The sequence below is a fragment of the Pelorhabdus rhamnosifermentans genome (assembly GCF_018835585.1).
In the GTDB taxonomy this organism is placed as follows: Bacteria; Bacillota; Negativicutes; order UMGS1260; family UMGS1260; genus Pelorhabdus; species Pelorhabdus rhamnosifermentans.
In genome coordinates, this window is sequence record NZ_JAHGVE010000029.1 from 1 (window position 1) to 49135 (window position 49135).

Annotated in this window: 46 protein-coding genes and 1 other annotated feature; of the genes, 13 read left to right on the forward strand and 33 right to left on the reverse strand. The window is 41.3% G+C overall.

Annotation, left to right across the window (positions count from 1 at the left end; genetic code table 11):
- Nucleotides 1-564: 564 nt before the first annotated feature.
- Entirely contained in the window at nucleotides 565-1149 is a 585-nt protein-coding gene (locus Ga0466249_RS22105; RefSeq protein ID WP_215831667.1) for a YdcF family protein, read from the forward strand.
- An 8-nt stretch (nucleotides 1150-1157) separates the two neighbouring features.
- Here the strand turns inward: Ga0466249_RS22105 and Ga0466249_RS22110 are convergent, their stop codons facing one another.
- The 11 genes from Ga0466249_RS22110 to Ga0466249_RS22160 form a co-directional block, all read right to left on the reverse strand.
- Nucleotides 1158-4586, reverse strand: coding sequence for a DNA polymerase III subunit alpha (locus Ga0466249_RS22110; RefSeq protein ID WP_215831668.1), 3429 nt, complete (start codon nucleotides 4584-4586; stop codon nucleotides 1158-1160).
- 147 nt (nucleotides 4587-4733) lie between these two features.
- Nucleotides 4734-5009 (reverse strand): hypothetical protein, encoded by a 276-nt coding sequence (locus Ga0466249_RS22115; RefSeq protein ID WP_215831669.1) that lies wholly within the window; start codon nucleotides 5007-5009, stop codon nucleotides 4734-4736.
- A 161-nt stretch (nucleotides 5010-5170) separates the two neighbouring features.
- On the reverse strand, nucleotides 5171-5569 hold the full coding sequence (locus Ga0466249_RS22120; RefSeq protein ID WP_215831670.1) for a cell division protein SepF: 399 nt from the start codon (nucleotides 5567-5569) through the stop codon (nucleotides 5171-5173).
- A gap of 91 nt (nucleotides 5570-5660) precedes the next feature.
- Complete coding sequence (gene typA, locus Ga0466249_RS22125; RefSeq protein WP_215831671.1) at nucleotides 5661-7469, reverse strand: translational GTPase TypA; 1809 nt, start codon at nucleotides 7467-7469, stop codon at nucleotides 5661-5663.
- A 174-nt stretch (nucleotides 7470-7643) separates the two neighbouring features.
- The gene (locus Ga0466249_RS22130) at nucleotides 7644-9242 is read right to left on the reverse strand and encodes an MBL fold metallo-hydrolase (protein ID WP_215831672.1); all 1599 of its coding nucleotides are present in this window, start codon (nucleotides 9240-9242) and stop codon (nucleotides 7644-7646) included.
- A 107-nt stretch (nucleotides 9243-9349) separates the two neighbouring features.
- Nucleotides 9350-10282 (reverse strand): UDP-N-acetylmuramate dehydrogenase, encoded by a 933-nt coding sequence (murB, locus tag Ga0466249_RS22135; RefSeq protein WP_281422695.1) that lies wholly within the window; start codon nucleotides 10280-10282, stop codon nucleotides 9350-9352.
- Nucleotides 10272-10616 (reverse strand): YlbF/YmcA family competence regulator, encoded by a 345-nt coding sequence (locus tag Ga0466249_RS22140; protein ID WP_215831673.1) that lies wholly within the window; start codon nucleotides 10614-10616, stop codon nucleotides 10272-10274. Before Ga0466249_RS22140 ends, murB begins: the two co-directional genes overlap by 11 nt.
- 96 nt (nucleotides 10617-10712) lie before the next feature.
- Nucleotides 10713-11588 carry a TIM barrel protein gene (locus tag Ga0466249_RS22145; protein WP_312889820.1) on the reverse strand — a complete coding sequence of 292 codons (876 nt, stop codon included), beginning with the start codon at nucleotides 11586-11588 and terminating at the stop codon, nucleotides 10713-10715.
- A gap of 9 nt (nucleotides 11589-11597) precedes the next feature.
- On the reverse strand, nucleotides 11598-12065 hold the full coding sequence (gene trmL, locus Ga0466249_RS22150) for a tRNA (uridine(34)/cytosine(34)/5-carboxymethylaminomethyluridine(34)-2'-O)-methyltransferase TrmL (RefSeq protein ID WP_215831710.1): 468 nt from the start codon (nucleotides 12063-12065) through the stop codon (nucleotides 11598-11600).
- Between the two features lie 63 nt (nucleotides 12066-12128).
- A complete protein-coding gene (locus tag Ga0466249_RS22155) occupies nucleotides 12129-13493 on the reverse strand; it encodes a sodium:solute symporter family protein (protein WP_215831674.1) in 1365 nt (454 codons plus the stop codon).
- Nucleotides 13494-13515: 22 nt separating this feature from the next.
- Complete coding sequence (locus tag Ga0466249_RS22160; RefSeq protein ID WP_215831675.1) at nucleotides 13516-14658, reverse strand: PP2C family protein-serine/threonine phosphatase; 1143 nt, start codon at nucleotides 14656-14658, stop codon at nucleotides 13516-13518.
- 319 nt (nucleotides 14659-14977) lie between these two features.
- Here Ga0466249_RS22160 and Ga0466249_RS22165 point away from each other — a divergent pair, with 319 nt between their 5' ends.
- Complete coding sequence (locus tag Ga0466249_RS22165) at nucleotides 14978-16585, forward strand: GDSL-type esterase/lipase family protein (protein WP_215831676.1); 1608 nt, start codon at nucleotides 14978-14980, stop codon at nucleotides 16583-16585.
- A gap of 5 nt (nucleotides 16586-16590) precedes the next feature.
- Here the strand turns inward: Ga0466249_RS22165 and Ga0466249_RS22170 are convergent, their stop codons facing one another.
- From Ga0466249_RS22170 to Ga0466249_RS22180, 3 genes are all read right to left on the reverse strand, one after another.
- Nucleotides 16591-17472, reverse strand: a complete 882-nt coding sequence (locus Ga0466249_RS22170; protein WP_215831677.1) for a prephenate dehydrogenase — start codon at nucleotides 17470-17472, stop codon at nucleotides 16591-16593.
- Between the two features lie 37 nt (nucleotides 17473-17509).
- Nucleotides 17510-17747, reverse strand: a binding site (T-box leader).
- Nucleotides 17748-17836: 89 nt separating this feature from the next.
- Complete coding sequence (locus Ga0466249_RS22175; protein ID WP_215831678.1) at nucleotides 17837-18328, reverse strand: MogA/MoaB family molybdenum cofactor biosynthesis protein; 492 nt, start codon at nucleotides 18326-18328, stop codon at nucleotides 17837-17839.
- A 45-nt stretch (nucleotides 18329-18373) separates the two neighbouring features.
- Nucleotides 18374-18592, reverse strand: coding sequence for a MoaD/ThiS family protein (locus Ga0466249_RS22180; RefSeq protein ID WP_215831679.1), 219 nt, complete (start codon nucleotides 18590-18592; stop codon nucleotides 18374-18376).
- A 246-nt stretch (nucleotides 18593-18838) separates the two neighbouring features.
- On the opposite strand from Ga0466249_RS22180, the gene Ga0466249_RS22185 reads away from it, so the two are divergent.
- Both Ga0466249_RS22185 and Ga0466249_RS22190 read left to right on the forward strand, forming a co-directional pair.
- On the forward strand, nucleotides 18839-19513 hold the full coding sequence (locus tag Ga0466249_RS22185; protein WP_215831680.1) for a metal-dependent hydrolase: 675 nt from the start codon (nucleotides 18839-18841) through the stop codon (nucleotides 19511-19513).
- Nucleotides 19514-19576: 63 nt separating this feature from the next.
- A complete protein-coding gene (locus tag Ga0466249_RS22190) occupies nucleotides 19577-20152 on the forward strand; it encodes a P-loop nucleotide/nucleoside kinase family protein (protein WP_215831681.1) in 576 nt (191 codons plus the stop codon).
- 74 nt (nucleotides 20153-20226) lie between these two features.
- Here the strand turns inward: Ga0466249_RS22190 and Ga0466249_RS22195 are convergent, their stop codons facing one another.
- The 5 genes from Ga0466249_RS22195 to Ga0466249_RS22215 form a co-directional block, all read right to left on the reverse strand.
- Entirely contained in the window at nucleotides 20227-23712 is a 3486-nt protein-coding gene (locus Ga0466249_RS22195; RefSeq protein WP_215831682.1) for a UvrD-helicase domain-containing protein, read from the reverse strand.
- Nucleotides 23709-26846 (reverse strand): PD-(D/E)XK nuclease family protein, encoded by a 3138-nt coding sequence (locus Ga0466249_RS22200; protein ID WP_215831683.1) that lies wholly within the window; start codon nucleotides 26844-26846, stop codon nucleotides 23709-23711. Before Ga0466249_RS22200 ends, Ga0466249_RS22195 begins: the two co-directional genes overlap by 4 nt.
- A 133-nt stretch (nucleotides 26847-26979) precedes the next feature.
- Nucleotides 26980-27609, reverse strand: coding sequence for an endonuclease III (gene nth / locus Ga0466249_RS22205; protein WP_215831684.1), 630 nt, complete (start codon nucleotides 27607-27609; stop codon nucleotides 26980-26982).
- A 3-nt stretch (nucleotides 27610-27612) separates the two neighbouring features.
- Nucleotides 27613-28971 (reverse strand): PFL family protein, encoded by a 1359-nt coding sequence (locus tag Ga0466249_RS22210; protein ID WP_215831685.1) that lies wholly within the window; start codon nucleotides 28969-28971, stop codon nucleotides 27613-27615.
- A 26-nt stretch (nucleotides 28972-28997) separates the two neighbouring features.
- Entirely contained in the window at nucleotides 28998-29267 is a 270-nt protein-coding gene (locus Ga0466249_RS22215; RefSeq protein WP_215831686.1) for an ACT domain-containing protein, read from the reverse strand.
- 140 nt (nucleotides 29268-29407) lie between these two features.
- Here Ga0466249_RS22215 and Ga0466249_RS22220 point away from each other — a divergent pair, with 140 nt between their 5' ends.
- Nucleotides 29408-29617 (forward strand): DUF896 domain-containing protein, encoded by a 210-nt coding sequence (locus Ga0466249_RS22220; protein WP_215831687.1) that lies wholly within the window; start codon nucleotides 29408-29410, stop codon nucleotides 29615-29617.
- Nucleotides 29618-29822: 205 nt separating this feature from the next.
- Here Ga0466249_RS22220 and Ga0466249_RS22225 read toward each other — a convergent pair whose 3' ends face one another.
- Together Ga0466249_RS22225 and Ga0466249_RS22230 are read right to left on the reverse strand one after the other, a co-directional pair.
- Nucleotides 29823-30209 carry a DUF1540 domain-containing protein gene (locus Ga0466249_RS22225; protein ID WP_215831688.1) on the reverse strand — a complete coding sequence of 129 codons (387 nt, stop codon included), beginning with the start codon at nucleotides 30207-30209 and terminating at the stop codon, nucleotides 29823-29825.
- A 47-nt stretch (nucleotides 30210-30256) separates the two neighbouring features.
- On the reverse strand, nucleotides 30257-30502 hold the full coding sequence (locus tag Ga0466249_RS22230; RefSeq protein WP_215831689.1) for a hypothetical protein: 246 nt from the start codon (nucleotides 30500-30502) through the stop codon (nucleotides 30257-30259).
- Nucleotides 30503-30678: 176 nt separating this feature from the next.
- On the opposite strand from Ga0466249_RS22230, the gene Ga0466249_RS22235 reads away from it, so the two are divergent.
- Nucleotides 30679-32079 (forward strand): [Fe-Fe] hydrogenase large subunit C-terminal domain-containing protein, encoded by a 1401-nt coding sequence (locus Ga0466249_RS22235; protein WP_215831690.1) that lies wholly within the window; start codon nucleotides 30679-30681, stop codon nucleotides 32077-32079.
- 103 nt (nucleotides 32080-32182) lie between these two features.
- Here the strand turns inward: Ga0466249_RS22235 and Ga0466249_RS22240 are convergent, their stop codons facing one another.
- From Ga0466249_RS22240 to Ga0466249_RS22255, 4 genes are all read right to left on the reverse strand, one after another.
- Entirely contained in the window at nucleotides 32183-33853 is a 1671-nt protein-coding gene (locus tag Ga0466249_RS22240; protein WP_215831691.1) for a nucleoside kinase, read from the reverse strand.
- 189 nt (nucleotides 33854-34042) lie between these two features.
- Nucleotides 34043-34219 (reverse strand): hypothetical protein, encoded by a 177-nt coding sequence (locus Ga0466249_RS22245; RefSeq protein WP_215831692.1) that lies wholly within the window; start codon nucleotides 34217-34219, stop codon nucleotides 34043-34045.
- A gap of 79 nt (nucleotides 34220-34298) precedes the next feature.
- On the reverse strand, nucleotides 34299-35543 hold the full coding sequence (locus Ga0466249_RS22250) for a pyridoxal phosphate-dependent aminotransferase (RefSeq protein WP_215831693.1): 1245 nt from the start codon (nucleotides 35541-35543) through the stop codon (nucleotides 34299-34301).
- 38 nt (nucleotides 35544-35581) lie between these two features.
- Complete coding sequence (locus tag Ga0466249_RS22255; RefSeq protein ID WP_215831694.1) at nucleotides 35582-36808, reverse strand: aspartate kinase; 1227 nt, start codon at nucleotides 36806-36808, stop codon at nucleotides 35582-35584.
- Nucleotides 36809-37067: 259 nt separating this feature from the next.
- On the opposite strand from Ga0466249_RS22255, the gene uraA reads away from it, so the two are divergent.
- On the forward strand, nucleotides 37068-38315 hold the full coding sequence (gene uraA / locus Ga0466249_RS22260) for a uracil permease (protein ID WP_215831695.1): 1248 nt from the start codon (nucleotides 37068-37070) through the stop codon (nucleotides 38313-38315).
- Between the two features lie 94 nt (nucleotides 38316-38409).
- Here the strand turns inward: uraA and Ga0466249_RS22265 are convergent, their stop codons facing one another.
- The 3 genes from Ga0466249_RS22265 to Ga0466249_RS22275 form a co-directional block, all read right to left on the reverse strand.
- Entirely contained in the window at nucleotides 38410-38904 is a 495-nt protein-coding gene (locus Ga0466249_RS22265; protein ID WP_215831696.1) for a YajQ family cyclic di-GMP-binding protein, read from the reverse strand.
- 5 nt (nucleotides 38905-38909) lie between these two features.
- A complete protein-coding gene (locus Ga0466249_RS22270; RefSeq protein ID WP_215831697.1) occupies nucleotides 38910-39182 on the reverse strand; it encodes a hypothetical protein in 273 nt (90 codons plus the stop codon).
- 82 nt (nucleotides 39183-39264) lie between these two features.
- Nucleotides 39265-39672, reverse strand: a complete 408-nt coding sequence (locus Ga0466249_RS22275; RefSeq protein ID WP_215831698.1) for a hypothetical protein — start codon at nucleotides 39670-39672, stop codon at nucleotides 39265-39267.
- A 151-nt stretch (nucleotides 39673-39823) separates the two neighbouring features.
- Between Ga0466249_RS22275 and Ga0466249_RS22280 the strand changes: the two genes are divergently transcribed.
- Nucleotides 39824-40189: a hypothetical protein gene (locus Ga0466249_RS22280; RefSeq protein ID WP_215831699.1), complete on the forward strand. Its 366-nt coding sequence runs from the start codon at nucleotides 39824-39826 to the stop codon at nucleotides 40187-40189.
- A gap of 35 nt (nucleotides 40190-40224) precedes the next feature.
- Nucleotides 40225-40431 carry a hypothetical protein gene (locus Ga0466249_RS22285; RefSeq protein WP_246588967.1) on the forward strand — a complete coding sequence of 69 codons (207 nt, stop codon included), beginning with the start codon at nucleotides 40225-40227 and terminating at the stop codon, nucleotides 40429-40431.
- A gap of 70 nt (nucleotides 40432-40501) precedes the next feature.
- On the opposite strand, the gene Ga0466249_RS22290 is transcribed toward Ga0466249_RS22285, so the two are convergent.
- The 5 genes from Ga0466249_RS22290 to Ga0466249_RS22310 form a co-directional block, all read right to left on the reverse strand.
- Nucleotides 40502-42190, reverse strand: a complete 1689-nt coding sequence (locus Ga0466249_RS22290; protein ID WP_215831701.1) for a [FeFe] hydrogenase, group A — start codon at nucleotides 42188-42190, stop codon at nucleotides 40502-40504.
- 4 nt (nucleotides 42191-42194) lie between these two features.
- The gene (locus tag Ga0466249_RS27870; RefSeq protein ID WP_215831711.1) at nucleotides 42195-42251 is read right to left on the reverse strand and encodes a 4Fe-4S binding protein; all 57 of its coding nucleotides are present in this window, start codon (nucleotides 42249-42251) and stop codon (nucleotides 42195-42197) included.
- Nucleotides 42252-44069, reverse strand: coding sequence for an NADH-quinone oxidoreductase subunit NuoF (nuoF, locus tag Ga0466249_RS22300; RefSeq protein ID WP_215831702.1), 1818 nt, complete (start codon nucleotides 44067-44069; stop codon nucleotides 42252-42254).
- 1 nt (nucleotide 44070) lies between these two features.
- Nucleotides 44071-44547, reverse strand: coding sequence for an NADH-quinone oxidoreductase subunit NuoE family protein (locus tag Ga0466249_RS22305; RefSeq protein ID WP_215831703.1), 477 nt, complete (start codon nucleotides 44545-44547; stop codon nucleotides 44071-44073).
- 413 nt (nucleotides 44548-44960) lie between these two features.
- A complete protein-coding gene (locus Ga0466249_RS22310) occupies nucleotides 44961-45155 on the reverse strand; it encodes a hypothetical protein (RefSeq protein ID WP_215831704.1) in 195 nt (64 codons plus the stop codon).
- Nucleotides 45156-45264: 109 nt separating this feature from the next.
- Here Ga0466249_RS22310 and Ga0466249_RS22315 point away from each other — a divergent pair, with 109 nt between their 5' ends.
- The 4 genes from Ga0466249_RS22315 to fba all read left to right on the forward strand — a co-directional run bounded on the left by Ga0466249_RS22315 (nucleotide 45265) and on the right by fba (nucleotide 48940).
- The gene (locus Ga0466249_RS22315; protein ID WP_246588968.1) at nucleotides 45265-46740 is read left to right on the forward strand and encodes a recombinase family protein; all 1476 of its coding nucleotides are present in this window, start codon (nucleotides 45265-45267) and stop codon (nucleotides 46738-46740) included.
- 7 nt (nucleotides 46741-46747) lie between these two features.
- On the forward strand, nucleotides 46748-46999 hold the full coding sequence (locus Ga0466249_RS22320) for a hypothetical protein (RefSeq protein ID WP_215831705.1): 252 nt from the start codon (nucleotides 46748-46750) through the stop codon (nucleotides 46997-46999).
- A 75-nt stretch (nucleotides 47000-47074) separates the two neighbouring features.
- Complete coding sequence (locus tag Ga0466249_RS22325) at nucleotides 47075-47962, forward strand: RluA family pseudouridine synthase (protein ID WP_215831706.1); 888 nt, start codon at nucleotides 47075-47077, stop codon at nucleotides 47960-47962.
- 48 nt (nucleotides 47963-48010) lie between these two features.
- Nucleotides 48011-48940 carry a class II fructose-1,6-bisphosphate aldolase gene (fba, locus tag Ga0466249_RS22330; RefSeq protein ID WP_215831707.1) on the forward strand — a complete coding sequence of 310 codons (930 nt, stop codon included), beginning with the start codon at nucleotides 48011-48013 and terminating at the stop codon, nucleotides 48938-48940.
- Nucleotides 48941-49135 lie beyond the last annotated feature (195 nt).

The following is a 49135-nucleotide window of genomic DNA, read 5'->3' on the forward strand; positions in this document are numbered from 1 at the left end:
CACTAAAAGACGCTAGTCCTCCGTTAAAACTTCCTACAGCAGTACGTACGGCACTAACAATTACGACTTCTTTCATTTTAAGCACCATCCTTTTTATGTTAATTTAGGGAAACGCAGTATCAGTTAACACGATGAAAATAGAATCATTAATTCCTGGTTCTTACAATATAGTTAGTGTATTTCTTCACAAACTATTCGATTTCATGAGCAAACTACCTTGATTAAAATTGTTTTTTATTACATTTCAGTTTTTTATTTGAAAATCGCATGCCCATTTTTCGAAAATAAAGCTTGTTTACTAGACTTTTTCAGGCTACACCCCCATTTGTCTCTATATTTTAATGAATTTTTGATTAAATTGGTACGTATTTTGCATATTTATGTACGTGCAAAATGTCACGTACTATCCATATTTAGTATAGCGAAAAAAGAGAAAATTTACAACTCTTTTCGCCAGAATTATTCAAATATATAATAAAAAAAATTAAAACACCTCAACTTAGCTCTTCATTTCTATACAGTGTTATAATAAAGGCGATAATTTTTAAACAGGGGGGAAATTCCATGAAACACAGAAAATTTATTCGAAAACAGCTTATTCTTGCATTATTGCTATTATTGATCATTTTCATCGAATTTCCAATTATTTCAGACGGACTGACAAGCATACCCCAGACAAGTGATACCATCATTGTTTTGGGCGCTAAGTTAATTGGTCAAAAACCAAGTGCTGTACTTGCATTACGTTTAAATGAAACCCTTAGATTATACCAAAACGGTTATGCAACCACAATTATTGTTAGCGGGGCAAAGGGAACAGATGAGGAAATAAGCGAAGCCTATGCGATGAGCCAATTTCTAATAGAACACGGCGTCTCCCCTGAACGCATTTATTTAGAGGAAAACTCCTTTAATACCTATCAAAACCTCGCCAATTCAAAACAAGTAATGTTAGAAAAACATCTCCACTCCGCCATTATCGTTTCGAACACGTCGCACATGCACCGCGCTCTGCTCATCGCCCGTAAGCTCGGTATGAATGTCACCGGATCGCCAGCAGCACTACCTGATAATGTTTACTTAACAGCGAAACAATATGCAAGGGAAGGTGCAGCCATTGTTGCACTGACAGTTTTTCCACAAAAATAAATTTTTTTCTAAGCAGTCCATACACTTTGAGATCCTAAAAGCTCTCTTATCTGACTGACAACATTACCTGACAGATCAGCCCAATAGGGTTGATCTGTTTTAATAATTTTACGGTTTTTTGTAAAATGCAAATAAACTATAGTAGTTCCAGAACTCTGCATTAAAATATCCTTCAATTTTGCCATAACCTCGGCATTTTCTTGAGTCGCAGCAATTTTGATGTGCATCTCCGGACGACACTCTTTAAGGAGCTTAATTTCTCCGGCAAGAATCTTGACTTTTTCATCACTTCTACTAATTTTTCCTGAAACCATAATAGCTGAGTCAAGCAACAATAAAGAACGGACTTTTTCAAAAACTCGCGGAAAAACAACAATTTCCGAGTGGGCTGTCAAGTCTTCCAAATCGATAAAACACATGGTATCGCCATTTTTCGTATTAATTCTTTTAACTCCCACAACAAGGCCGCCAACCTTAATGATTTTTCCATCGGAAAGATCACCTTCATTCATTTCTTGAAGAGATGTCAACGTGCCTAATATTTCCCGATAAGGATCAAGGGGATGACCGGTCACATAAAACCCGATCATTTCTTTTTCACCTGCTAAACGCTCCAAAAGAGACATTTCGGGTTTATTCGGCATAACAAGTTCTGTACTGCTATCCATCATTTCTTCGCCAAATAGCCCGATTTGTCCGCTCAACTTGTCTTTTTGCGTCTGCTGCGCCATCTCAACAGCTTGATCAATCACAGCAAGAAGCTGTGCCCGTTTGTACCCAAACGAATCAAAGGCACCACACAAAACAAGACTTTCCATGACCCTTTTATTGACTAAACGCATATCCACTTTATTACAAAAATCAACGAGAGAAGTAAAAGGTCCCTGTTTCTCACGAGCTTCAATAATATTCATCATCGCGCCATCACCGACATTTTTTACGCCTGCCAACCCGAAGCGAATGGCACCATCTGAGACAGAAAACTTTGCCTGTCCCGCATTAATATCAGGCGCTAATATTTTTATATTTAGCCTATGGCACTCTTCAATATATTGGCCGACCTTCTCATTCGTGCCCATAACACTCGTTAATAGAGCTGCCATAAATTCTTCGGGATAATTGGCTTTTAAATAAGCTGTCTCATAAGCAACAAGGGCATACGCGGCACTATGAGATTTATTAAACCCGTAATCAGCAAAATGTGCCATAAGCTCAAAAATTTCTATGGCAAATTTTTCATCAAAGCCATTCTTTTTACATCCCGCAATAAAATTATCCTTCTGCGCCAGTATGACAGCATGCTTCTTTTTTCCCATCGCGCGACGCAATAAATCGGCTTGTCCCAAAGAAAATCCCGCCAAAGTTGCAGCAATTTGCATAACCTGCTCCTGATAAAGAATAACACCAAACGTATCCTTTAAAATCGGCTCAAGCAATGGATGCAGGTAATGAACGTCTTTACGCCCATGACGACCCTCAATAAAATCCGTCACCATACCGCTGCCAAGCGGTCCCGGACGATATAAGGCTACAAGAGGAATGAGATCTTCGAATTGAGCAGGGTGAAGTTCTTTCACTAAATGAGTCATCCCCGCTGATTCCATTTGAAAGACACCGGCTGTTTCACCGCTGGCAAATAGCTCCGCTGTCGCAGCATCAGCAAGATTAACCGTTTCAATATCAAATTCAGGGTCATGATGGTCATGAATAAGGTCGACAGCCTCTCCAATGACTGTTAACGTTCGGAGCCCCAGAAGATCCATCTTTAACAGACCCAGCTCTTCTATCAGATCTTTATCATATTGTGTCGTTAGAAAACCCTCAGCAGAATTTTGCAGCGGCACATAATGAGTGAGCGGCTCGCGAGCAATAACCAATCCTGCCGCATGAGTAGACGCATGACGTGGCAGACCTTCAACAGCCATGGCTAAATCAAGCAATTTTTTGATATGCCCGCCCTGCTGATAGAGGGCACTGAGTTCCGGACTTTGCGATAGCGCCTTTTTCAGCGTTATGCCAAGCTCATTTGGAATTAGCTTGGCTACCCTATCGACCTCGCCATAAGCAATGTTGAGTACGCGCCCCACATCACGCACAGCGGCCTTAGCTGCCATGGTGCCAAATGTAATAATTTGTGCCACCTTGTCCGTTCCATAACGACTCGCCACGTATTCAACAATTTTACTGCGCCGTTCATAACAAAAATCAATATCTATATCAGGCATCGTTACACGCTCGGGATTTAAAAAGCGCTCGAATAGCAATCCATATTTCAGTGGATCAATAGTCGTAATGTGAAGCAAATAGGACACAACACTGCCAGCCGCCGATCCGCGACCTGGTCCCACCGGAATTTGACTGTCACGAGCATAGTTGACAAAATCCCACACAACCAAAAAATAGCTGTCAAATCCCATATTATGAATAACAGAAAGCTCATAATTGAGCCGTTTACGTACAGTGTCATCTGCTTTGGGATAACAACGTTCCAGATTTTTTTCACAGAGCATGGCAAGATAGGATTTTGCTGTATAGCCCTCAGGCACAGAAAATTCCGGCAGATGATAGGTATTGAAGTCAAAATTGACCTGACAGCGCTCCGCAATTTTTACTGTATTTGCTAAAGCTTCGGGATATTCAGCAAACAAAGCAGTCATTTCCTGGCTGCTTTTTAAATAAAATTCGTCATTCGGAAACTTCATTCGATTGGGATCCTCTACTATTTTCCCTGTCTGAATACATAATAATACATCATGACATTGCGCATCTTGGCGCTGAACATAATGGATGTCATTTGTAGCAACAAGTGATACATGATATTTCTGTGCTAAGCGAATCAGCTCACGATTAGCAATCTGCTGCTCCTTTAGATGATGATCTTGAAGTTCAATAAAAAAATGGCGTGGTCCGAAAATATCCAAGTAATCTTGCAAAATTTCTTCGGCTGTCCTAACATTATCCTTAAGAATCTGAGCCGGAATTTCACCAGCAATACAGGCACTTAAACAAATCAGCCCTTGACTATGCTCACGCAAAAGTTCTCTATCAATACGCGGCTTATAGTAGAATCCCTCCGTGTTGGCCCGCGACACAAGTTCCATGAGATTACGATAGCCTTCATTGCTTTCAGCAAGTAAAATTAAATGATAATAGTCCTCTCCCTCTCGCGTTGACTTTTCAAATCGCGACTTGGGTGCAATATATACTTCGCAACCAATAATCGGTTTAATCTGAGCTTTTATGGCTTGTTTATAAAAATGCATACAACCATACATATTGCCATGATCCGTGATGGCTAATGCAGACATATGCAGCTCTTTGGCACGCGCAATAAGATCACCAATCCGGCTTGCACCGTCAAGCAAGCTATACTCTGTATGAACATGAAGATGAACAAAATTTCCGACTTCCTTGCTAGGCATTGGCTGTTCTTCCATAATAAGCATCCTTTCACACAAATAGCTAAGATAAAACTGGTAAACTTTCTAAGCAACTGTTTTTTATTGATTCCATTTTTAATGATAACACGCCTTAAAGTTACAGTAAATCAGCAATTAAAAAGCCATGGTTCTCTTTACCATGGCCTAATCGCGTAATAGACTTTTTGGGGTAGAATGGGTGCGCTTCGTATGAACAGCTGACAACCTTGCACGAACTCGCCGCCGTCGCATCGAAATTCTTCTGCCATGAGCGAGAAATACACAAATAGCAACAAATGCCCACAGCACAACAAACATTCTACCTGTCGTAGACAAAAGAAATTCTGGTAGTGCCAGAAAAAATAAGACAATCAATAGGCTAACAGCCATAAAACTGAACAATGAACCTAATTTGCTTGTTTTTTCTTTGAGCAAGGGCATCGTGGACACTCCTTCTCTCGTAACGTTGCCAAGTAACTTTCCTTAGCAATAAATTATATGCAGACAAGAAGTCCTTTATACATAAAACTCACACAATAAAAAAGAAGCGTCTCTCTACAGACGCTTCTTTTTCTATATAATGCATTGTGTGTGCGAACAATTTAAGAAAAGCGTTGCGCAGGCACTATCCTTTCAAAAGGATAACTCGAACGAATCGGCTGCGTAGATGCCGAAATATGACGATGAGCTTCCACATTTTCTGGCATATACATCATGACATCTGTACCAAGTGCTTGTGTACTCCCCTGAAGAATGTAACAGACACCATTCAAAAAATCATTTAGCGTTTGCTGACTCTGCTTATCAACCGCACTATATTCAACAATCAACGTCACTCCGGATCTTAACAAATCAGCATATCGGCAAGCTTGATCCAATGAATTTAGTGAAATAACAAGAAGTTTCATGGTAGCATTATGATGAACGCAAAGCTGATTTTCATTCTCATCAGCTGGCGATATTATATAATTCATTACCTGCTCAAAAAAAGAACTGACCATGATTACTCGCCTCCCACTGACTACCAATGGAGAGTTATTTCGACACAACAAATAATATTCCTGCAAACATATTCAAAAAAATGGTATTTTCTTAAGATCTTTTTCTGTCACGACCACGAGATTGACGACTGAGCACAAATTTACGCAAACGAATGCTCTTTGGTGTCACTTCAACAAGTTCATCGTCATTAATATATTCCAAAGCCTGCTCTAAACTCAAGAGGCGTGGAGCAGTCAGACGAATAGCTTCATCAGAAGAACTTGAACGTGTGTTTGAAACATGTTTTTTCTTGCAAGGATTGACATCCATGTCTGATTCACGCGTATTTTCACCGATGATCATCCCTTCATAGACTTCCTGCCCAGGAACGATAAACATGACGCCGCGATCTTGCAAATTATAAATACCATAGCCTGTTGTTTCACCCAGTTCAAAAGCAATTAAAGCACCGCGACTCCTTCCGGGAATCTCGCCTTTGAAAGGCGCATAACCATGAAATAAATGATGCATAATGCCATTGCCCTTGGTCTTTGTCAAAAATTCCGACCGAAAACCAATTAACCCGCGAGCCGGAATAATAAATTCCATTCTGAGATAACCGGCAAGCTCAACCATATTTGTCAGCTCTGCTTTACGCATTCCCAAAGCTTCCATGACAGCTCCCATAAAATCTTGCGGAACTTCAATGGTGAGGTCTTCCATAGGCTCGCATAATTGACCTTTAATGGTCTTATTAATTACTCTTGGCTTGCCTACTTGAAATTCATAACCCTCACGCCGCATGGTTTCGATCAAAATAGCCAGATGAAGTTCACCGCGTCCTTTCACTTCAAAAGCATCAGCGCTATCTGTTTCCTCAACCTTGAGGCTTACATTTGTTTCTACTTCTTTAAACAACCGATCACGCAAATGACGGGATGTAACAAATTGACCTTCCCGTCCCGCAAAAGGACTGTTATTTACAGAAAACAGCATCGCCAAAGTAGGTTCATCAATATTAATAGTCGGCAAAGCTTCAGGATTTTCGGCATCAGCAATGGTCACACCAATATTGATATCATCCAGTCCTGTTACAGCAACAATATCACCTAATGCCGCTTCTTTTACTTCCGTTCGTTTAAGTCCCTGATAGGTGTAAAGCTTACCAATTCTTGAGCGAGTTTCGGCCTCGCCATTTAACACAGCCACATTTTGGCCTTCCGCAATGCGACCGCGAATGACACGACCAATGGCGACTTTGCCAACATATTCATCATTATCAAGTGTCGTAACAAGCATTTGTAGGGGACCATCCACTTCGCCTTCAGGTGCAGGAATAGTTTCGACAAGCAATTTAAATAGCGGTGCTAAATTGTCGCTTTCTTCTTCCATACTGAGTTTAGCAATACCATCACGAGCCGTTGCATAAACAACAGGGAATTCCAGTTGTTCATCATTGGCATCCAACTCAATAAATAATTCTAAAACTTCATCAACAACTTCTTCCACACGTTGATCCGGACGGTCGATTTTATTAATAACAACAATCGGTTTTAATTTCTGTTCCAAAGCCTTGCGCAAAACATATTTTGTCTGAGGCATAGGACCTTCAAAAGCATCCACAAGTAACAATACACCATCAACCATGTTCAGTACCCGTTCTACTTCACCGCCAAAATCGGCATGACCTGGGGTATCTACAATATTAATTTTAATATCATTGTACATGACAGCTGTATTTTTCGATAGAATCGTAATGCCACGTTCCCGTTCCAAGTCATTCGAATCCATAACCCGCTCTGCTACTTGTTCATTGCTGCGAAAAACATTACTCTGCCGTAACATAGCATCAACAAGTGTTGTCTTACCATGATCGACATGGGCAATAATAGCAATATTTCTTAAATCATTCCGTTTCATGTATAAGTACCTCCTAAGTACAAAAGAGAAAAGGATGCTGTGCTGCTAAGCATCCTTTCTAGTGTCATTGATTTATTAATATATTATACTGATCAACACACTCTGTCAATGAACAAACGCTAATTGTTTACAAAAAAGGTCAATAAGTTGCCTATTTTAAGAAAAAATTTACTTTTAGTCTTCTTTTTTAAATAATTTCACCATTTTAGTTAACCTATGTAAAAATTCCCCAGCGTGCGAAGGTTCTTTAGCCAGTTGTCGCTCCACACGTTGACGGTAACCCCGATATTCCGTTTCCATCTCATTGAACAGTTCCTGTACTTGACGCACAGCTGGTTCAACAAAAACAATTTCAGAAGGTTTAACTGTATAAGTTTGAGCACGCAGGGTAATTTCGTCACCATAACGGGGAACATATGTCGAACAATGCAACTTTTCTTCAACTAGTTTAGCAAACGGTTCTGACGAAGCGAGTTCACCATGCACAATAAATATACCTGATAACTTCGAATGAAACTGCTCTAGCCAATGTAACAACTGACCTTGATCGGCATGAGCCGAAAAGCCATCTAAATTATAGATTTGAGCTTTGACACTGACTTCTTCTCCCATAATTTTAACGCGTTTCGCCCCTTCTATAATTCGACGACCCAAACTTCCCTGCGCCTGATAGCCAACAAAGAGAATACTTGACTCACTACGCCATAAATTATGTTTTAAATGATGAAGAATCCTGCCTGCATCAGCCATGCCACTTGCCGAAATGATAATAGCTGAGCCTGGCATAAAATTAATGGCCTTCGACTCATCAGCGGTCTTAGTAAACATCAAATGAGGCAATTCTAGCGGATGCTCCTTGTCATGAACAAGCATATCATAAGCTTCTTTGTCATAATCATTTTGATGATGCATAAAAATATCTGTTGCTGATATGGCCAGAGGACTATCAATAATCACTGGAATATCAGGAATTCGCTTCGACTTATAGAGTCTATGCAAATAATAAAGCAAAGTCTGCGTACGCCCCACAGCAAAAGAAGGAATAACAATATTGCCGCCGCGATTCACTGTCTCACGAATGATCTCAGCGAGTCGCTCCTCACGATCATACACTTCATGCTGACGATTGCCGTAAGTTGACTCTGTAATAATATAATCGGCTTGTTCAATATAAGTGGGATCATTCAAAAGTGGCTGATTGGGTTGACCAATATCACCAGAAAAGACTAACTTCGTTGTCTCCCCCTGCTCGGTAACAAAAACTTCAATTAAGGACGATCCCAAAATATGTCCGGCATCCTGAAATTGAATCGTAAGCCCTGGCAAAATTTCGACTGCCTTCCTGTAGGCTACAGACTCAAAATGCTCTAGACATTGATATGCATCTTTAACGGTGTAAAGAGGAACAACAACTGCCTTTCCCAAACGTTTACCTTTACGATTGGCAATTTCAGCATCATATTCTTGAATATGAGCACTGTCAGGCAGCATAATGCCACATAACTCCCGCGTTACTTTCGTCGTATAAATTTTCCCCTGATAGCCTTCCTTACACAAACGTGGTAACAAACCACTATGATCAATATGAGCATGCGTCAGTAGTACGGCATCAATCTCATTTGGCTCATAAGAAAAGTCCCGGTGATTCAAAGACTCAACTGCTTTTGAACCCTGAAACATGCCGCAATCAACAAGTATCTTCTTACCTTCTGTTTCAAGCAAATAAGAGGATCCTGTTACCATCATTGCTGCACCAAGAAAAGTCAATTTCATGTTCATCACTCCAATCAAAATAGCCTATTCTGCTGCTTTTCTTGGATTAGTTATTCGACGAATTATTCCAATTTTCCTTCAATTAAAAGAGGGAGGATACCCCCCTACTATGAAAGTTCTCGTCCAATCACACGCACTTCAGGATGAAGCATCACATCATGCGTTGAATGAACACGCTGTTGAATCTCAGCAATTAAATTAAGTACGTCCTGAGCCGTAGCTCCACCAGCGTTAATAACAAACCCAGCATGTTTTTCACTGACTTGCGCCCCACCCACGCGAAGACCCTTAAGACCAGTTTGCTCAATAAGCGTTCCGGCAAAATATCCTTCAGGGCGTTTAAATGTACTCCCAGCACTTGGCATTTCAATGGGCTGCTTTGCCTCCCTGCGCAATGTAAGATCTTCCATTTGCTCAAAAATTTTTGCTCGATTGCCAAGAGACAGAACTAGCTCAACATCACAAATAATACAGTGATTTTTCTGAAAAGCACTTTGCCGGTAACCAAACTGCAATGCTTCTTTTGTAAATCGAAAAATAGAACCATCTGGGCAAACAGCTGAAACAGCTGAAACAACATTCTGCATTTCGCCATTATAAGCCCCCGCATTCATAAAAACGGCACCACCAATACTACCCGGAATACCGACAGCAAACTCCAGACCTGTAAGTTGCTGAACAGCAGCAAACTGAGATACATCCGTAAGGAGGGCACCAGCACCGGCAATAACGGTCCCCTGTTCAGCGCGAATACTCGCCATATTTGAGCCAAACTGCAAAACAAGACCATCAATGCCCCCATCTAAAACAAGTACATTGCTGCCATTACCAAAAATGGTTAGTTCAATGCCATACTTTTGGGTTAAACGTACGACATGAGCTACTTCACTCACTGTTTGAGGCATCACAAAATAATCTGCCGGCCCACCGATTTGAAAGGTCGTATGTTTTGTCATGGGCTCATCAAGCAACAATATTCCCTCAACAAGAATGTTGTTCAGTTCATCAATAAAATTAGGATTTTTCGGCCTATTTTTCAAATATATCCATTCCCTCGGCAATTGAATCGCCTATAATTTTATAAATATCTGCCATTATCCGTTGAAAGCGAATATGAGCTTGTAAAAATTGGGCGGCTACGGGGTTCACAGCTAATACGCCGGCGAGTTTCTGAAGCTGCTGCTCTTGATCATTAGAAGCCTTTCCAGCCATCTTTTCATATTCATAAGCCATTTGCTTGGCAAGAAAATCCTTGACCATCTTTTTGGCTGTGTCATCCGTTTCCAGTCTGTTTTTTGCTGTTAGAAATTCTTGATACTCGCCACAATGATTTAACATGCGTGCGAGTTCATGGGCTTGATCGTGAATACTCATGTACTTTCCTCCAACTTCTATTTCCTAATATATGCTGCTATCAGCGCAGCTATTCGCTAGCCCTTCGGATCAGAACAAGATAAGTCCAGGCAATCGTTAAGCCTGCTTATTCATCTGATATTGAGTATAATACGCTTGCATAGCTTTAGCATCTTTGTCTTGCGTTCCAGCTGATTCACAAATTACGCGGGGCGCAAGATCGCCATCAGCAATTACCTCCATGAGAGGCTCAAATGGAGGTCCAAATGGATCATCAAAGGTCCAGTGCCGCTTTTCCCCGCCCATAGTAAACTCAATTTTACTAAAGTGAATATGAATGGCAGCTGCAATTTCTGATCCTAATGTCTCACCAATCCGATCAAAAACAGCTTGGAACTCCGGTTTTGTCAGATAATCACCGCATGTTACAGCATGAAGGTGACCGAAATCGACAGCAGGAATACACTGGCGTCCAAGCTTGCAAACAGCCAGTACTTCCTCCAGAGTACCTAGCTGATTTTTCTTGCCCATTGTCTCCGGAGCAAGATGAATATGCGAAAGTCCTAACCGTTCCACTTCTTCTAATACAACCGAAAAGCGCTTAAGCACACGCTCCATAGCCTGTTCACGCGACTGTTTACCGGGACTTCCCATGTGAAAGACCACGCGATCACCGCCCATAAATTCCGCAGCTTCAAGAGTCTTTACAATATGGCGCAAAGTATTTTGAGCGATTTGCTCATCTTCTGTTGCTAAATTTATGTAATAAGGTGCATGTAAACTAAGCGAAATTCCTGCTTCTTTCGCTGCCAAACCAATTTTTCTTGCTGTTGCCTCACGAATATTTACGCCACGGCTGACCGAATATTCATAAGCAGTGAGCCCTTGATTTTTTAGCCAGAATGGCATCTCTGCTGAAGCCTTATGACCACTGTCATAAAAAGCCTCTGGATTACCAGCCGGACCAAACCGGGGAATTGCCAATCTCGTCACCCTTTCTTTTTAAACACGCGGTCTTAAACCGGGATAGGCCACCTGACGCAATGCCTCATAAGCCACAATCGCTACGGCATTGGATAAATTCAGTGACCGTGCCTCGTCAATCATAGGAATACGTATTAAATGATCCTGATATTTTTGCATAATTTCTGGTGGCAATCCAGCCGTTTCCCTGCCAAAAACAAGCAAGTCATCATTACAATACGCCACAGCTGAATGAGGCTTATTCCCTTTGGTCGTATTAAGAAAAAAACGGTGGCCCGCATATTTTTCTTCCAATTCTACAAAAGAATCATAATAGAAAATATTTACAAGATGCCAGTAATCTAACCCTGCCCGTTTTAAATGTTTATCATCAGTAGAAAAACCGAGTGGCCTAATTAAATGAAGATCACAGCCTGTTGCAGCACATAACCTAGCAATATTACCAGTATTCCCTGGTATTTCCGGTTGATACAATACGATATGCAACAAAAATCACCTCATGTAAATAAGTATAAACGAAGAATATATATAAAATCAAATCGACTGCGCCTACTTTTCAAAAAGTCCACAGCAAACACAGATAAAGCTGGCTATCAGGCCGCCATACAAAGGATCCAATCCCGTCGGCCAAATCAACTTCCAGCCCAGAGTAACAAATGAACCCGCCATAATAGAATAAAATGCCCACTTTTTAGATAATCGTCCTGGATAAAATATGGCTAGGGTAAAAGGTAAAAATACACCTGCACCACGTAGCCCCATAGACAAGAAATTCCACTCTAAGACTAACGATTTCAGATTACCAAAAGTAACAATTGTGGCAAGAAGCGTCACAAACAGCACACACCCGCGCGTCAACCACAAGACGGCCCTAAAACTACGCTTTTTGAGTAAAAACAATGTTTCTTGGGATAGCATGGTACCCACACCAAGCACAAGACCTGCAGCTGACCCAATAGAGGCTAACAATAATGTGCCAATGGCAATGCCGCCAAACCAAGGCGGTAAATAAGTTAAAATAAAGCGTGGCAAAGCTTCAATGGGGGCAATATTAGGAAAATTCGCCCGCATAACAAGTCCGGCCATCACGGCAGGTAGCCCCACTGGTAAAGTAATACAAGCGGCCATTAAAGTGCCTTTTCTGGCTGCTTTGCTATTTTTCGCACCATACACAGCTTGCACATAAGTTTGTGTAGTCAAGGTACCCACAATTAATGAGATAGCGCTGCCTATATCCACCCAGAATCCTCGACCAAACAAATCAAACCAAGGCTCAGGCGGAAAAACTGCCCGCAATCCACCCCAGCCATTCATTTGTTGCCAACTAATAAGAGTAATATAAAACAACGTAATAAAAATAAGTCCGCTTTTTAAAACCCCCACTAATCCCGTACCCCACACACCGCCGAATAACACGTAAAATAGGATAATCATAAATACCAGCCATGTTGTCGGCACTTGGTCCAAACCAAAGATAGCAGAAACAAGGGGCAGCGCTGATAAAATATTAGCGACGATAGCAAAAAATATGCCAAGCGATGAAGCCAGGCTAGTGATTCTACCTGATCGCTTGCCATAATGAATAGCCATATATTCCGGCACAGTAGTTAGCTCAGCAGCACGCAGCGATTTGACATAAAAAAGGCCTAGCAAAATCAAGGCAATGCCCGCCCCTAACGTAAACCACCATGCCGAAAGGCCCACAGTAAAAGCCAATTGAGCGGTACCAATTGTCGAAGATCCGCCAATAATAGTGCCCACAATTGTGCCACTAACAAGCGATGCACCGCTCTTACGACCCCCGACAGTAAAATCTTCCGCAGAACGGACCTTGCTTGTAGCCCAAATGCCAATGACCACTACCATGACAAGAATGAAAATTAAACCAATTAAATGGACAGACGTAAAATCCATCTTGTTCCCCTTTCCTAACGCATCACGCTTTTCCTTGAACTACCATCATGGCAATATCGTCACAAGCAATCCGATTCGGCGTGTTGCCAAAAAGATTCAGCATCGTTTTGAAAAATTCTTGATGATCCTCCGTAATTAACTGCCGATAATCCATAAAATAGCGTTCTAGATCACGATAAGCACTGTGACGTTCTCCGCCAAATACCCGGTCAGACAGTAACCCACTTGTGTAAGCCATGACGACATCGCCTTCATCAAAAGACATATGATCATCCACATAAGTTGCTTCAGGACACTGTCCCACCGTAAGGCTCTCCTGAACAAGGAACTGTACAGAATTATTATTTCTTGAAAAATATAAGGGATCGATGTGCCCGCCATTAGACCAAGTAAGCGTATGATGATCAATTAATCCGACAAAAGCAGTAAAATAATAATTTCCTGCCGCAATATTATAAAAAACCTGATTGAGTTTACCTAAAACATCTTTTGGTGAAGTATGCTCTTCAATGCAGTGAGTAAACTCATTTTTTATCATCGTAGACATCATGGCTGCTACAACCCCGTCGCCTGACGCTTCAGCAATAATAAACCAAACTTTTCCGTCATATTCTACGCAGTCAAATAAGTCTCCACCAATTTCATTGCAAGGCAAATACTGACCATACATGGTAACGGAAAAAAATTCTTTCAATCCGGCCATAAGAGATGTTTGAAAGATACTAGCCATCATCAAGTCTGTCTGCATCTTTTCATGGACACGAACCAATTCTGTTCGTTGTGAATACGACTCTAAAGCATTACGTACCTTCATCGGCAAAGTTACTTTAAGCTGCTCTGGAGTAAGCGGTTTAGTAAAATAATCATAAGCACCTAAATCAAGGGCCCGAGCAATATAATCAATTTTATCCATGGCGGAACATACAATGACAGGAATAGAACGAAATTGTTCTTGTGACTTTAGCTCAGTTAGCACTTGATACCCATCCATACCTGGCATCATCAGATCAAGAATAATCAAATCTACCGATTGCTCATGAATAATCTGCAGCGCCTCAACCCCATCGGCAGCCTCAAGAAAAGTAATCGATTCCAATTCGCTTAAGCCTGCCCGAAAAAGTTGACGGTTCAGTTTTACATCGTCCACGATTAATATTTGATACATATTGGCACCTCACCTTAAATTAGTGATATGATACTTACTCATAGTAGATTTCTTCGCTAAAGTTTTCTAAATTCCCCCTTAGTAAAATTTTTTCGTCCATTGTTATTCGGTTTATTTTTGGCTGCACTTTCTTGCAACAGGGCAGCGTAGGCTGAGTCCTGTAGGACTCAGCCTTATTTTAAACCTTATACTATTCTCATAAAAGCCAAAACTATGGTAAGATAGGAAATGAGAAAAAAATAATTCTATTGTTACTAAAACCGATTCTTTCGCCCATACTAAGAAAAGTTCATATTTCACAAAGTAGGTGCATTCTCGATTGAAACGTCTCATCAGTATCATACTGTCATTTTTTATATTATGCTATATTATCGAAATAACCAATTTTTTTGGCTTTAATCAATTTAAACCCTCCCTCGCTGTAGCAGCCGAAAACAATCAAATCATCTTATCCTGGATAAGGCTTCCTTATCCGGCGTATTATGAAATAGAAGCGCTCAACAATAATCCGGACAGTGATATCCCCGTCGAACAGATACATACCCTGATGAAATACCGGACCTGGAAGACAAAATTTATACCTGACGCCAATTTTTCATCTGATACTTACTGGCGCGTCACAGCACAAGGCCTCTTTCGTCGTCCTTTAGGACAGCCTTCCAACGCCGTTTCGCCCAGTCAAGTCGTTGATGAAAAAGCAGAAAGCAGTCCTAATAAACTGGCTATCGTATCACCTTCCCCATCGCAAGTCATGTCGGATACTCCCATGATTATCTGGGAACCCAACCTAATGGCCGTTTCCTATGAACTGGAAATTCTCACAAGCCCACCGGAAAATCCCAATGGCACTACTTTATCTGAGCATCATCTATTCAGCACACAAGAAGTCTACACTCATGGCTATCAACTTGATTTATCTGATCGAAGTGAAACGATATTTTACTGGCGAGTGCGCGCACTGGATTACTATGGAAATCCACTTGGCATTTTTTCTGATGCCAATAAGCTTGTTGTAAATCATGCATTGCATAAACCTGTACGTCCGATTATTAATGCTTTTTTTAATCAAGATGGCATGTCTACTCCTTTATATCCTGTCTATAGCTGGATCCCCATTCAACATGTCAGCGGTTATGAGGTGGAAATTCTAAATGCCGCCGATGATTCTCACGGCACAGAACCTTCCCCTTACAGGATCGATTCTAAAATTGTCACAACAGGCAATGACTGTTATGACGAAACCCCTCGCATCACCCCTGGTACCTATTACTGGCGAGTGCGAGGCTTTGATGAATTTAATCAACCAGTGGGAGAATATTCGGACTGTGCCCCCTTTATTGTTGATTTAAACCAAGGCGCTTATAGTGCGACATTTGGCGATAGTATCACTCATGGCGGCGGTGCCATCTCCTATTCGCCTGCCGACTGGGAATACAGCTATCAGACTTATTTCCAGTTTCCCTCCATCAATCTGGGAAAAAGCGGTGACACATCCGCAACAATGCTACAACGCTTTAACAGTGATGTTTTACCTTTTCATCCTCAGTTTCTTCTGATTATGGGCGGAAGTAATAGCTTGCGTGGTGGTGTACCAGCCTCTGATGTCATTGGAGATCTGAGTGAAATTCGTGATAAATGCCTAGCAAATGGCATTCGTCCGATCTTTCTCTCCTTGCCCCCCATTAATCCAGCGAATATTTTACGCGCCTTTGATGAAGAAACAGTCAGTAACTGGAAAGAACAATTTGACCAAGTCAACCGTTTTATTCGCAGCCAGCGTTATTTTATTGACATTTCACCTTACATGACAGATGAAGATGGGCAACTGCCAGAATATTATGGTTTAGACGGATTGCATCCCGATCGGGCCGGCAAAAAATTAATGGGACAAATTATCAACGCCAATTGGAATCGTGTCAGCCGTTAGCCTAGTTACTTATCACAATATTTTATCAGCTCATCACGCCGTCCTTTGGCCTGAGCAAAAAAATCGGCAATTTGGGAACGATCTTCTTTCTTAACAGCTATAACAAATTCATCTAATAGCAACTGAAACTTTGCTATACTTGTCAAAATTTCCGACTTATTTGTCAAACAAATATCTGTCCACATCACCGTGTTTGACGATGCAATGCGGGTCGTATCACAAAAACCGCCCCCAGCAAGCTCCAGTATTTCAGCTGATTCATCATAAAGACCCAATGTATTGACAAGAGCAGCCGCAGCTACATGAGGAAGATGACTGATAGCAGCGGCATAAACATCATGGCGCTCAGGCTGCATATTTGTAATTTTAGCACCTGTCAAATAAAGAACTTGCTTTAATAAGACCAAAACCGAAGCAGGTACATCTAAATGCGGGGCTACAATATACCATTTCTCCTTAAAAAGATCCTTAGTTGCCGCCTCAATACCGCTCTTTTCTCGCCCAGTCATGGGATGACCACCAATATAATAAATTCCCGCAGGAATAATCTTCGCCATTTCTGCGGCAAGACAGCCTTTGACACTTCCCACATCAGTAATGATGGCCCCAGCCTTGGCATAGGGAAGAATTTTTTTAGCAATTGGGATCACCTGCAGCATGGGTGTACAAATAAAGATGAGATCTGCACTTTCAAGGTCCTGCCAATCTGTAATAGCTTGATGAATCGCTTGCCGGGCAACAGCCCTGTTAACTGTTTGCTCATCCTTATCCCAGCCAATCAATTTCATTTTCTGGGGTCCATAGGACCTGAGAGCTAGGCCGAGAGAGCCGCCAATAAGTCCGAGTCCTAAAATGGCAATTACTTTTGCTGTTGGTACAACATTCACTTCTTATCCCCCCAAAAAAAATAACCCCCATCCCAAAATCAGGGACGGAGATACTTCCGCGGTACCACCCTGCTTGCTCTGCAAGCCACTTATTCAGGTACGAGCTTACCCAACTGATACCCTAGCCTTTGATAACGGTGGCACTCCGGCACAGCCTACTTTATTTTCAGCCTACAGCTTCCAGGTGTATTTCAGATTGCTCAAGTACCAGGTTGCACCCTCCCCTGACTCTCTGCACCTCAATCAATCTTACTCTTCCTGTTCATTGCATTTACTTGTAAATTTGACTTCATCATAGCAAAGCTTCTGTACAATGTCAACAGATTTTCGTCATTTCCGCTGTAATGTTGTACTTTTTTGTTAACTATTCAGTACGCGCACATTCACTTGTTTCACCCTTCATAATAGCCAACCCGTGTTCTAACGCTGGCAAAACCACTTGTAAACATTCTTGTACTCCCTTGGGACTGCCAGGTAAATTAATAATGAGCGTCTTTTTGCGCAGGCCGGCCTTGGCACGACTGAGCATAGCCCGCGGCGTAATAGCCAGTGATGTAGCCCGCATGGCTTCGGCAATTCCCGGCACCTCACGATCAATCACAGCAAGGGTCGCCTCTGGCGTCACATCACGTGGCCCAAGACCCGTTCCACCTGTTGTTAAAATCAAATCAAGCTGTAATTCATCAGCCATATGAATGAGCGACTCTTGAAGCTTATCCTGATTGTCAGGTACAATGACATAAGAAGCAACATGCCCTAATTCTTTAAGCATCGCCGCAATAACCTTGCCACTCACATCTTCACGTTGGCCCGCGGCCCCTTTATCACTGGCCGTAATAATACCGATATTAAACATTTTTCTCACCACTCCATCGGTCTTTCTCGTTACATAGATCTTACATCAATAAAGATCTATGCAGTCACCATCAGCAAGCTTATGATGTCCATAGCTATGTTTATTATTAACTTTCACCTCAGAAACTTGTTTTATTTCTATTTCTAATTCTTGAAATAGCTGCCGCACCGTCATCTCATCAGGTACGTCAACAGTGAGTATGCCACTGCTGCTAGTTGGTGCATATTTCCTTAATTTCTCATGTAATCTTACTTCGATCACCATGGGGTCCACTCCTTTATACCTGCTCGTACTCACTAATATAATTCATCATTCGACGAGCTGTAAAATAATTCCTTCTCAAAAAAAATGGCCTTATTTTTCAAATTTTGACAGAGCATAACCCCACTCTCTAATTTCCATAACATTTTTCAGTATAAATTTATTTTCGCCATTTCCGAACTAAAACCTGCAAGGACTTTTGTTTACAAGGGCGAAATCATAACTACATACAATAAGGAGGGATCATGTATGATTAATTTTTACTTTTATGGACATGCCTGTTTTTCGCTTGTCGAAGATCAGACAACCTTACTGTTTGACCCCTATTTAACAGATAATCCTTTTCAAATTGCCCAGCCTACCACAATCGATTGCAATTATATCTTGGTCTCCCATGGACATTATGATCATTTAGGTGACACCATCAGTATTGCCAAAAGAACAGGCGCAACAGTCATCTCGACTGCTGAAATCGCCAATTTATGTGCAAGTAGCGATTGTAAAACACATGCGATGCATATTGGTGGTAAGCACACCTTTGATTTTGGATCAATACGTATTACGCCGGCTTTTCATGGCAGCGGCATTGCCGGAGGACATGCCGCCGGATTTATTATCAAACTAGCCGATAAAACGATCTATTATGCCGGTGACACAAGCCTTTTCGGTGACATGGAATTACTAGGACGCCTAGAAAATATTGATCTGGCTATTTTACCTATTGGTGATAATTTTACTATGGGCATTGATGACGCTGTCGAAGCCGTCCGTTTACTTAAGCCAAAACAGGTCATTCCTGTTCACTATAATACATGGCCGCTCATCAAACAGTCCCCTGAAGAATTTCAAGACAAAGTGAAACAAGCGCTAGCCATCCCCGTGCATATTGTGGCCCCAGGTGAGTTTTTTACAATAACACAATAGAAAATACGGTGCATAAGGCCTAATCGAATGTGTATCTGTGGAACAAATTAGGAGGAAAGTATTTTGGGACCCACTTTAATATTTCTTATTGGTGCAGCCGCATCAGGAAAATCAACAATTGGAAAAATTGTCGCAGCGGAATATAATTTTTGTTACCTAGATAAAGATATCATTTGTAATCATTTCACTGGCCTGCTATTAGAATCCAAGGGCTACTCACCGAATGAGCGTGATGGCTGTCCTTTTTATGGCGATGTCATTATGAGTATTGAATATAAGACATTACTTAATATTGCCAATGATAATCTAAAACTTGGAAAATCCGTCATACTTGACGCTCCCTTTATTGGATTTTTTTCAAATCCTCATTATATTGATGAGCTCAGAAAAAGCTATGATTGGCAAGATATAACAATCCTTGTACTCCAGGTATCCATTGACTTTGATGTACTAAAAGAACGGATGATGGCTCGCGCCAATAAACGAGATAAATGGAAATTCGACCATTGGGAAGCTTACGTCAAGAGTATTCAAGAAAAACAATGTCAATGGAAAAACGTGGAAATTAGAAAATTCGACAATAGTGACTCTTCCATTGATATTTCTAGCCTGCATCATACTTTGCAACTTCACCCCTAACTAAAGTAAGGATAAATCTAATGAAAGAGCTTCTTAGTGAGACCGTTTTTATCTCAACAAGAAGCTTTTGTTATTTACGTGCAAAATAAAGCATAACTGCACTCAGAACAACTTTTTCGGTTGCAAACATAATCAGATTCTTCCTGATGCGTAGCTAAAAATCGGCATAAAGGCAGTAAAGAGACTAAAAATTCTTGTTCATTCAGCAATGGAATAGGCACAAGCCGTCCTAAACGCAAGAAATACAGCGAAGCCTGTGTAACAGGCTGTTGCAGTAGTTTCTGGACAGCCAACGTATAAAGTTGCAATTGACAAGCATAATGATCGACTTTATCTATAAGGTCAGCAGATAAAACCTGATCTGTTTTTAGATCTATAATCTGAAGTCCCTGGGAAATCGCCAGTATTTTATCAACCATTCCCCGGAAATAAAATCGGGTTCCTTTCTCATCTGTCAGAGCAAAAGTGAAGGGCCATTCCGAATAAATAACTGCCTTTCTGTCAAAAAGCTTATCTTCACTGTAAGTTTGGCACAAGGGAAGCGCCGCTTGCCGCATTTCAGAACAAAGCATAGGAGTCACCATTAGTTTTTGCAGCGCCCTATCCAGTGTGGACTCGACAGAGCCTGACTGATAGAGTTCTGCAAACTTGTGAACGACAGTGCCAAGTAACTTTGCTGAACTGATCGGTTGTAAATTTTTAACTGCCGTGTTAAAATCGTTTAGATTTGTCCCCAAGTCAGATACCTTCGTTATGGAAAAGGACGGCGTGTAAAATTCAGGAATATGAGCAATATAGTGATAATAATAGGCGCGAGGACATACATGATAACGACTGAACATGCTTGCTGAAAAAGCTGGGAAATCACGAGAGCATTTGTCCATTGCTAACAAATGCTGATCCACATAAGCCGGCAGCACTTCATCACTCTCTATTGCAGCCGTTTCTCTCTGCCCACATTGAAGGGACACCTCTTCACTGTTCTGCCAAACTGTGGCAGTAAAAGAACGGCTGCCAGCCAGCTTACTCAACCATTTATGCCAGCTGTCAAGATCGACATAGTTTTTCTCACTGTAATCCTTTTCAGTTGTATCCTCTGCGACGGATGATAACACTAGATAATCCTTGGCTCGCGTTTGTGCCACATAAAGCACTCGTTTTAATTCTAGTCGTTCACATTCCTGATTTTGTTTCTTCAGGGCTGAAAAAACTCTATTCTCGCCAAAAATACAGCTTGCTGTAGAAAGACCTAACCCCAAATTGCTATTAAATAATGCTTTATTGTTTGATGTAACAAATTTACGCTGAAGATCAGGCAATATAACCACAGGATACTCCAAACCTTTTGCCTTATGGATAGTCAAAATCTTTACGGTATCACCAGCTTCACTTTCAATCTGTGCTTCGCCTTCTTTGACATCTTCCTCTAGAATGTCATCAATATAGACTAAGAAGTCATGAAGCTGCTGCCCTTGCTCTGACTGTTGAACCACCAAGGCAACCAGTTTTTCTACATTAGCAACTTGTTGTTTTCCCATAAACTGACTTAAAAGAAACTCACGATAATGCGTCAACTCTAAAGCCTGTTCAACAAGTTCAGGTAAAGGCAAAAAATCTTTCGCCTCACGTAATTCATTCATAACAAATAACGCATTTCTACATAGTGTCCGTTGCTTTGAGGTCAGACTCGAACATAAATCTAACTCCTGGAGTCCAACCCAAATAGGGCGACTGCCTGCTTTCAAGGCTGCAATCGTAACATCTGTCAGCAAAAAAAGTGGTGAACGCAAAACACCAACCCAAGCCAAGTCATCATAACAATTATCAATAACACGCAGCAAAGCCAAAACATCTAGGATTTCCTGTCGAGTGTAAAAACCGCGCCCACCTACTACGTAATAGGGTACGCCGTTTTGATGCAAAGCAGCTTCATACAAGGCCACGTCCGTAAAAGAACGCAATAAAATGGCCATATGACCGTACTGGACGGGTAACAACTTTTGTGTTTCTTCGTCAAACACAAGACGCTCCTTTTGTGTCACCATCTGCTGCAGTCGCTTGGCGATCATCGTTGCTTCAGCCGACCGCGTGGACTCTTCTGGCGCAATTTCTTCCTTAGACAAGACTAGCCACTCTGCATAATCCTGTCTCTCGTCATAACCTTTATTGCCTTGAATGGGACTAAAAGTTACGGATTCATCCCCCTGAAAAAGTTGCGTAAAAACCTCATTACACAAGGAAATCAATCCCTTTTGAGAACGAAAATTCTGATCAAGGGAAATACATATCCCTCCTGAGGCTAAAATGTCCTGTTCAACCTGTTCAAACACTTCAACATCAGCGCCACGAAAGCGATAAATGGACTGTTTGGGATCTCCCACAACAAATAGCTTCTGTCCCTTAAGCTCTCTTGAATTACCTCCTGCAAGCAAATAAATCAATTCTTTCTGACGTTCATTCGTATCTTGAAACTCATCTACCATAATATAGCGATATTTGCGGTTATACATCTGGCATAGCTCTGGATGACTTTTAAGTAATCGCAGCGTAGCATTTTCCAAATCTGCAAAAGTCACAAGCTGACGATCGCTCTTGAGCTGATTCATTTTCTCTGCCAGAGCATTAAAATATGTCGCAAGCGGTTCCATAAGCTTCATAGTCTGCTCACAGGCTAGACTTTCCCGCCAGTCCACAAAAGCATGGTCAAGTTCTTTTTTAGCCTCACTCATGGTACCGCTCAAACGAATACCCTTGAGCTTTTCTGTAACATGCTCATCCCAAACTGGCTGAAAATCTTCTACTAATTCTGTACCTTCGATTGCAGCAACTAACTCAGGCAAAGCGGCCCACAAGGCACTGAGCTTTTTTTCGGCAACTGAACCGCTCTTTAATTGTAAACGATATTCTGCCAGTTCTGTTAGTTTCTCCTTCAGTTTCTGCTTCTTACAAGGCACGCTTTCCACGACTTCCTCATAAGGTTGCATAAAATACGCGCTAAGCCTCGGACCAAACCAATCCGCGCTGTCTATCTCATCATAGAGACTGGCAAAATCATGCTTAATCGCATCTAGATTGTATTCCTGTAATAATATTCCAAGCCAATCTTCCTGCTTTGTTGCTGCCGCCAAAATAATCTCATCAAGGGCTTCTTTCATAAGTAATTTCGCTTCGACATCATCTAAAACAGTAAAATTCGGATCAAGCCGGGCTTCTACAGGATGTTCCCGTAAAATTCGTCCGCACAGACTATGAAAAGTCGTAATTGAGGCATATTCCAGACGACTTTTAAGATCATTCCAATAAAACCACTTGTCACCTGTTACCTCACCGAGTCTGTGCTCTAAATCACTACGAATACGCTCCCGCATTTCTTTAGCCGCTTTTTTTGTAAACGTAATGGCAATAATTTCTTCACAAACTGCTTTTTCTTGCACAATAATATTAAGATATCGCTCTACAAGTACACGTGTCTTACCCGCGCCAGCGCCAGCTGAAACAGCGACATTCCGATCTAACGTTTCAATCGCCTGAGACTGCTCTACCGTAAATTTCTTCATCATCGTCCCTCCTTCCGGCAAAGTACTTTTCCCAGGCAATAATCCAAGCAGCCTTGTGACGGTCGAATAGGAAACTCCCCACAGTGAATAGCATCGACGGCCGCTATAATACGCTTACCAAATTCTTCATAAAATTGCGTCCAACCTTCCTGACTCATAAATGATTTTCCTGTAATCTTCGTTGGACCTAAAGATTTTTGATAGTCCTTGTGCCAAATTCCGCCCTGAACAACATGCTTTTCAATGGAATAATAGGATCCACCAATAACCTTACCAGAGTCACGTGCAAGCAATTGCTGAACGGCTGCAATATATAAAGGAATTTGTAAATCCGTTCCATATTCCACCGTATCCTGCACCAAAGGACTACCTGATTTTTTATAATCATACACTGCATAACTCTGCTCTGTCTTATCGACGCGATCGACTTTTCCGCGAAAAAAGATCTTACGCTGACCAAAAAAGAGTGTGAGCGGCGTAGTAACAGAACCCTCATCCATACCTTGCGTCACAGGCAAACCAAATCCCCACTCCAAATGAGCCGGACGGAGGGATACCGAACTTTTTTGCTGCCGCTCCACTTCATAATGTAGCCAATTTGTTAAAACTCGCACGAATCTCTCTCGTTCATAAAACCAGAACTTACCTGGACGAATTTTTCCATTTCTCACCCATTCATGAATCACTTGGTCCAATTTTTCTAATAAAACAGCCTGATAGGAAGCCTGCTCTGCTTGCTTGAAATTTAGACCACAATAACCAGCCAAAAAACTTGCCAATATATCATGATAAAGCTCTCCCATGAGACTGGGTTCTGTCACTTCATCCGCCTCTGTATCTTGATCTAAGCACAGAACATGTTTTAAAAAATAAGCAAATGGACATTTCAGATAATCTTCTAAACGAGAAATACTCCACACTTGATTTTCATCAGACACAGGACTGCCATTCGCTTTCTGCCAGCCTGGAACATAACCGGAAAAAGGGCTGTTACAATCGTTTTTACGACTTATTTCAGCTGCAACTTTACGCCGAAAATCAGAAATTTCAAAGTGCTGAAAAATAAGTTCAGCAAGCCTTTTCTCTCCTTCTCCTCCCCCTGAATGATAGAAATCATAAATGGCTTTTTGCGTATATTCCTGTTGCGTGTAAATGGATTCGTAGCAAGCAGGAAACATTTCATCTACTGTAAATACAGCCCTGTTTTCAGGCAAAATATCCACAATACGCTCTACTTCAGCCAAAAATGGTGACAGCAAAGCTTCATTCGTTACTAGACCGCTTAAATAAAGATTGCTTCGCGCCAAGGATAGAGAAACAGCAAAATAAAATTTTTCTTCTAAGCGGTGTTTAACTGCCATAGGCAAGGGAATGCCAAGATCATTGAAAAGCTTACGTTCAGCATCACTATATAGCCAATTTTCCCGAATTTGCTTAGGAAACTCCCCTTCTGTCAATCCAAGAATTGCCACAAATTCATAATTCACGCCTCTTGCCCCTGCAGGACTCATCACTTTGACACCTTGCTTGTCACCTTCAGCGAGCTGTAACGGCTTGGCACTCAAGAGCTGCAAGAAAAGCTGGCCATACTCCTTGAGCGTCATCGTTTGATTTTCTTGTCCCAATGAGGCAAGCTCCGTTTCAAGCTCCTGACCGGTCCGCTCCAATGCCTGATAAGTCAGGTAATAGGCTTTAAGCCGCACCAAAGGCAGCTTTCCCTGGCGATGCTTCAACCCGAAATACTCAAGCGGATGAAGTGCCCGAATCAAGTCAGATAGAGCCTGATTGATTACTTGGGCAGTTCCTTGCAACGGAAGACTCTCGACTTGCAGTCGAAGCTGTTCAATTTGTTCTTTTAGCTTTCCATCTGACTGGCAAAAATCCAACCAGCCTGACCAGCCGTCCATTCGAAAAGACTTGGAATCCGCCAAAATCCGATCCTTGTCAACACCATATTTTGCTGCAACAAGCGAGGAGCTCCATAATTTTTGTACCGTTTTTTTATTTCCCCCTGCCAAACGTGCCGCCATATAATCAAACAACAGTTGCACAAGCGGCTGTCTTTCTAACTTTTCCTCCCACCTAAGACCTAGGGGTATTTTAAGTTCGCCAAATAAAGACCGCAGCGACCTATAATTTTCCATGTTCCGCACAATAATTGCCACATCGGACGGACGTATTTTTCCACCTAACAATTTGCTTTTTAATTTTGCACCAAAAACAGCCAGTTCTTTACTGACATGAGGAGCTTCAACATAAGTAATACAGGGAGCGACTTGTTTTTCTACCGCTTGCTCAGTAAAAATATTTTCCACTAAATAATCAAGGCAACGCGCGGATCGCTCATGACGCGCCACAAACTTTGCCACAAAATCTTGACCAATCAGTGCTGTATAAGTCTCCTCCACTGCATGATACAATTCAGGACGATTCTTCTCATAAACAAGAGCAACAGAAATATCCCGGCCTTGTTTCATCAGACGAATCACTGAGAGCTGCAAGGGCGTTAAAATATAAAATTCACTAAAATAAATTGATTCATAAGGTAATAAAGCCGGGTTCTCCCTTAGTACCTCACTTGCAAGAAAATACCGTTCCTCAAGATCAGCTACATTAAAGCGAGTCAAGGCTGCTTGATATTCCAGATAAATGAGTGTCATTTCGGCATCCTTTTGACTGATTGAACCGAACTCGCTGCCTTTCGCCTCACTAGCACTTTGCCATTCGGCAGCTGTTGTTCCCGTACGTTTCAGTTCACCTATAAAACTGGTAATCGTCCGAATAAAGCCAGGGAAATGACTCATTTCACAAAAATAAGGCAGCTCACCTTGTTTAATCAATTCATGGACAATCTGCTTTACAAGGAGTTCCTGTGTCATACGACTCATGAAGCTGGGCTTTTTACCGCTTCGGTCTAAAATAAGTGTGATCAAATCATCGAATGATAAGAGATTCAATTTCGTCAGACTTTCAGGATCTTGTTCAAGCACTTCTTGTCGCACCTCGTCGAGAAGCTGCGAATTGGGAAGCATGAGTAGACTTGTTGAACCGATATCGTGATGAATAGAATTGAGCATCTGGCGAATAAACTCACCGCGATAAGATTCTCCTAGGGCCAAACAGTAAAGATTATACATATTCTTCTCCTTTTGATTCCTAAAAACAATTATTCCGGCAGAATAGCCATTCTTCCTGCCAAAATACCTTGCTCCACTGCAAAAAAAGAAAGCCTGCATAGCAGGCTTAACAATCAAAACAAAACAATTGACGCTACAGTACTGTAGAACTTGGACAAAGCGAACTGACCGGACACTCTGTACAAAGTGGTTTGCGGGCTTTACAAATTTTCCGGCCATGCCAGATCAGCCAATGATGAGCCTGCCCCCATTTTTCTCGTGGAATAATCTTTTTTAGGCCCTCTTCAATCGCCAGGGGGGTATCACCGGTAGCCAATTTTAAGCGATTGGCTACACGGAAGACGTGCGTATCCACGGCAAGTGCCGGCTGACCAAACGCCACACTTAGCATCACATTGGCTGTTTTACGCCCCACACCAGGCAATGTAAGAAGTTTCTCAAAACTTTCCGGAACTTCACCATGATATTTCTGACACAAGATCTGACAGGTTGCCAAAATATTCTTCGCCTTACTATGAAAAAGTCCACAATCCCTGATTTCTTGTTCCAGTCCGGTTTGGCCCAACTCCAACATTTTTTCTGCTGAATTCAGCCTAGGAAACATTCGGCTTGTAATCATATTGACGCGAACATCTGTGCACTGAGCTGATAAGATCACGGCAATCAATAATTCAAAGGCCGTCGTATAGTTGAGCGCCGTTTTCGTGTCACCATAAGTCTGCTCAAGACATGCTAAAATTTCATTTCTTACCTGCTTGTTCATAATTTAATTCGTCAGGCTCCGAATCGGCGCCGGAATCCGACCACCTCTGGCAATAAATTTATCGCTTTTAAATGTACTCACTTTCAAAATAGGACTATACCCGAGCAAACCACCAAATTCAACTGTATCACCCACACCCTTACCAGGTACCGGAATGAGCCTAACAGCTGTTGTTTTATTATTAATCATGCCAATAGCCGCTTCATCAGCAATAATGGCTGAAAGCGTAGCAGCCGTCGTGTCGCCAGGTACAGCAATCATATCCAGCCCAACAGAACATACACACGTCATAGCTTCCAATTTTTCAATGGATAAACTCCCGCATTCTACAGCGGCAATCATCCCCGCATCTTCACTAACTGGAATAAAGGCACCACTTAGCCCGCCCACATAAGAAGAAGCCATGAGACCGCCCTTTTTAACGGCATCATTTAATAGAGCAAGGGCCGCTGTCGTACCAGGCGCTCCACAACTTTCCACGCCCATTTCTTCCAGAATATGTGCAACACTGTCCCCAACAGCAGGTGTAGGTGCCAAAGACAAATCAATAATACCGAATTGCGCATCAAGACGCCGTGAAGCTTCTTGTGCTACAAGCTGACCTACACGTGTAATTTTAAAGGCTGTTTTCTTAACAGTTTCAGCAACAACTCCGAAATCCTGTCCCTTAACATCCTCAAGAGCACGTTTGACAACACCCGGACCGCTGACACCCACATTAATAGCAACCTCAGGTTCTCCAACGCCGTGAAAAGCACCCGCCATAAAGGGATTGTCTCCTGGCACGTTGCAGAAAATAACCAGCTTAGCACACCCCAAGGCATCTCTGTCTTTCGTAAGCTTCGCCGTCTCTTTAATAATTTCGCCCATTTGCTTTACACAATCCATATTAATACCTGTCTTGGTTGAAGCAAGATTCACAGAAGAACATACCCGTTCTGTCACGCGGAGTGCTTCAGGAATAGAAGCAATCAGACGCCGATCTCCTGTTGTGTAGCCTTTTTCCACAAGTGCGGAAAATCCACCAATAAAATTAACACCCACTTCTTTAGCCGCACGATCAAGAGCCTGAGCCACTGCCACATAATTATCGGTCCGGCAACTTTCCGCCACAATGGAAATCGGCGTAACAGATATGCGCTTATGAATAATAGGAATACCGTATTCAGCTTCAATATCCTCGCCGACTTTTACAAGCTTCTCGGCCCGCTTGGTAATTTTATCATAAATGCTTTGACAAAATGTTTTCACGTCAGGCCCACAACAATCACGCAAGCTAATACCCATGGTAATTGTCCGCACATCTAAATTATTTTCCTGAATCATTCGATTTGTCTCTAAAATATTTTGTATCGTCAGCATCTTAGCACCCCTTATCTATCCTGTCATTAAATCGTATGCATGCTTTTAAAAATATCTTCATGCTGCGTCCGAATATCAAGCCCCATAGCTTGGCCTTCCTCTTTCAGCAACTTTTGCAAATCAACAAGATGACATTTTGCTTCAGCCATATCCACAATCATAACCATATTAAAAAATCCATCAACAATATTTTGATTGATATTTAATATATTTACATTTCTTTCTGCTAAAATGTTGCTTACCTTAGCAATAATCCCCACTTTGTCTTGACCGACAATGGTAATTACGATTTTCATAAAATTCCCTCCAGACGAGCTAGTAATGACCTTATTATACGGTGTTTTAATAAAAAAAAACAGACTCATTGTAAAAATATCATTGTACTTGCACATTTGTTTTGAATTTGATAGACTTTTTTAGAAAAGAGGTGACTCGCATGATCACACCTGATATGATCCAACGAATTAATGAATTGGCACACAAACAAAAAGAAACGGCTTTAAGTCCTGCTGAACAAGATGAACAGAACAATTTACGCCGCCTCTATATTGATCAAATAAAAGCCAATGTTCGTGTTCAAATTGAAGCCTCACTCGCACAACCGGCCCAAAAAGCCAGCAAAAATTCTACTAGCGTCATCAAATGAATAAGAAAAGCCACCAGCACGTTCTTTAATATACCCAGCAGGTACAGAAATCGTATTACTATAAGCGGAAGTCAAGTAGAACGTTGGAGCACCCGCAATACGATTCCTGTGCCGTTTCAACTACTACTTTCAATACAAAAAAACTGCCAAGTGAGAAAATACATTCTCAACTTGACAGTTTTTTATTGATAAATTTGGATAGCCCCTAATCTTCTGACCTAAATGTTTCACAATCTGTATCTGACGTTTGTGCAGCATTTATACCACTGACCTTAATTTGACTGGCTTGGCAAATATTATTGGCTGACCAGTAATGGCAGTTGTTAACAAAGCACTCCACATTCGGTGTTATTTGTGTTCCATCCATAAATGGACCGGAAACAGTTCCAACAACATTGGCATTATGCAAGGCCCCCACAACGTCGCTAATACCCTTCTTACTATGAAAGGATTTGCACTGTGTATCCTCACTATCTGTAGACTCCGCCAAAGATTCATTATTGTAAATACTGATGGACGCTGCCATACATTGTTCGCCTGACATATTATGGGTACATTCATCTACGTTACATTTGACTAATGGATTAGCCATCTTATCACTCCTTGCTTTTTTCTTAGTTTTTACTTTCCTATTCTTCTCTATTCAACAAAATGAATATCACTTAACGTTTCCAAGGGAACAGCCAGCCGATGATCCAAATGACAATGCTTACAGTAAAATAAATGGATACAGCAGTCATGTGCGACAACATCAAGGGCATCATAAGGACTATAGGGACCATAATAGTCACTCACTGTACCTTGATCCGTCATTTCAGCGCCACAGGAATCACACGAAACAAAAATAGTATGGATGCCATTACACAAAGGACAAAATTTTTCCACGCTATGCCCTCCTTTAGGCCTAGCGTGACCACTTTATATAAACTTATACAAGGATAACATAGATTCGATTTTTTATAACAAAATTTATCCGTTACTAAACAGGAAAAAAACTGCCCATATGGTAATTATATAGATAGCATGAAATCGCCACAAATATGGCAATAATGAGGTGCATTATGACAACAACAGCGAAAGCTTTATCACTCAAATCTAATCTGCTCTATCAAGTAGCCAAATATGCTTGGGAAGGTACACTTTACCAAAAGAATCAAGAAATCACTGATTTGCTTCATGAAGAATACAAAGATCACTACACACGCAAGCAAGTAGCCAATCAGATCCGCATTGCCATGGGACTTCCCCCTCACGACAGTGAGCAAATTACGGGCGAAAATGACGAAGAAGCCCTCATGGGTCTGTCTTATGAACCCGTCTGGGTAACAGATTCCTCTATTTGTCAAAAGTGTGACAAAGAACATCGCGATTGCATTGCAGCCTGTGATGCCCATGCCATTAGCGCAGATAGTGAAGGTCATATTATCATTGATAAAGAAAAATGTTTAGGTGATGGACACTGTGTCCAGGCGTGTAACTTTGGTGCTCTAGCGGAAAATTCACAGTTTGTTCCCTTAATTAAGCTGCTCAAAGAAACAAAAGATCCTATTTACGCTTCTATTGCTCCGGCCTTTGCCGGTCAATTCGGTGAAAATGTCACAGCGGGCAAACTAAGAAGCGCCTTAAAAAAAATTGGCTTTACAGAAGTTGTCGAGACAGCATTATATGCCGATCTTTTAACAATGAAAGAAGCATTGGAATTTGATGAACATGTAAAGGATGAACATGATTTTTTAATTACTAGTTGCTGCTGCCCCGTATGGATTAAATTAATTGAAAATAAATATCCCGAGCTTGTTGAAAAAATCTCCCCATCTGTCTCCCCCATGATTGCGTCAGGACGAATTATAAAAAAATTCGAACCGAATGCCAAGGTTGTTTTTATTGGCCCTTGTATCGCTAAAAAGCAGGAGATCATGCTGCCTGAACTCAAAGGTGCCATTGATTTCGTCCTCACCTTCAAAGAACTCAACGCCATCTTTGAAGCGGCAGGCGTAAATCCAGTTGAAGAAGCGGATCATGAAAATGCACAAGCATCATGGGGCGGTCGCGTCTATGGACGCACAGGGGGAGTGAGCGGCGCTGTAGCCGCAACTGTCGAACGCCTTGTACCGAAAAAAGTACAAAAATTGCGGTCATTAAAAGTTGATGGCGTCCTGGAAATTCAAAAACTATTGGAACAGCTAAAAACATCAGGACTAAAAAATGCCAACTTTATTGAAGGCATGGCCTGCAAAGGCGGTTGTGTAGGTGGTCCCGGACGCCTGATCACGCCAGAAGCGGGAACGAATCAGGTAAACCAGTACGGCGATGCTTCAGTAGCAAAAACACCCGTCGAAAATCCAGAAGTTTATACGATCCTAGCCCGTTTTGGTCATAGTCATACAGACACAGTCCCCCCTTTGACAGGGGAGAGCCCCATATCGCAGCTTCTCGGACGTCATCTAGGGCCAAATAAATAGTTCTATCTTCTAATCGTATTACTACTAGAGGAAGTCAATTACAACCGTGAAGCAAAAAAAAAGATTGAGTCCGTACCACCTTCAGGTGATGCGGACTCACTTTTTAATGCTGTTTCTGTTTATAAAAACAAGATTTTCCAATAAATTCGCGCAGAATTGAATTAGCTGGTACTTCGTCATCGCGAATCGAAACAAAATAAGACAGGAAATTGAGCAGCCGCTGCGCTTCGGCATATTCAGTTTCATCCTTCTTGATCTCACAAAGTAAAGGTTCAGCATATTTCTTAAGTACAGCAAGCTCATAAATCAGTGCCGAATTAAACATAACATCGGCTTGCTCCTGGAAGGGAAAAATATTCTTCTCTTCGCCCCGTCTGACTGAAGGCCACATCTTCAATGACATCAAAGCACTATGACCACGAAAATTGCTATCACGCACAATACGCCGAATCGCCCGCGTATCTGTCGTTGAAATAGGATGATGCCTGTCAATAGATAATTGAGTCAGAGCACTAATGTAGATTTTTATCTTTTGCTCACGAGCAACAGAACGCGTCAAACGTTCATTTAACCCATGAATTCCCTCGACAATCAGGGGTTGGTCCGGTTCCAAATAAAGTACTTTGCCATTATATTCACGTTTACCAGTAATAAAATTATAAGTCGGAACAGCAACATGTTTCCCTTCTAGCAATTCCGTTAGATGATGATTAAACAACGTTAAGTCTATGGCTTCAAGCTTTTCAAAATCAGGTTTGCCTGTTTCATCTAGCGGGGTCTGATCTCTTTCAACAAAATAGTCGTCAAGTGATAAGGGAACAGGTCTAACACCATTGACTCTCAGCTGTATTCCTAGACGCTGGGCAAACGTCGTTTTTCCTGAAGAAGAAGGCCCGGCAATCAAAATCAATCGAACGAGTGTTGCGTGATCGGAAATATAATCAGCAATTTGAGCAATTTTCTTCTCCTGCAGCGCCTCAGCAACGTGAATCAAATCCATTTGCCGCCGATTTTTTATATGCTCATTCAAATCAGAAACATAACGACAATTGAGTATTTTCCCCCAATTTTCCGCTTCTAAAAAAACATCTGAAAGTTTTGGCTGTGCTTCAAAAGGCGGAATCACCGTAGGATCTTCAGCTAATATATGCCGAATAATCACACCTGATTGCCACGGCTGGAGAGCAAATTTCTGCAAATAACCTGTATGAGGGACAAGAATGCTCGAATCAAACTCTATCACTTTCCCACAAGAATAGGTTTGTACGGTAGCTGGATTCTTTTGCTGAAGTAATTTGACTTGTTCTTGTTTGCCCAGTTTTCCAAACAAATCAATTGCTTCATCTAAGGGATAATCTTTGCGCTGAATTAACCGCTGCTCTTGCACAATTTTCTGCATTGGACCTTCTAAACAAGTAACATTTTTGCTAAAAAGCTCGTTTCCCTTATAAACTTCACAATATAGCCCTTTACTTAGTGAATGCTCAATGGTCACTCTGGCATTGGGAAACACTTCATTTGCAGCAACAATCAATAAAAAAGCTAAGCTGCGCCTGTAAACAGAAATCCCTGCTGACTGCTTCAAATCAACAAAAGAAACTTCGCTATCCATCCGTAATTCTCCATCTAAACTTGTCAACACATGATTAACAAAAGCTGCTACGATCGGTGCTCTATGTACTTTCTGCCATTTCCGGCTCAATTGTAATAACGATATAGGCCCTAAATACTCAGCTTGTTTACCATCGACGATTAATATAATTTTTTTATCCATGTCTCTCTCTCCCAAATAAACTCCCAATTATTCATCACAGTTACAAATCTATTCCTAATGAATTAAGTATAGCGAAAGTTCGAACAAATAGCCAGACCTGAATTATTTGGCTAAGCTTCAGAACAGAAAATGACTATCATGCAATAAAAAAGAAGTGCGCCCTAAAGAGCTCACTTCTTTTTTGTTGAGTTATCTTAACATTTTCAAAACGCGATAAGCAATAATTGCGAGTGGTACACGGCGTACGGCAAAACGCATTCCCATCCAAAACAAGAATAGCACTCCAAAAACATGTACCAGCCAAAAACCGATTTTGGGAAATTCCAGGGCCGTATCATCAACCCAATTATCGTTATAATATCCCATCGATAGCGCCTCCTTAACAAAGTTCGGTGTTATCCTTACTATGCCCAAGGAAAAGTACAGCTAGTAGAGGAATATTTTACTATTCTGTTATCCGAATGGCTTGCGCCATTTTTGTCGCAAAACCAACCATTTTAGCCTTGGGAACAGCACAAACAGCCACACGAATTCCCTTGGCAAGTGGCACTGCAAAAATATAATCTTTTGCAAGCTCCGCGCAAACAGCCTCTGGATTTTTAGCAGGAATTGTCAAGAAAAATCCAGCAATATACGGTAACATATGTAATTTCGCCTCTTTGGCTTCATTCATAAATAAATCGGCTCGTTCACGGATCATCTGATAAAGAAGGGCTCTTTCCGAATCAACTTTTGCGAGTAAATTTTTATCTTCATAAATTGTAGCCAAAAGCTGCTGGACGCCACGATTAATATTTGACCATGTTGCACGCGAAGTATATTGGTTAATGTCGGCAAATTCCTGAATGACATCTTTATCAGATGACAAACCAATCATGGCACCGACTCGCTGTCCATACATGGTATAACCTTTGGACATGCTTGTCGAAAAAACAGTCAAAATGTTTTTCGGCAAATTGCTAAACTGGCTCATAAAAGAACGCGCTGCATTTCTTTCACCAGCATAATCAATATAGGCTACATCAACAAGGAAAGTCAGACGCTTATTCGGATCTTTTGTCAACCGTTTGGCAACATCAAGTACAGCACTCCATTCACTATCAGTCAAGCTGTAACCCGTCGGATTGTGAGCCGGGCTATTAATAATGACAACTAAACTTTTTTGAACAGCAAGCAGATTTGCAACTTTCTTTTCGAAGGCATCCAAATTGAAATTCAGTTGTTCGTCAAATAAGGTATAGGTATCTAATTTACGCAGCATATCCTGACAAAGTACACGGTAAGGACCCCAAAACCAATCAGATGTCAGCACAGTATCACCAAGCTCAGTATAATTCCAGATAGTATGATGAATACCGCCTGAACCACCGGAAGTAGCCACGGCTTCAACATAACCATCTGGCCGATGATCGGCAAAATTCAAATCAATAGCAGCGGTTAAAAAAGCTGGTAATCCGGCAATAGGCGCATAAGCAATAATATCGTTCATCGAAAGGCTGCGATAAACTTGCTCCACCGTTGGTAAACAGGATAATTTTTCTTCATCATCTAATATCGCACCAATTGTTGCATTTGTGACATAGCTTTTACCTACTTCGAGAGCTGCTTTCACTGCGGCACCATTGGCACCGAATATTCTATCTGTAGCACATTTCCCTTTAGCATGACTAGCTGCAACACTGTAACCCATGATCATTCCCCCTAAAAATAATTAAAAAAACAACAAAATTACTCTTCCTCTTTAAAAAACGCGTGATGAATAGCATTTACTGCATTCTTGACTTCAGCCTGATCAACAAGACAAGAAATGCTAATTTCTGAAGTACTAATGACACCAATATTAATATTAGCCTTTGAAAGAGCGCCGAACATCGTTGCCGCAATACCAGGTGATCCGAGCATTCCTGCACCAACAACAGATACTTTCGCAAGGGTTTCATCAATCACAACATTTAAGGCTCCCATTTCTTTGGCAGTAGCTTCAACAATACTTCGACACTGATTAAGCTCAGATAAACTGACGGTAAACAGAATATCAATAATATCAGTAGCATTATTACGAACACTCTGTACAATCATATCTACGTCAATGTTGTTATCAGCGAGAGCAGAAAATATTTTGTAGGCAATACCAGGCTGATCAGGTACACCTAACACAACAACCTTTGCCACATTCGTATCATGAGTAACGCCACGAATAATAAATTCCTTTTCTTCCATTGTATATTCCTCCCTGATAATAGTGCCTTTATCCTGAGTAAATGTCGAGCGTACATGAATAGGGACGCCATATTGTTGGCCCATTTCAACAGAACGCGGCTGCATCACCCCAGCCCCTAATCTTGCCATCTCCAGCATCTCATAATAGGTAACTTCCTGCATTTTTCGCGCTGTTTTCACGACTCTTGGATCAGCCGAATAAACGCCATCGACATCAGTAAATATTTCACATACATCAGCCTTTAGCGCACCAGCCAAAGCAACAGCCGTTGTATCCGAACCACCACGCCCCAGTGTCGTCACATCACTTGCTGTATTAATACCTTGAAAGCCAGCAACAACAACTATATTCCCCTTGTCAAGTTCTTGCTGAATCCGATTAGTATTAATACTAAGGATTTTTGCTTTACTATAAGCCGAGCTTGTGTTAATCCCCGCCTGAGGACCTGTCAATGAAATAGACGAGACACTCAGTTTCTGAAATGCCATCGCTAGTAAGGCAATCGAAACTTGCTCTCCCGTCGTAAGTAGCATATCCATTTCACGTAACGAAGGACTATCCGTCATTGCATTTGACAGTTTAATTAAATTATCTGTAGTATCCCCCATTGCAGAAACAACTACAACAATTTTATCGTCCAGCGCTTTTTCGGCTAGAATTCGTTGGGCGACATTCATCATTTTCTCTGGTGTAGCCACAGAACTGCCACCAAATTTTTTTACAACAAGCGCCATGTTTTACCTCCTTAAGGGGATTTCGTTACTCGCATTGCTTAACTATTCTCTGTCAAAACACAAATCCCTCCCTAGAGTGGACGAAAAAAAATGTAGACAAAATACTTTATTCATGTTATTCTATGAAAAATAACCTTTAAATTAGTCCGGAGAGACTGATAAGGTACACAAACTCTGGCGATTTCGCCTTGTGTAACTCCAGCCTCTTACTCTAGTAAGAGGCTTTTTTGTGTGCCAAAGGAAAAATCAGGAGGTACTAATGAGTAAACGCGTCATTGAAGTTCAGGAAAAGCTCCCACTTCTACAAACGATTCCGCTGAGTTTACAACATTTGTTTGCTATGTTTGGTTCAACCGTGCTAGTTCCTATTCTGTTCAAAGTCAACCCTGCTACTATCTTATTATTTAATGGTATTGGAACCTTATTATATTTGTTCATTTGTCGGGGAAAAATTCCCGCTTATTTAGGTTCAAGTTTTGCTTTTATTTCACCTGTCTTTGCCGTTCTTGCGGCATATGGTTATAATGCTGCACTTGGTGGTTTTATTGCAACGGGCGTCATTTTTACGCTTGTGGCTCTGAGTTTAAAAGTCATTGGTACAAAATGGATTGATATTGTCTTCCCTCCCGCAGCCATGGGAGCTATTGTTGCTGTCATTGGCCTGGAACTCGCCCCTGTTGCGGCAGAGATGGCAGGGCTTACGGCCAAAACATTCGAGCCCAAGGCAGTAATCGTATCCGTATTCACCCTACTTCTTACCGTTTATGGTTCAGTATTATTCCGTGGCTTCTTAGCTATCATCCCCATCCTCATTGGTGTTGTCGGTGGTTACACCCTAGCTGCATGTCTCGGACTAGTCGACTTGACACCAGTCGGACAAGCTAGCTGGTTTGCCTTACCCACGTTCTACACACCTGATTTTAATCTGAATGCCATCATCATTATTATTCCTGCTGCACTTGTCGTTATTGCAGAACATATCGGTCACCTCGTTGTAACTAGCAATATTGTGGGCCATGATTTGACAAAAGATCCCGGACTGCATCGTTCACTACTTGGAAATGGCCTATCGACCATCCTATCAGGTTTCTTAGGATCTACCCCCAATACAACCTATGGAGAAAACATTGGTGTCATGGCTATTACAAAAGTATACAGTGTCTATGTGATTGGCGGCGCTGCCATACTGGCCATTCTCCTTTCATTTATTAACAAACTGGCTGTTTTAATTCAAAGCATTCCGAGCCCTGTTATGGGTGGTGTTTCCCTGCTGCTGTTTGGTGTTATTGCCGCATCAGGCATTCGAATGCTCGTGGAAACAAAAGTCGATTACAGTAAAGCTCGTAATTTAATTTTAAGCTCCATCATACTCATTGTCGGAGTAAGCGGTGCTTCTATTACGCTCGGCACAGTTACATTAAAAGGTATGGCATTGGCAACAATTGTAGCCATCTTGCTCGGCCTGAGTTTTAAAATACTCGATAGCCTAGGCTTAACAAACGAGTAATCTTATTCGTAGCCATTAAAATAAATAACGAAAAAAGGCTTTGCCGACTGGCAGAGCCTTTTTTCATTACTAAAAAAGCATTGATCCATTTTTTCTAGGAACGGAAATTAATAAACTGAAGGTCCAGCCCAAAATCTTGTTGTTTCAACAGAGAAATAACATTTTGCAAATCATCTTTATTTTTACCTGAAACACGAATTTGATCTTCCATAATTTGCGTCTGAACTTTTAATTTACTATTTTTGATAGCAGCAATAACATCTTTCGCCTTTTCCTTGCTTATGCCCTTTTTGATCGTAACGGCTTGACGAACACAGCCATGTGCCGCACCTTCAATCTTTCCGTAATCAAAAGTCTTAATGGACACACCCCGTTTAATTGCTTTGGCCTGTAATATATCAAGAACATTCTTTAGCTTCAACTCATCATCCGCTAAAATTTTAATCGTATCTTTTTCAAGCGTGACTGTCGAGCGACTACCACGGAAATCAAAACGTTGGCTGATTTCTTTTACTGTCTGTTGAATAAAGTTATCCACTTCCTGCATATCCACGTCTGAAACAACATCAAGAGAACAATCTTTTGCCATACTCATTAACCCCCCGATTTCCCGTTACTATTATTCGTCGTAATGCGAATGGTATTTCGTGCAATCACTACAAAAAATGCCAATACACCCCCGACAGTAAAGAAAAAGGCAACAGGTTTAATCAATAATAAATCTGAACTAGCAAGCAAACTAAATAAAAGCGCCACCATATAGGCCAAGAAAGACGATCCACTCTGTTTCCCCTTCCTGCGCGGGGCTATCATAAGCCACACAACAAACCCCATAAATATGATATTGCCATTACTAACAAACTCCATGACAACCTCCCTGTCTACCCACTTACATGATATAAACTTTGTCTTTATTCGAATAAATGCCGCAAAAATCCTGCTTTTCCAGTCAAAAGCTATCCCCATCGCCACCAAAATCATTAAAATCATTCCACGAATCAGAGCTTGAATCCGAATCAAAAGGAACATCCTCTTGTGAGTCATTCCACGATGAAGAATTAGTAGCCAATTGTTGACTAGCATCATCGAACTGTTCCGATGTCATAATCCCCTGATCCGCTAAAGTTTGTCGAAGATCATCAGCATCCATATTTTGCCATGAATCATATTGATGATGACTGATCAAAGACTCACTTAACAAATAGCCAAGCAATGCTCCCGTCATCATACCACCCATACCACTGCCAAAGCCACCCATGCTAGGATAGTGCATTCCTGACGGGCCATAGGAAGTTGCTGAGCCACGGCGCAGTAAATATATAATAACACCCACTAAGATAATAATAATTAATAACATACTCTGAATTCCCCCTTATTAAATAATTAATTTACAAAATTCAGCTGCTTAATGCTAGGAACGTTATGTAGCAATTTTTCATAGTATAAATCAAGTAGTCAGATAGATTTTATCATTTTTTGCTGAATAAATAAAGGAGGCTCATAAAGTTATGGATGGAAAATATCCACACTGGTATCACGATATGGGACAGATGGGACCAGATGAATGCTGTGAATATGAAGATAGAGACATGATGTGTGACTATCCCATGATGTCTATGCCTAAAATGTCCAAAGTCATGAATTGCCAGGAATCTTTTAAAGATCGTCTCAATTGTTTGCTTGGTGATAGTATTATGTTTGCTGTTTGCGGACCTATTGGCATTTGTAAAGGCCGTAATACCTACTGCGGAACTCTATGTTTTATTGGCTGTGATTTTATCATCGTCAATGTAAGCTATCGACATCGGGCCGTTTCTATGCATATTCCTATTTGCATGCTTACTTTCATTGCCCCTTATAAATGCTGTCACTAAAGAAACCTTGCAACAAGAAAAGGAGTGTACTCCTCATGAAATTTCGCGATAAAAAACCCGTTACGTTGGACCTAGACCATATGAAAGTATTACACATGGAAGCGATCGATCAACTAGAGCTCATGCAATCTGCCTTAAAAGCTGCAGAAGACAGCACAGGCACCATGCGTGATGTCTTGGATCAAATGGCCCTCAATCATTGGCATGCTTATATGGATATCATTCATATGATAGCTCTATAACAAATAAAAAAACCGAAGAGATGATCGCTTTCAGTCATCCCTTCGGTTTTTCATAGCGACAAACAATGCCTTACCCCTTATCAGCATAATCGACATGAAGCAGTTCATGGGTCTTTCCTTGAAGCAGTCCATTATAAAGAGAGAGTACCGCCGGATTTTCTTCCGAACGTTTCATACTGCTCATCCTGTCGGCCTCATAAAGCCCTGCACTCCGACACTTTTTTCCTTCGCCATTTGTAAAAGGCTGCCCTGCGCCACAGATACAACCACCTGAACAGGCCATAACCTCAATAAAGTCATATTGTTTTACGCCGCTTTGTAACATTTTAACCAGATTATCGGCATTTTTAAGCCCGCTTACCATGGCAATGTGAATCTCACGACCGTCTAGCGTCAGCACACTTTCTTTTACGCCATTTAGCCCTCGTACGCCTGTAAAAGCAATAGCCCGCATAGCATAAATTGATTTATCATCTGAAACATGCCTAAGCACAGCCTCCGTTACACCACCTGTTACGCCAAAAATCACCCCCGCACCCGTTGTAGCCCCAAATGGCATATCCAAAGCTTCCGGTTCAATCTCGGGAAAAATAATACCTGCTTCATGAATCATTTTTATCAATTCCTGTGTAGTAATCACATAATCCACAGCAGGAACACCCTCATCGATAAATTCATCACGTACTGCTTCAAATTTTTTGGCTGTACACGGCATAACGGCTACAACAGCGACCTTTTTGCGCTGCTGACTATAATATTCTTTGAGTACGGCTGCGAACATCTGCATAGGCGAACGACACGTCGAGATGTTCGGAACAAGTTCAGGATAATTCAGTTCGGCATACCTCACCCACGCCGGACAACAAGATGTAAACAAGGGAAGCCTTTCCCCCTTTTGTACCCTTGTCAGAAATTCATTCGCTTCTTCCAAAACCGTAAGATCAGCACCCGTCGTTGTATCAAATACCTTGTCAACGCCCATACGCTTTAAAGCGGCAACTATTTTTCCCATGACACTTACGCCTTCGGAAAGACCAAATTCTTTGCCAATGCCTACACGAACAGCTGGAGCGATCTGTACAACAACTTCTGTATCTTCGTCGCTAATCGCTTGCCATAACTTGGCTGTATCATTTTTAACCGTAATAGCCCCGGTAGGACAAACAGCGGCGCACTGACCGCAACCCACACATTTTGTACTTGCAATGGGTTCATCAAAGGCAGGGCTTACACACATTTTTGAACCGCGAAAAGCAAAATCAATGGCACCGACATTTTGCACTTCATCACACATTCTCACGCAGTCACCGCATAAGATACATTTACTTTTGTTTCTAACGATACAAGGCGATGAAGTATCCGGTTCAGGATCAATTGACGTATCATTAAATCTTACCTGTCGTATTCCAAAATGTTGGGCAAGTTCCTGCAGCTTACAGTTTCGATTTTTTTCACATGTTGTACAATCACGGCAATGATTGGATAACAGAAGCTCAAGTATCGTTTTTCGATATCTTCTCAGACGCGGCGTGTTCGTTCGTATCTCCATGCCACCTTTGGGTGGTGTGGAACAAGCGGAATAAATGGATCCTGCTTTATCCTCTACAACACACATGCGACAGGCACCATAAACAGATAGCTCCGAATAATAGCAAAAGGTAGGAAGCTCAATACCGGCTTTTCTGATGACACTTAGAATATTTTTTTCACCGGAAATTTCTACTGGCATATTATCGATAATCATAAACTCCGTATTCATGGGTTTAGTCCTCCTTTATGGCTTTAAATGGGCATAACGTAATACACGTGCCACACTTGATTCATTTTTCAATATCAATTACAAAGGGTTCTTTAATCTTACCCGTAATCGCGCCAACGGGACAGGAATTAGCGCACTTTGAACACCCATGGCAAAGTTCTTTGTCGATGGTAATCCGTTTTAACTTCTGACAGACATTGGCTGGGCAACGCTTTTCTAGAATATGGGCTTCATATTCTTGCCTGAAATTTTTGATTGTGCCAACAACAGGAGATGTAGCCGTTTTACCCAAACCACACAAGGCTGTCGCTTTAATCGTATCAGCAAGATCCAACATCATATCTAAATCTTCAATTTCCCCTTGTCCAGCAACAATGCGCTCCAAAATTTCTAGCATCCGCTTTGTTCCTTCTCGACAGGGTACACATTTGCCACATGATTCATTCTTCGTGAAATTCATAAAAAACCGGGCAACCTCGACCATACACGTATTCTCATCCATCACAACAAGTCCGCCCGATCCAATCATGGCGCCAGCTTTTTTCAGAGAGTCAAAATCAAGCGGTAAATCAAGCTGATCTTTCGTTAGACAACCGCCAGACGGACCGCCGATTTGCACGGCTTTGAAGTCAGCACCGCCACTAATCCCGCCGCCAATATCAAAAATGACTTGTCGTAAAGTCATGCCCATGGGAACTTCAATAAGACCGGTATTGCCAATATTGCCTGTCAACGCAAAAGTCTTAGTTCCGGGACTCTTTTCGGGACCAATCGATTTATACCACTTCGCTCCATTTTGGATAATCAGTGGAACATTGGCGAAAGTTTCCACATTATTAAGGACCGTTGGCTTACCAAACAAACCATGTTCAACCGTTCGCGGCGGTTTTACACGGGGCATTCCTCGCTTTCCTTCAATAGATGCCGTCAAGGCACTACCTTCACCACATACAAAAGCTCCAGCACCCTTGCAAATTTTAATATCAAAATCATGACCTGAGCCAAGAATATTTTTGCCAAGTAATCCACATTCCCGAGCCTGACTAATAGCCATACCGAGACGGCTGACTGACAGCGGATACTCGGCGCGTACATAAATGTACCCTTCGGACGCTCCACAGGCAATACTCGCAATCATCATGCCCTCAAGCATACGATGAGGATCACCTTCCATAATACTGCCATCCATGAAAGCACCTGGATCGCCTTCATCACCATTGCAAACAATATATTTAATGGGTTCTTTTTGTTGCCGAACTTGTGTCCATTTGCGCCCTGCTAGAAAGCCACCACCCCCGCGTCCTCGCAAATTAGATGCTACAATCTCTGCAACAACCTCATCTGGACTCATATCAAACAGGGCTTTTTCAAATGCTGCATAACCCCCTAATGCCAAATATTCACCAATGGAAGTTGCATCCATCCGCCCACAATGTTCAAGTACCAGTCGTGTCTGATGCTTATAAAAAGGAATTTCTTCTTGCGTTGGGTAGACTTGACCTTCTTTTTGATAACCTAGACGCTCAATAAACTGGTTAGCTGCAACAGATTTTTCAATAATCTCAGCACAATCTTTAGGAGTTACTTTTATGTACATCCAGCCTTCCGGTTCAATTCGAACCATCGGGCCCATTTCGCAAAAACCATGACAACCGCTCTTTTTAATACCAACTGAATCGTCATGGGGCTCTCGTTCCAATTTCACTTCACAAGAAATTTCTTTTTCCTTCATCAATCGGATAAATTCATCATAGATGTGAAGTGACCCGACAGCTACACAACCTGTTCCAGCACAGACAAAAATTTTCTTTTTTTGTGCATCAAGGGATTTTTTATAAGTCATCACTAAATTTTTAAGATCATCCCTAGTTAAAGCCATGTCAAAATTCCCCCCTTAACTTCACAAGGAGTTCACTGGCCTTCTCAGGTGTCATTGTTGGATAAACTTCATCATTAACCGTAATTACGGGGCCAAATCCACAGGCTCCAAAACAAGAAACGGTTTCCACTGTAAACATCAAGTCATCTGTCGTCACTTTTGTTGCTGAAAGTCCTAGCTCACTTCTCATCCTTTCCAATATGGGAAGCGACTTTCTTACATGACAGGCCGTTCCATCACAGGATCTTATCACATATTTTCCTTTGGGCTGTAGTGAAAAATTCTCATAAAAAGTGGCTACACTATATATTTTTGCAACAGTCATACCCAATTTTTCCGAAAGATAAGTAAATGCTTCTTTAGGGAGATACCGATATTTCGCCTGCGTGTCCTGCAATATGGGAATAATTTGCGTTGAATCGTATCGATATTTTTCTAGAATTTCGTCCAGTTCCTGAAAATTAAGCTTATCATCCATGACCTAACCTCCCAAGTTAAAATATTCACATACTAAGCTTACACTGCTATGCAAATAATTTCAACTGAATTTTTAAAATATTTCGTTTCCCGATCTAAAATAAAGTGCAATAATCATTACAAGCTTTTTCTTTATTAATTCATCCAAACCAACCGCCTCTCTTTCTATCAATAAATTGTGCATCTTTTTCACATATAGTACACTATATAATTATTGAAGCAAAAATTATTTCAAATTAAGAATATTCTTTTTTTATAGACGTAATTATGAAAAGAAAATCAACGGTTCAAGATAATGAGACTACATTACTGCCTTTTAATATTGAAGCAATTTTACTACAAAACAAATTCAATTCACATGCATCAAAAAAATAACCATTGGTGAAAACAACACCTAAGTATTGTTTGTAGCTGTTAGTTATGTGCGTAAATGTGAGACTTGGATAGTTTTTTTGACTCGGGTTGTAAATTAACTTTTCTGTCATTTTCAACAAATTCTACATCAAATTCTTTTTCTATGGCCTGAATCACTCGCTCGACAAACCATGGTGGTACAGTCAATGAAACATTGCCTTTCTCATCCATATAACCATCAAATCGAATGGTCATTCTGACACCTCCTCCATAAAATCTATGACGGATTCTTTTGTATATTGCAGCCCTATTGCTACTATTTACGAGTTATGATGGATATGTATTTGTAGAGAGGTGAATCATCATGATAGCAGCACTTTATGTGCGTGTCAGTACGGATGAACAAGCACGAACAGGTTATTCTCTTGGCGATCAAATTCGTAGGTGTCGTGAACGCTTTATTTCTATGGAACTCAAGAATATCAAAGAATACATCGACGACGGTTATTCCGGTGAATTTTTAGAACGCCCAGCCCTACAGCGGCTACGCAATGATTTAGCCAATCACAGCGTGAGCCATGTACTTGTCTATGATCCCGATCGCCTCAGCCGTAACCTCACAAATCAGCTGATCTTAGCTGATGAAATTGAAAAATCCGGCTGTCAGCTGTTGTTTGTTACAGGCGACTATGATGCCAGTCCTGAAGGACGCCTGTTCTTCTCCATGCGTGGAGCCATCGCAGCCTTTGAAAAAGCCAAAATTCGTGAACGTACGATGCGTGGAAAACGAGCCAAAGCTCTAAGCGGAAAACCTTTATTTGGCCGCCCTCCTTATGGGTATTCTTGTGATTATGAAACAGGACAGTATATCATTATACCCGAAGAGGCCAACACTATCCGCGAAATATTTCATTGCTATGCGAGTAATTTATATGGTGTACGTACCCTCGCCGCTTACCTTGAAGCATCACATTTTTTCAATCGCAATGGCAAACCCTTTAGTGTCTCTTTCCTGCATCGCCTGCTGGCAAACGAGTTATATGCAGGCACCAAATGGGCCATGACAACCTACCAAAAAACCATTGCGCAGCACAAACGCCAAACAATAAAACGTGACAAAAGTGAATGGATAGCCATTCCTGTCCCGCCCATTATTGATAGAGAAATATGGCATAAAACAGTTGAACTACGCAAACAAAAAAAAATTCTTTCTCAAAGAAATAAGAAACACGAATATTTATTGTCAGGCATTATTAAATGCGCCGATTGTGGATATGCCATGCAAGGTGTCACTTTTCACAGCCGTAATAACAAATACTATCATTATTATGTTTGCACCGCCTATATTAATCGGCTCATCTGTCATAACAAGAAATGCATTCCCGTATTAGAACTAGATGACGCTGTTTGGAAAATCATATTAAATATTTGTCAAACCAACCCTTTTATCCATAAGGAAAAACGAAAGAGCAATAGTCCCGTAATAGCCCTAAAAAGTCAGTTATTCCAATACCAAAAACGCCAAATAAGTATCTTAAAATGGGTAGCTAGTGGCACTATCCCGCTCAATACAGCAGAAAAGGAATTAAAAAATCTCCATAAACAAATTGAGAAGTTACAGAAACTACTTACATCAGCTACTTCTCTTCAGGCACGTGAAGCCTCACTTTCGCCTGAAGACTTCATAACTCCTCAAACGTTTGAAGAAAAACGTCAGTTGTTATTAAAACTTAACATAGTCGTCCACGCAAAAAAAGAAAAAGACATAATCAGTTTTACTCTAAACCAAACACCTATTGCTAAGTTGTGTTCCTATCATTCATATGATAGCTCTACATGATGATGCTTTGGCTACTGTCCTAACAAAATACGGTATGAAAATGCGCCACGATACACCTGACGAAGAAGACGAACAACAAATTGGTGCCAGACGAACGCTTCTCTTGTTGCTGCTCTTTGCCTTAATCCGTCGTCACCTCCGTTTTGACCGCGTATTCAGCTATCGTGCCAGTCCTATGGGGGATTATTTAAAAGAATCGCTTACGATGGAACGCCAACATGTAGCACAGCTCATAGCTATGGTACAAAGTACAATTTAAATAATATTGTAAAAACTGCCATTTAGGCAGTTTTTTTTACAGGATTTTTTTCTGCAATCGCGAAAAACTAATACTATGCTTACATTTCATGTGAACTATAACACCAATCAAGGTTTACTTACAATTCAGCAATATGCGCGACAAAAACTGAAAATGTCCTTAACAGCCTGGAGAAAATTCAAACATACCGGTTCCATTCAACGAAATGGTCAATTAGCGCTCCCTTGTGATTTTATTCACTCAGGGGATACTCTATCATTTGACTCCACTATAACCAACCACATCGAACCTGCCTACGAACCCCTTGACATTGCTTATGAAGATGACACCTTGCTCATTATCAATAAAGCGCCCGGACTTCTTGTTCATCCTACATCAAACCAACAAGAGCTTACACTAGCAAACTATATCATGGGACATTACGCAAGACGTAACGAATTCCACAATTTCCATCCTGTCCATCGGTTAGACCGTAACACCTCAGGACTCATTTTAATTGCAAAAGTACCTTATATTCAGCAACAGCTCTCCGAGAAATCCATTTCTGGCATTACTCGTAACTATCTCGCATTAGTCCATGGCAAACTATTAAATCAGGGTTTCATCCATGCACCGATAGGCCGCAAGCCGGGTAGCATCATCGAACGTATTGTCACTAATGAGGGTCAAGAAGCCTTGACAGAATACACTACACTGGAAAGCTTCGAAAATGCCACACTTATACAAGTAAAATTATTGACTGGACGCACCCATCAAATTCGTGTCCATATGGCATATATTGGCCATCCTCTACTAGGTGATGATCTTTATGGCGGAACACGCAATCTCATAAATAGACAGGCTCTACACTCATCTATGCTTAACTTTATTCACCCAATGTCCAAAAACGAGATGTGCATCCTCTCACCCCTGCCTAATGACATGCTGCAAACCCTAAACAAGCTACGCGGAAACAAAAAATGAAAATTGTGTTATAATAAAATTATTATAAAATAATAGGAGGGATATTCTATGCCACTAGTCACAACTACAGCCATGTTTAAAAAAGCATACGAAGGGCAGTATGCAGTCGGTGCATTTAATGTCAATAATATGGAGATTATTCAAGGAATTGTTGCTGCCGCACAAGAGGAACAGGCTCCCCTTATTTTGCAAGTATCAGCAGGGGCACGCAAATATGCCAATCACATTTACTTAACGAAACTTGTTGAAGCAGCCATGGAAGATACAGGACTATCAATTGCACTGCATCTTGATCACGGCGGCGATTTCGAAATTTGTAAATCTTGTATTGATGGCGGATTTTCATCCGTTATGATTGATGGATCAAAACACCCCTTTGAAGAAAATATTGCCCTGACTAAAAAGGTTGTTGACTATGCTCATGCCCACGGAGTAGTAGTCGAGGCTGAATTGGGCCGCCTGGCCGGAGTTGAAGATGCCGTAAAAGTAAACACAAAAGATGCAACATATACAGACCCAGCCCAAGCAAAGGAATTCGTGGAGAGAACTGGCGTAGATTCATTAGCCATTGCTATAGGCACCAGTCATGGCGCTTATAAATTTAAAGGTGAACCAAGCTTAGACTTTGATAGACTCGAAACAATTTCAAACTTACTTCCTAACTTCCCGCTTGTATTACACGGAGCATCCACTGTATTACCTGAATTTGTGAAAAAGTGTAATGATTTTGGTGGCAATATTCCAGGTGCGCAAGGTGTGCCTGAAGACATGCTGCTACGCGCTGGGAAATTAGGTGTTTGCAAAATTAATATTGATACAGATTTACGTCTAGCCATGACAGCTTCCATACGTGAACATTTTGCAAAAAACCCTGGTGACTTTGATCCTCGCCAATATCTAAAACCAGCTCGCGAAGCAATCAAAGAAATGGTGCAACACAAAATAAAAAATGTACTTAATTGCAGTCATCAAATATAAAATCGAACAGCAAAAATACCACTTCATAAATGAAGTGGTATTTTTGTTAAACGTACTCGACAGTCATCGTAGCTAAATCACACTGAACGGTCTTCTCCATAAATTGCACTTATATGCACACATAAAACAAAAACAGCACTCACAAGTGAGTGCTATTTTCTAAACTGGCAACTATCTATCCTCCCAGGCCTTACC

Coding starts and splice junctions, on each gene's coding strand:
- Ga0466249_RS22105 (WP_215831667.1), top strand. CDS start 565: ATGAAACACAGAAAATTTATTCGAAAACAGCTTATTCTTGCATTATTG.
- Ga0466249_RS22110 (WP_215831668.1), bottom strand. CDS start 4,586: ATGGAAGAACAGCCAATGCCTAGCAAGGAAGTCGGAAATTTTGTTCAT.
- Ga0466249_RS22115 (WP_215831669.1), bottom strand. CDS start 5,009: ATGCCCTTGCTCAAAGAAAAAACAAGCAAATTAGGTTCATTGTTCAGT.
- Ga0466249_RS22120 (WP_215831670.1), bottom strand. CDS start 5,569: ATGGTCAGTTCTTTTTTTGAGCAGGTAATGAATTATATAATATCGCCA.
- typA (WP_215831671.1), bottom strand. CDS start 7,469: ATGAAACGGAATGATTTAAGAAATATTGCTATTATTGCCCATGTCGAT.
- Ga0466249_RS22130 (WP_215831672.1), bottom strand. CDS start 9,242: ATGAAATTGACTTTTCTTGGTGCAGCAATGATGGTAACAGGATCCTCT.
- Ga0466249_RS22140 (WP_215831673.1), bottom strand. CDS start 10,616: ATGAGTATTCACGATCAAGCCCATGAACTCGCACGCATGTTAAATCAT.
- Ga0466249_RS22155 (WP_215831674.1), bottom strand. CDS start 13,493: ATGGATTTTACGTCTGTCCATTTAATTGGTTTAATTTTCATTCTTGTC.
- Ga0466249_RS22160 (WP_215831675.1), bottom strand. CDS start 14,658: ATGTATCAAATATTAATCGTGGACGATGTAAAACTGAACCGTCAACTT.
- Ga0466249_RS22175 (WP_215831678.1), bottom strand. CDS start 18,328: ATGTTTAATATCGGTATTATTACGGCCAGTGATAAAGGGGCCGCGGGC.
- Ga0466249_RS22180 (WP_215831679.1), bottom strand. CDS start 18,592: ATGGTGATCGAAGTAAGATTACATGAGAAATTAAGGAAATATGCACCA.
- Ga0466249_RS22185 (WP_215831680.1), top strand. CDS start 18,839: ATGATTAATTTTTACTTTTATGGACATGCCTGTTTTTCGCTTGTCGAA.
- Ga0466249_RS22195 (WP_215831682.1), bottom strand. CDS start 23,712: ATGATGAAGAAATTTACGGTAGAGCAGTCTCAGGCGATTGAAACGTTA.
- Ga0466249_RS22200 (WP_215831683.1), bottom strand. CDS start 26,846: ATGTATAATCTTTACTGTTTGGCCCTAGGAGAATCTTATCGCGGTGAG.
- nth (WP_215831684.1), bottom strand. CDS start 27,609: ATGAACAAGCAGGTAAGAAATGAAATTTTAGCATGTCTTGAGCAGACT.
- Ga0466249_RS22210 (WP_215831685.1), bottom strand. CDS start 28,971: ATGCTGACGATACAAAATATTTTAGAGACAAATCGAATGATTCAGGAA.
- Ga0466249_RS22215 (WP_215831686.1), bottom strand. CDS start 29,267: ATGAAAATCGTAATTACCATTGTCGGTCAAGACAAAGTGGGGATTATT.
- Ga0466249_RS22220 (WP_215831687.1), top strand. CDS start 29,408: ATGATCACACCTGATATGATCCAACGAATTAATGAATTGGCACACAAA.
- Ga0466249_RS22225 (WP_215831688.1), bottom strand. CDS start 30,209: ATGGCTAATCCATTAGTCAAATGTAACGTAGATGAATGTACCCATAAT.
- Ga0466249_RS22235 (WP_215831690.1), top strand. CDS start 30,679: ATGACAACAACAGCGAAAGCTTTATCACTCAAATCTAATCTGCTCTAT.
- Ga0466249_RS22240 (WP_215831691.1), bottom strand. CDS start 33,853: ATGGATAAAAAAATTATATTAATCGTCGATGGTAAACAAGCTGAGTAT.
- Ga0466249_RS22245 (WP_215831692.1), bottom strand. CDS start 34,219: ATGGGATATTATAACGATAATTGGGTTGATGATACGGCCCTGGAATTT.
- Ga0466249_RS22250 (WP_215831693.1), bottom strand. CDS start 35,543: ATGGGTTACAGTGTTGCAGCTAGTCATGCTAAAGGGAAATGTGCTACA.
- Ga0466249_RS22255 (WP_215831694.1), bottom strand. CDS start 36,808: ATGGCGCTTGTTGTAAAAAAATTTGGTGGCAGTTCTGTGGCTACACCA.
- uraA (WP_215831695.1), top strand. CDS start 37,068: ATGAGTAAACGCGTCATTGAAGTTCAGGAAAAGCTCCCACTTCTACAA.
- Ga0466249_RS22265 (WP_215831696.1), bottom strand. CDS start 38,904: ATGGCAAAAGATTGTTCTCTTGATGTTGTTTCAGACGTGGATATGCAG.
- Ga0466249_RS22270 (WP_215831697.1), bottom strand. CDS start 39,182: ATGGAGTTTGTTAGTAATGGCAATATCATATTTATGGGGTTTGTTGTG.
- Ga0466249_RS22275 (WP_215831698.1), bottom strand. CDS start 39,672: ATGTTATTAATTATTATTATCTTAGTGGGTGTTATTATATATTTACTG.
- Ga0466249_RS22280 (WP_215831699.1), top strand. CDS start 39,824: ATGGATGGAAAATATCCACACTGGTATCACGATATGGGACAGATGGGA.
- Ga0466249_RS22285 (WP_246588967.1), top strand. CDS start 40,225: ATGAAATTTCGCGATAAAAAACCCGTTACGTTGGACCTAGACCATATG.
- Ga0466249_RS22290 (WP_215831701.1), bottom strand. CDS start 42,190: ATGAATACGGAGTTTATGATTATCGATAATATGCCAGTAGAAATTTCC.
- nuoF (WP_215831702.1), bottom strand. CDS start 44,069: ATGGCTTTAACTAGGGATGATCTTAAAAATTTAGTGATGACTTATAAA.
- Ga0466249_RS22305 (WP_215831703.1), bottom strand. CDS start 44,547: ATGGATGATAAGCTTAATTTTCAGGAACTGGACGAAATTCTAGAAAAA.
- Ga0466249_RS22310 (WP_215831704.1), bottom strand. CDS start 45,155: ATGACCATTCGATTTGATGGTTATATGGATGAGAAAGGCAATGTTTCA.
- Ga0466249_RS22315 (WP_246588968.1), top strand. CDS start 45,265: ATGATAGCAGCACTTTATGTGCGTGTCAGTACGGATGAACAAGCACGA.
- Ga0466249_RS22325 (WP_215831706.1), top strand. CDS start 47,075: ATGCTTACATTTCATGTGAACTATAACACCAATCAAGGTTTACTTACA.
- fba (WP_215831707.1), top strand. CDS start 48,011: ATGCCACTAGTCACAACTACAGCCATGTTTAAAAAAGCATACGAAGGG.